Annotated in this window: 56 protein-coding genes; 32 read left to right on the top strand and 24 right to left on the bottom strand. The window is 71.8% G+C overall.

Annotation, left to right across the window (positions count from 1 at the left end; all coding sequences use genetic code 11):
* Positions 1-170: 170 nt before the first annotated feature.
* Positions 171-1,106: a serine hydrolase gene (locus AB0J02_RS14755; RefSeq protein WP_363194020.1), complete on the top strand. Its 936-nt coding sequence runs from the start codon at positions 171-173 to the stop codon at positions 1,104-1,106.
* On the opposite strand, the gene AB0J02_RS14760 is transcribed toward AB0J02_RS14755, so the two are convergent.
* Positions 1,048-1,917 (bottom strand): DUF4184 family protein, encoded by an 870-nt coding sequence (locus AB0J02_RS14760; protein WP_363194021.1) that lies wholly within the window; start codon positions 1,915-1,917, stop codon positions 1,048-1,050. The genes AB0J02_RS14755 and AB0J02_RS14760 overlap by 59 nt on opposite strands.
* 222 nt (positions 1,918-2,139) lie before the next feature.
* On the opposite strand from AB0J02_RS14760, the gene AB0J02_RS14765 reads away from it, so the two are divergent.
* The 3 genes from AB0J02_RS14765 to AB0J02_RS14775 all read left to right on the top strand — a co-directional run bounded on the left by AB0J02_RS14765 (position 2,140) and on the right by AB0J02_RS14775 (position 5,187).
* A complete protein-coding gene (locus tag AB0J02_RS14765) occupies positions 2,140-3,861 on the top strand; it encodes a lytic transglycosylase domain-containing protein (protein ID WP_363194022.1) in 1,722 nt (573 codons plus the stop codon).
* 158 nt (positions 3,862-4,019) lie between these two features.
* Positions 4,020-4,154, top strand: coding sequence for an SPW_0924 family protein (locus tag AB0J02_RS14770; protein WP_363194023.1), 135 nt, complete (start codon positions 4,020-4,022; stop codon positions 4,152-4,154).
* A gap of 40 nt (positions 4,155-4,194) precedes the next feature.
* Positions 4,195-5,187: a DUF3068 domain-containing protein gene (locus AB0J02_RS14775; protein WP_363194024.1), complete on the top strand. Its 993-nt coding sequence runs from the start codon at positions 4,195-4,197 to the stop codon at positions 5,185-5,187.
* Here AB0J02_RS14775 and hrpB read toward each other — a convergent pair.
* Together hrpB and AB0J02_RS14785 are read right to left on the bottom strand one after the other, a co-directional pair.
* Complete coding sequence (hrpB, locus tag AB0J02_RS14780) at positions 5,177-7,702, bottom strand: ATP-dependent helicase HrpB (RefSeq protein WP_363194025.1); 2,526 nt, start codon at positions 7,700-7,702, stop codon at positions 5,177-5,179. The two genes, AB0J02_RS14775 and hrpB, sit on opposite strands and share 11 nt — an antisense overlap.
* Positions 7,703-7,706: 4 nt before the next feature.
* Positions 7,707-8,570, bottom strand: coding sequence for a class I SAM-dependent methyltransferase (locus AB0J02_RS14785; protein ID WP_363194026.1), 864 nt, complete (start codon positions 8,568-8,570; stop codon positions 7,707-7,709).
* A gap of 401 nt (positions 8,571-8,971) precedes the next feature.
* Between AB0J02_RS14785 and rpsA the strand changes: the two genes are divergently transcribed.
* The 4 genes from rpsA (at position 8,972) to AB0J02_RS14805 (ending at position 12,721) form a co-directional block, all read left to right on the top strand.
* Positions 8,972-10,489: a 30S ribosomal protein S1 gene (gene rpsA / locus AB0J02_RS14790; RefSeq protein WP_363194027.1), complete on the top strand. Its 1,518-nt coding sequence runs from the start codon at positions 8,972-8,974 to the stop codon at positions 10,487-10,489.
* 213 nt (positions 10,490-10,702) lie between these two features.
* A complete protein-coding gene (locus tag AB0J02_RS14795; protein ID WP_363194028.1) occupies positions 10,703-11,641 on the top strand; it encodes a PAC2 family protein in 939 nt (312 codons plus the stop codon).
* A 37-nt stretch (positions 11,642-11,678) separates the two neighbouring features.
* Complete coding sequence (gene coaE, locus AB0J02_RS14800) at positions 11,679-12,284, top strand: dephospho-CoA kinase (RefSeq protein WP_363194029.1); 606 nt, start codon at positions 11,679-11,681, stop codon at positions 12,282-12,284.
* A 74-nt stretch (positions 12,285-12,358) separates the two neighbouring features.
* Entirely contained in the window at positions 12,359-12,721 is a 363-nt protein-coding gene (locus tag AB0J02_RS14805; protein ID WP_363194030.1) for a tetratricopeptide repeat protein, read from the top strand.
* Positions 12,722-12,769: 48 nt separating this feature from the next.
* Here AB0J02_RS14805 and AB0J02_RS14810 read toward each other — a convergent pair whose 3' ends face one another.
* Complete coding sequence (locus AB0J02_RS14810; RefSeq protein WP_363194031.1) at positions 12,770-13,042, bottom strand: DUF6343 family protein; 273 nt, start codon at positions 13,040-13,042, stop codon at positions 12,770-12,772.
* A 115-nt stretch (positions 13,043-13,157) separates the two neighbouring features.
* On the opposite strand from AB0J02_RS14810, the gene AB0J02_RS14815 reads away from it, so the two are divergent.
* From AB0J02_RS14815 to AB0J02_RS14825, 3 genes are all read left to right on the top strand, one after another.
* Positions 13,158-14,090 (top strand): acyltransferase domain-containing protein, encoded by a 933-nt coding sequence (locus tag AB0J02_RS14815; protein WP_363194250.1) that lies wholly within the window; start codon positions 13,158-13,160, stop codon positions 14,088-14,090.
* Between the two features lie 61 nt (positions 14,091-14,151).
* Positions 14,152-14,844: a class I SAM-dependent methyltransferase gene (locus AB0J02_RS14820; protein ID WP_363194032.1), complete on the top strand. Its 693-nt coding sequence runs from the start codon at positions 14,152-14,154 to the stop codon at positions 14,842-14,844.
* Between the two features lie 127 nt (positions 14,845-14,971).
* Positions 14,972-15,418, top strand: coding sequence for a DoxX family protein (locus AB0J02_RS14825; protein WP_363194033.1), 447 nt, complete (start codon positions 14,972-14,974; stop codon positions 15,416-15,418).
* A gap of 80 nt (positions 15,419-15,498) precedes the next feature.
* On the opposite strand, the gene AB0J02_RS14830 is transcribed toward AB0J02_RS14825, so the two are convergent.
* Positions 15,499-15,987: an RNA-binding S4 domain-containing protein gene (locus AB0J02_RS14830; RefSeq protein WP_363194034.1), complete on the bottom strand. Its 489-nt coding sequence runs from the start codon at positions 15,985-15,987 to the stop codon at positions 15,499-15,501.
* Positions 15,988-16,112: 125 nt separating this feature from the next.
* Between AB0J02_RS14830 and AB0J02_RS14835 the strand changes: the two genes are divergently transcribed.
* The 4 genes from AB0J02_RS14835 to AB0J02_RS14850 all read left to right on the top strand — a co-directional run bounded on the left by AB0J02_RS14835 (position 16,113) and on the right by AB0J02_RS14850 (position 21,303).
* Positions 16,113-17,567: a M20/M25/M40 family metallo-hydrolase gene (locus AB0J02_RS14835; RefSeq protein ID WP_363194035.1), complete on the top strand. Its 1,455-nt coding sequence runs from the start codon at positions 16,113-16,115 to the stop codon at positions 17,565-17,567.
* A complete protein-coding gene (locus AB0J02_RS14840; RefSeq protein WP_363194036.1) occupies positions 17,564-19,096 on the top strand; it encodes a YfcC family protein in 1,533 nt (510 codons plus the stop codon). Before AB0J02_RS14835 ends, AB0J02_RS14840 begins: the two co-directional genes overlap by 4 nt.
* 191 nt (positions 19,097-19,287) lie before the next feature.
* The gene (locus AB0J02_RS14845; RefSeq protein WP_363194037.1) at positions 19,288-20,061 is read left to right on the top strand and encodes a uracil-DNA glycosylase; all 774 of its coding nucleotides are present in this window, start codon (positions 19,288-19,290) and stop codon (positions 20,059-20,061) included.
* 105 nt (positions 20,062-20,166) lie between these two features.
* Positions 20,167-21,303 (top strand): MFS transporter, encoded by a 1,137-nt coding sequence (locus AB0J02_RS14850; RefSeq protein ID WP_363194251.1) that lies wholly within the window; start codon positions 20,167-20,169, stop codon positions 21,301-21,303.
* Positions 21,304-21,313: 10 nt separating this feature from the next.
* Here the strand turns inward: AB0J02_RS14850 and AB0J02_RS14855 are convergent, their stop codons facing one another.
* Together AB0J02_RS14855 and AB0J02_RS14860 are read right to left on the bottom strand one after the other, a co-directional pair.
* Entirely contained in the window at positions 21,314-21,718 is a 405-nt protein-coding gene (locus AB0J02_RS14855; RefSeq protein WP_363194038.1) for a (2Fe-2S) ferredoxin domain-containing protein, read from the bottom strand.
* 18 nt (positions 21,719-21,736) lie between these two features.
* Positions 21,737-22,405, bottom strand: coding sequence for a GntR family transcriptional regulator (locus tag AB0J02_RS14860; RefSeq protein WP_363194039.1), 669 nt, complete (start codon positions 22,403-22,405; stop codon positions 21,737-21,739).
* A gap of 108 nt (positions 22,406-22,513) precedes the next feature.
* Between AB0J02_RS14860 and AB0J02_RS14865 the strand changes: the two genes are divergently transcribed.
* On the top strand, positions 22,514-23,308 hold the full coding sequence (locus AB0J02_RS14865) for a nucleotidyltransferase domain-containing protein (RefSeq protein ID WP_363194040.1): 795 nt from the start codon (positions 22,514-22,516) through the stop codon (positions 23,306-23,308).
* Here AB0J02_RS14865 and AB0J02_RS14870 read toward each other — a convergent pair.
* Positions 23,284-23,811 carry a 2'-5' RNA ligase family protein gene (locus AB0J02_RS14870; RefSeq protein WP_363194041.1) on the bottom strand — a complete coding sequence of 176 codons (528 nt, stop codon included), beginning with the start codon at positions 23,809-23,811 and terminating at the stop codon, positions 23,284-23,286. The genes AB0J02_RS14865 and AB0J02_RS14870 overlap by 25 nt on opposite strands.
* 201 nt (positions 23,812-24,012) lie before the next feature.
* Between AB0J02_RS14870 and AB0J02_RS14875 the strand changes: the two genes are divergently transcribed.
* Positions 24,013-25,776 carry an FUSC family protein gene (locus AB0J02_RS14875; RefSeq protein WP_363194252.1) on the top strand — a complete coding sequence of 588 codons (1,764 nt, stop codon included), beginning with the start codon at positions 24,013-24,015 and terminating at the stop codon, positions 25,774-25,776.
* 45 nt (positions 25,777-25,821) lie between these two features.
* On the opposite strand, the gene AB0J02_RS14880 is transcribed toward AB0J02_RS14875, so the two are convergent.
* Together AB0J02_RS14880 and AB0J02_RS14885 are read right to left on the bottom strand one after the other, a co-directional pair.
* Complete coding sequence (locus AB0J02_RS14880) at positions 25,822-26,664, bottom strand: serine protease (RefSeq protein WP_363194042.1); 843 nt, start codon at positions 26,662-26,664, stop codon at positions 25,822-25,824.
* A 124-nt stretch (positions 26,665-26,788) separates the two neighbouring features.
* Entirely contained in the window at positions 26,789-27,751 is a 963-nt protein-coding gene (locus AB0J02_RS14885; RefSeq protein WP_363194043.1) for an endonuclease/exonuclease/phosphatase family protein, read from the bottom strand.
* A gap of 176 nt (positions 27,752-27,927) precedes the next feature.
* Between AB0J02_RS14885 and AB0J02_RS14890 the strand changes: the two genes are divergently transcribed.
* Entirely contained in the window at positions 27,928-28,617 is a 690-nt protein-coding gene (locus tag AB0J02_RS14890) for a DUF899 domain-containing protein (RefSeq protein ID WP_363194044.1), read from the top strand.
* A gap of 164 nt (positions 28,618-28,781) precedes the next feature.
* Entirely contained in the window at positions 28,782-28,964 is a 183-nt protein-coding gene (locus AB0J02_RS14895; RefSeq protein ID WP_363194045.1) for a hypothetical protein, read from the top strand.
* Here the strand turns inward: AB0J02_RS14895 and AB0J02_RS14900 are convergent.
* The 3 genes from AB0J02_RS14900 to AB0J02_RS14910 form a co-directional block, all read right to left on the bottom strand.
* Positions 28,897-30,888 (bottom strand): ABC transporter ATP-binding protein, encoded by a 1,992-nt coding sequence (locus tag AB0J02_RS14900; protein WP_363194046.1) that lies wholly within the window; start codon positions 30,886-30,888, stop codon positions 28,897-28,899. The two genes, AB0J02_RS14895 and AB0J02_RS14900, sit on opposite strands and share 68 nt — an antisense overlap.
* Positions 30,889-30,987: 99 nt before the next feature.
* Entirely contained in the window at positions 30,988-31,428 is a 441-nt protein-coding gene (locus tag AB0J02_RS14905) for a hypothetical protein (protein WP_363194047.1), read from the bottom strand.
* Between the two features lie 60 nt (positions 31,429-31,488).
* Positions 31,489-31,962: an ATP-binding protein gene (locus AB0J02_RS14910; RefSeq protein ID WP_363194253.1), complete on the bottom strand. Its 474-nt coding sequence runs from the start codon at positions 31,960-31,962 to the stop codon at positions 31,489-31,491.
* Between the two features lie 300 nt (positions 31,963-32,262).
* Between AB0J02_RS14910 and AB0J02_RS14915 the strand changes: the two genes are divergently transcribed.
* Both AB0J02_RS14915 and AB0J02_RS14920 read left to right on the top strand, forming a co-directional pair.
* The gene (locus AB0J02_RS14915; RefSeq protein WP_363194048.1) at positions 32,263-33,132 is read left to right on the top strand and encodes a helix-turn-helix transcriptional regulator; all 870 of its coding nucleotides are present in this window, start codon (positions 32,263-32,265) and stop codon (positions 33,130-33,132) included.
* Entirely contained in the window at positions 33,133-33,405 is a 273-nt protein-coding gene (locus tag AB0J02_RS14920; protein ID WP_363194049.1) for a DUF397 domain-containing protein, read from the top strand.
* 122 nt (positions 33,406-33,527) lie between these two features.
* Here the strand turns inward: AB0J02_RS14920 and AB0J02_RS14925 are convergent, their stop codons facing one another.
* The 3 genes from AB0J02_RS14925 to AB0J02_RS14935 all read right to left on the bottom strand — a co-directional run bounded on the left by AB0J02_RS14925 (position 33,528) and on the right by AB0J02_RS14935 (position 36,376).
* Positions 33,528-35,018 carry a glutamate synthase subunit beta gene (locus AB0J02_RS14925; RefSeq protein ID WP_363194050.1) on the bottom strand — a complete coding sequence of 497 codons (1,491 nt, stop codon included), beginning with the start codon at positions 35,016-35,018 and terminating at the stop codon, positions 33,528-33,530.
* Between the two features lie 93 nt (positions 35,019-35,111).
* Entirely contained in the window at positions 35,112-35,597 is a 486-nt protein-coding gene (locus tag AB0J02_RS14930; RefSeq protein ID WP_363194051.1) for an anthrone oxygenase family protein, read from the bottom strand.
* 80 nt (positions 35,598-35,677) lie between these two features.
* Positions 35,678-36,376 (bottom strand): DUF2293 domain-containing protein, encoded by a 699-nt coding sequence (locus tag AB0J02_RS14935; RefSeq protein WP_363194052.1) that lies wholly within the window; start codon positions 36,374-36,376, stop codon positions 35,678-35,680.
* Between the two features lie 45 nt (positions 36,377-36,421).
* Here AB0J02_RS14935 and AB0J02_RS14940 point away from each other — a divergent pair, with 45 nt between their 5' ends.
* A complete protein-coding gene (locus tag AB0J02_RS14940) occupies positions 36,422-37,066 on the top strand; it encodes a uridine kinase (protein WP_363194053.1) in 645 nt (214 codons plus the stop codon).
* Positions 37,067-37,082: 16 nt separating this feature from the next.
* Here AB0J02_RS14940 and AB0J02_RS14945 read toward each other — a convergent pair whose 3' ends face one another.
* Positions 37,083-38,210, bottom strand: coding sequence for a magnesium and cobalt transport protein CorA (locus AB0J02_RS14945; RefSeq protein WP_363194054.1), 1,128 nt, complete (start codon positions 38,208-38,210; stop codon positions 37,083-37,085).
* A gap of 173 nt (positions 38,211-38,383) precedes the next feature.
* Here AB0J02_RS14945 and AB0J02_RS14950 point away from each other — a divergent pair, with 173 nt between their 5' ends.
* Positions 38,384-39,184, top strand: coding sequence for a methyltransferase domain-containing protein (locus AB0J02_RS14950; protein WP_363194055.1), 801 nt, complete (start codon positions 38,384-38,386; stop codon positions 39,182-39,184).
* 76 nt (positions 39,185-39,260) lie between these two features.
* Here AB0J02_RS14950 and fdhA read toward each other — a convergent pair whose 3' ends face one another.
* On the bottom strand, positions 39,261-40,487 hold the full coding sequence (fdhA, locus tag AB0J02_RS14955; RefSeq protein WP_363194056.1) for a formaldehyde dehydrogenase, glutathione-independent: 1,227 nt from the start codon (positions 40,485-40,487) through the stop codon (positions 39,261-39,263).
* Between the two features lie 139 nt (positions 40,488-40,626).
* On the bottom strand, positions 40,627-40,890 hold the full coding sequence (locus AB0J02_RS14960; RefSeq protein ID WP_363194057.1) for a GlsB/YeaQ/YmgE family stress response membrane protein: 264 nt from the start codon (positions 40,888-40,890) through the stop codon (positions 40,627-40,629).
* A 145-nt stretch (positions 40,891-41,035) separates the two neighbouring features.
* On the opposite strand from AB0J02_RS14960, the gene AB0J02_RS14965 reads away from it, so the two are divergent.
* Positions 41,036-41,422, top strand: a complete 387-nt coding sequence (locus tag AB0J02_RS14965; protein WP_363194058.1) for a cupin domain-containing protein — start codon at positions 41,036-41,038, stop codon at positions 41,420-41,422.
* Positions 41,423-41,467: 45 nt separating this feature from the next.
* Here the strand turns inward: AB0J02_RS14965 and AB0J02_RS14970 are convergent, their stop codons facing one another.
* Together AB0J02_RS14970 and AB0J02_RS14975 are read right to left on the bottom strand one after the other, a co-directional pair.
* Positions 41,468-42,040, bottom strand: a complete 573-nt coding sequence (locus tag AB0J02_RS14970) for a methylated-DNA--[protein]-cysteine S-methyltransferase (protein WP_363194059.1) — start codon at positions 42,038-42,040, stop codon at positions 41,468-41,470.
* A gap of 44 nt (positions 42,041-42,084) precedes the next feature.
* On the bottom strand, positions 42,085-42,960 hold the full coding sequence (locus AB0J02_RS14975; protein WP_363194060.1) for a glycerophosphodiester phosphodiesterase family protein: 876 nt from the start codon (positions 42,958-42,960) through the stop codon (positions 42,085-42,087).
* Between the two features lie 272 nt (positions 42,961-43,232).
* On the opposite strand from AB0J02_RS14975, the gene AB0J02_RS14980 reads away from it, so the two are divergent.
* From AB0J02_RS14980 to aroQ, 8 genes are all read left to right on the top strand, one after another.
* Positions 43,233-44,084, top strand: a complete 852-nt coding sequence (locus AB0J02_RS14980) for an MHYT domain-containing protein (RefSeq protein WP_363194061.1) — start codon at positions 43,233-43,235, stop codon at positions 44,082-44,084.
* 62 nt (positions 44,085-44,146) lie between these two features.
* Positions 44,147-46,282: an excinuclease ABC subunit UvrB gene (gene uvrB / locus AB0J02_RS14985; RefSeq protein WP_363194062.1), complete on the top strand. Its 2,136-nt coding sequence runs from the start codon at positions 44,147-44,149 to the stop codon at positions 46,280-46,282.
* Between the two features lie 204 nt (positions 46,283-46,486).
* On the top strand, positions 46,487-47,053 hold the full coding sequence (locus AB0J02_RS14990; RefSeq protein WP_363194063.1) for a TerD family protein: 567 nt from the start codon (positions 46,487-46,489) through the stop codon (positions 47,051-47,053).
* A gap of 9 nt (positions 47,054-47,062) precedes the next feature.
* Positions 47,063-48,955, top strand: coding sequence for a TerD family protein (locus AB0J02_RS14995; protein ID WP_363194064.1), 1,893 nt, complete (start codon positions 47,063-47,065; stop codon positions 48,953-48,955).
* 250 nt (positions 48,956-49,205) lie between these two features.
* Positions 49,206-50,195 (top strand): TerC family protein, encoded by a 990-nt coding sequence (locus AB0J02_RS15000; RefSeq protein WP_363194065.1) that lies wholly within the window; start codon positions 49,206-49,208, stop codon positions 50,193-50,195.
* A 130-nt stretch (positions 50,196-50,325) separates the two neighbouring features.
* Positions 50,326-50,634, top strand: coding sequence for a hypothetical protein (locus AB0J02_RS15005; RefSeq protein ID WP_363194066.1), 309 nt, complete (start codon positions 50,326-50,328; stop codon positions 50,632-50,634).
* A gap of 70 nt (positions 50,635-50,704) precedes the next feature.
* Entirely contained in the window at positions 50,705-51,805 is a 1,101-nt protein-coding gene (locus tag AB0J02_RS15010; protein WP_363194067.1) for an ionic transporter y4hA, read from the top strand.
* 118 nt (positions 51,806-51,923) lie between these two features.
* Entirely contained in the window at positions 51,924-52,397 is a 474-nt protein-coding gene (aroQ, locus tag AB0J02_RS15015) for a type II 3-dehydroquinate dehydratase (RefSeq protein WP_363194068.1), read from the top strand.
* 61 nt (positions 52,398-52,458) lie between these two features.
* Here the strand turns inward: aroQ and AB0J02_RS15020 are convergent, their stop codons facing one another.
* The 3 genes from AB0J02_RS15020 to AB0J02_RS15030 are packed head-to-tail and all read right to left on the bottom strand — an operon-like array spanning position 52,459 to position 54,952.
* A complete protein-coding gene (locus tag AB0J02_RS15020) occupies positions 52,459-53,208 on the bottom strand; it encodes an amino acid ABC transporter ATP-binding protein (RefSeq protein ID WP_363194069.1) in 750 nt (249 codons plus the stop codon).
* A complete protein-coding gene (locus AB0J02_RS15025) occupies positions 53,205-54,086 on the bottom strand; it encodes an amino acid ABC transporter permease (protein ID WP_363194070.1) in 882 nt (293 codons plus the stop codon). The genes AB0J02_RS15020 and AB0J02_RS15025 overlap by 4 nt, the downstream gene beginning before the upstream one ends.
* On the bottom strand, positions 54,083-54,952 hold the full coding sequence (locus AB0J02_RS15030; protein WP_363194071.1) for an ABC transporter substrate-binding protein: 870 nt from the start codon (positions 54,950-54,952) through the stop codon (positions 54,083-54,085). The genes AB0J02_RS15025 and AB0J02_RS15030 overlap by 4 nt, the downstream gene beginning before the upstream one ends.
* Positions 54,953-55,023: the final 71 nt, after the last annotated feature.

The following is a 55,023-nucleotide window of genomic DNA, read 5'->3' on the forward strand; positions in this document are numbered from 1 at the left end:
AGCTCCTGGTGAGGAATTCGGTCGGCCCGCGGTGTGGAGTGCTCCTGGTGAGGAATTCGGTCGGCCCGCGGTGTGGAGTGCTCCTGGTGAGGAATCCGGTCAGCCCACGGCGTGAACCCGTTCAGCCGTCACGCCGCGCCCCGCGCAGGCCCCGCACCGACGATGGGCCAATGCCGCACAGACCCCGCCGCATCCGAACCGCCCTCGCCGCACTGCTCGGCGCCGCGCTCCTCGGTGCCGCTCCTCCCGTGCACGGGGCGGCGCGGAATCCTGTCTGCCGGGTTCCCAAGAACCCGGCCCTCGCCAAGCAGCTCACCCGCGACCTGCGCGCCGCGCTCGGCCCGCGCCGCGGCACCGTCTCCCTCGCGCTTTACGACGACCGCACCAGGGCCCGCTGCACCCTCGGCGGAGGCACCCGTTACGACGCGGCCTCCGTCGTCAAGGTCCTGACGATGGAGGCCACCCTGCGCCGCGCCGAGCAGCGCCACCGGCCCCTCACCGGCTGGGAGCGGCGCAACATCCGCCCGATGATCCGCAGTTCGGACAACGCGGCCGCGGGCCGCCTGTGGAACGACCTCGGCCACCCCTACCTGGCCGCCACCCTGCGCCGGGCCGGCACCACCCGCACCGGCCTCGGCCCGTACGGCTACTGGGGCCTGACCCGCACCACGGCCGCCGACCAACTGCGCCTGCTCGGCGTGCTCACGAACCGCCGCTCCTTTCTCAAGGCCCGCTCCCGCTCCTACGGGCTGAAGCTGATGAGCGAGGTCAGGAAGGACCAGCGCTGGGGGGTGAGCGCGGGGGTGCCGCACGGCCTGCGCGTCCACCTCAAGAACGGCTGGCTGCCCCGCGCCGCGCACGGCTGGCGCGTCCACAGCATCGGCGTGTTCACCGGCGGCGGCCGTACCTACCGCATCGCCGTCCTCTCCCACGACAACCCGTCGATGGCGTACGGGGTGCGCACCGTGGAACGTGTCGCCCGGGCCGTCCACCGCGATCTCAACAAGGGGCGCGCCGCCGCCCGCGGCCTCACTCCCGCCGGTGAGATCAGCGAGCGCTCGGACGGCTCGGCTCCGCCGTACGATCCCGAACTTCCGCCTCGATAGGGCCTGTTGGGCGTTCCGGGTGTCGCGGACGTGCCCTGGCCGCGACCGCGTACAGGATCAGACCGAGCGCGAGCCCCGCGCCCGCTCCGAAGCAGAGCGTCGGGACGATCTCCCAGGGCTTCCACGCGAGGCCGGACTCGTCCACGTACGCGAGCCAGCGCGCCACCCGGACCGCGGCGCAGCCGCACGCGCACCCGCCGATCAGGGCGCACGCCGCCCACCGCTGCCCGGCCGACGCGGCGGCGGGTCCGCCCGTCCCGGGGGCGCCCCGCACCGCCCGCCACGCGAACACCCCGATCACGATCAGCGCGATCGCCGAACTCCCGTACTGCACATACCAGTAGAGCGGTGAACCGGCCACTTCCTCGCCGAGGACGGGGAAGACCCGCATGCCCCAGCGGTCGGGATGCGTGAACGCGTCCCACACCACGTGCGTCGTCGCCCCGAGCGCCGCGGACACGTACCACCACCACGGCCGCCACCGGTCGCCGCCGCCGTCCTGCCCCCGGGCCACCGTCCACACGCGGCCGCGTACCCGGCGCGGCAGCAGGGCGAGGACCGGCTCCCGGATCAGCCGCCACAACGCGACCAGCGCGAGCGCGATCAGGATGTCGACGGTGAAGACTCCCGTGAAGGAGTGCGTGAAGTCGCCGAACTCCATCGCTCCGGGCACCGCGCTCGCCAGGAAGTACGTGACGTCCGGCGCGAATGACCCGGCGACGAGCAGCGACGGCACGAGCCGGCCGCGCCCGGCGCCGTCGCGCCGCAGGAACGGAAGCACCGCCGCGGCATGGCTGATGGTGAACGGCACGGGGGCTCCTTCGTGACGAGAACGTGCAAGCGTGGAAGCCTACGACGACGCGTACATGAGCAATCGGTTAATAACGGACGCGAACAGGTGTCTACGCGGCGGAAGTTGTCGTAGTGTCGGCTGGGTCCGTGCGATGGGGAGTGCGGGGATCCGGAAAGCCTCGTGATCCGAGGCGGGCCGGGCAGAGCGGCTTTGACGGGCTATATGGGAGGGGTTCGCGGCATGGCGGCGGTATTCGGCAGGAGGCTGCGCAGGGGCGCGATGACGGCAGCGGTCGCCGCCGCGGCGGTGGCCGCTCTCTCGGCGTCACAGGCACCGGGCGTGACCGCCCCGCAGACGGGTGGCGGCCAGTCCGCCGCGGACCTCTCCGACGACGACCCGACGCCCGACGTGGCGACCGGCCCCGACTACTACACGGATCTGCCGCCGCTCGACAGCCCCACCGACGGTCCCACCGCCTCGCCGGGTTCCGCCGTGGGCACCGGCGGCACCGAGTCGGGCATCCCCGCCACCGTCCTGGACGCGTACAAGAAGGCCGAGGCCGAGCTCGCGGTCAGCAAGCCCGGCTGCAATCTGCCGTGGCAGCTGCTCGCCGCGATCGGCAAGGTCGAGTCGGGCCAGGCCCGCGGCGGCAACGTGGACGCGAACGGCACGACGATCAAGCCGATCCTCGGCCCGGCGCTGAACGGCCAGGGCTTCGCGCTGATCAAGGACACCGACGGCGGCTCGTACGACGGCGACACGGAGCACGACCGGGCCGTCGGCCCCATGCAGTTCATTCCCTCCACGTGGGAGTGGGCGGGCCGCGACGGGAACGGTGACGGCAAGAAGGACCCGAACAACATCTACGACGCCGCCCTCGGCGCCGGTCACTACCTGTGCCGCAACGGCTGGGACCTGTCCAACGCCACGGACCTGAACAAGGCGATCCTCAGCTACAACAACTCCTCGGACTACCTCGCCACCGTCCTGTCCTGGCTGGAGTTCTACCGCAAGGGCACGCACGAGGTTCCCAACGGCACCGGGGCGCTGCCCACGAACCCCAGCGGCGGCGGGTCGACCCCGTCGACGAGCCCGTCCCCGACGACCCCCGGTACGTCGAGCCCGTCGCCGACGAACCCCGGCACCGGCGGCTCCCACACCCCGGGTACCGGCGGCGGTTCCGAGAGCCCGGACCCGTCGGACCCGCCCACCACGCCGGCCCCCGCCGAGTCCGTCACCAAGCTGACGAACGCGGGCATCGGCAAGCTGAGCGCCATGGCCGGCGACGCCTTCGGCGAGCAGGTCGCGGTGCGCTCGCAGAACGCCAAGGGCAAGGGCGTCGCCAAGGTCCGGGTGCGGTTCGCGATCGTCGGCGACACGGACACGAGGTTCGCCGGCGGCGCCACCAGCGCCGTCGTCACCACGAACAGCTCGGGTGTGGCCACCGCGCCCAAGCTCACCGCGGGCGAGGAGACCGGCGAGTTCACGGTCCGCGCCACCGTCGTCGGCCGCTCCCTGCCCGGACTCGACTACAAGGCGACCGTCACCGCGCGGTCGGCCGACGCGCTGATCCGCACCGGCGACAAGGCGCTCACCTGCGTCGCGGGAGAGGAGTTCGCGGACGCCGTCGAGGTGAAGGCGACGTACCGGGGCGCCGCCGCCGACGGTGTCGCCGGGACCGCCACCCTCATCACGTCGTTCCTCGACCCGTCCGAAGCGGACAAGGGCCCTTACTTCAAGGACGAGGACGGCAAGGCGGTCCGCACCCTCAAGGACCTGAAGACGGGCGCCGACGGCCTGCTCGAGCTCCCGAAGCTGTACGCGGACGACACGGCCGGCACGTTCCTGCTGCGGATCAACCTGACCGGCGGCGCGACGCTCACCGTCGAGCTGAAGGTGACCGCCGCCCCGGCCGACGGAGCCTCCGGGACGCCGTCGGCGTCCGCGAGCCCCTCCGCGTAACGTCCGGCGCTGCAAGCCCTCCGGCCCCACGGGGCCGGGGGGATTCGTCGTGTGCGCAACGTGTTCTCATCTCGGCCCCGCGTTGCTACGGTGCACCGACTCGGAGGCCTGACGCCTCATCAGATCCCGTGTGCCGCACGGCTGCAGGGAGGTCGGACATGCGCGCCCTCATCGCCGCGGCGATCGGACTCGGCTTCGCCTTCGCCCTCGTACTCGCCATCACGGCGATCGGCGCCCCACCGGGCGAGACCTCGCCGAAACCGCTCCTGACCACCGTCCCCGCACACCCGTAGCGCGACCGCGATCCGACCGTCGCCGAGGAGGGCCGCCGAGATGCGCCGCAAGGTCAGCCTGATCCTGCTCGCCTTCGCCGTGTTCTTCACGGCACTGTCCCCGCTGATGCGCTGGTACGCGTTCCCGCGCCTGGCGAAGATCCCGCCGAGCCAGTACCAGACGATGGTCCTGGAGGCGAAGAACGCGACCCTCATCGACTACGGCACCATGCAGGCGAAGACGGTCCCGAAACTGACCGTCGTACAGACCCTCAAGGGCGACGTCGAGGAGTCGGAGAAGATCGAGAAGAGCGCCGGGCGCGATGTCGTCGTCTGGGACGGCCTCAGCTACATCGTGGGCCCCGACGGCAAGTTCGTCTCCCAGATCCCCGAGCGCTACATCTTCGACGCGCACAGCCAGGAACCCGTGCACGCCACCGGCGAATCCGTCGACGGCGACCCGGTCACCCGGCAGGGCATCGAGTTCAAGTGGCCGTTCCTGACGGAGAAGCGGGACTACGAGTACTTCGACGCGCGCGCCCGCATCACCCGCCCCATCCACTACAAGGGCACCGAGACGTTCCGCGGCGTCAAGATCTACCGCTTCGAGCAGACCATTCCCTGGACGAAGGTCCCCTTCCCCAAGAAGCTCCCCGTGCAGGGCATCACCGCCGAATCCATCGCCAGGACCGGCACCCAGATGTGGTACACCACGGTCCGCACGTTCCTGGTCGACCCGACGACCGGCGCCCCCGTATACGGCGAGGAGCGGCACAAGGAGGAGATGCGCGGCGGCACCCTGCTCGGCGGCAAGGACAGGGTCACCGCGTTCGCCGGCGACGTGAGGATGCGCGAGGACTACATCAGGTCGACCGTCGACCTGGTCAACTCCCAGCGCACCCTGGTCCTGCTGCTCACCGCGTACCTGCCGTGGGGCTTCCTGATCCTCGGACTGCTGCTGCTCGCCCTTTCCCTGTGGCTGGAGGCCCGCGGCCGGCGGCCCGGGGAGCCGAAGGACGCGGCGGCGCGGGAGCCGCGGCCGGTCAGCGCCTGAGCCGCGCGTTCGTGTACCGCGTCGGCTCCGCCGCGGCCGGGTCCTCGGGCCACGGATGCTTCGGGTAGCGCCCGCGCAGATCGGCCCGCACGGCCAGGTACCCGTCCCGCCAGAAGGACGCCAGGTCCGCGGTGACGGCGGCGGGCCGCCCCGCGGGAGAGAGGAGATGCACGAGCACCGGCACACCGGCCACCCGCGGCGTCTCCTCCAGCCCGAACATCTCCTGCAACTTCACCGCGAGCACCGGCTGTTGCACGTCGGAGTAGTCCACGCGGATCCGTGAACCGCTGGGCACCTCGATCCGCTCCGGCGCCAGTTCGTCGAAGCGTGCCGCGACGCCGCCCGCCCACGGCAGCAGCCGCTTCAGGGCCTGCCCGGCGTCGATCCGCCCCAGATCCGCCCGGCGCCGCGCCGCGCTCAACTCGGGCTCCAGCCAGCCGTCCACGCGCGCGTACAGCCCCTCGTCGCTCACGTCGGGCCACGGCTCCCCGACCTGGCGCCGCACGAAAGCAAGCCGCTGCCGAAGCGCCTCGGCATCCCGGTTCCACCGCAACAGCCCGAGCCCCTCCCGCCGCAGCCCCTCCAGCAGAGCGTCGCGTACGAGACCGGGCGCGGCCTTCTTCAGGGGACGCACGGCCAGCTCGACAGCGCCGAGCCGCGTCACGTGCCGTGCCACCAACTCGCCACCGGCCCACGCCACTTCATCGCCCTCGGCGTACAGCGAGGCGGCCGCCCGGCGCGCGACCTCCTCGTCCACGACCGCCCCGAGCCGCACCCGCGCGTGCCCGGCCCCCACCGGCCGGTCGGCCACAGCGACAGCCACCCACTCGGCATGCCGCAGCGCGGACCCGTCCCCGATCTCCGCCCGCGTCCCGGACACCATCAGATACGAGCCGCCGGCCTTACGGGCGACGCGCTCGGGGAACGCGAGAGCGGCGACGAGCCCGGCGACGTGATCGTCGGAACCGCCGTCCCGCCCGGCATCCGGTGGTGCGGACCGCTCCACGAGCCCGGACAGGCGCCGTACCTCCTGACGCCACCGGGCGCCGTAGCTGTCGCCCCCGCGCCGAGCCGACCGCAGGGCACCGCCCAGATCGTCCCCGTACTCCCGCGGCGGCTCCTCGCTCAGCAGGGCCACCACTTCCGCCGCCCGGCGCGCGCCCACCACCGGCACCGCGTCGACCAGCGCCCGGCCCAGCCGTGGATGCAGTCCGAGCCGGGCCAGCCGGGCGCCCCGCTCCGTGGCCCGCCCCGAGACGGGGTCCACCGCGCCGACCGCCGCCAGCACGGTCCGCGCCGCCGCCATCGCCCCGCCCGGCGGCGCGTCGAGCAGCGCCAGCCCCGAAGCCTGCGGATCGCCCCAGCAGGCGACCTGCAGCGCGAACGCCGTCAGGTCCGCCACCTTGATCTCCGGCGCGGGGAACCGTGCGAGCCGCCCGTCCTCCGCCTCTTCCCAGCACCGGTACACCGCACCCGGCGCCTCCCGCCCGGCCCGGCCCGCGCGCTGCGTCCCGGCCGCACGCGAAGCCCGTACGGTCGTCAGGGCGCTGAGCCCGCGCGCATGATCCACCCGCGGCTCCCGGGCAAGCCCCGAGTCCACCACGACCCGCACCCCGGGCACCGTCAACGACGACTCCGCGACGGCCGTGGCCAGCACCACCCGGCGCCGGGCCCCCGCCGAGAGCACGGCGTCCTGCACGGCGGCCGGCGCCCGCCCGTGGACCTGGAGCACCTCGACGTCGCCGATCGCGCCCAACTGCCCCGCGACCCGGGCGATTTCCCCCACGCCCGGCAGAAAACACAGCACGTCCCCGGCGCGCTCCGCGAGCGCGCGCCGCACTGTTGCCGCCACATGCGACAGCAACGCCGGGTCCACCCGCATCCCGTGCGGCGGCCGCACCGGACGCGCGGGCGGCGCCCAGACCACGTCCACGGGGTGGGAGACGCCCGCCGCCTCGACGACCGGCGCGCCCCCGAGCAGCTCCGCCCACCCCTGGGCGTCCGTCGTCGCCGACGCCGCGACCAGCTTCAACTCCGGCCGCAGCGTTTCCCGTACGTCGCACAGGAACGCCGCGACGGTGTCCGCGTCCAGGTGCCGCTCGTGCACCTCGTCGAGCATGACGGCATCGACTCGGCCACCGCCGGCCAGTTCCTGGTCGCGCTGCAACCGTTGCAGCAGCACACCCGTCGTGACGACCTCCACGCAGGTGCGCGGCCCGACCACGCGCTCGCCGCGCACCGTGTAGCCGACCCGCTCCCCGGCCCGCTCGCCGAGCATCCACGCCATCCGCCGCGCGGCCGCCCGTGCCGCGATCCGCCGCGGCTCGGCGACGACGACCCGGCGCACGGGCGCGTCCGCGTCGAGGAGCCCGGCGAGCACCAGCGGGACGAGCGTCGTCTTGCCGGTGCCCGGCGGGGCGACGAGCACCGCCGTCCCGTCCGCGTCGAGCGCGGTGCGCAGCGCGGGCAGCGCGGACCGTACGGGCAGCTGATCGAGGAGGTCGGCACGGATCACCCCCTCAGTCTCCAGTACCCCCGGCGGGGTGGGCGTCCCGCTCGCACACGAAGATCGCGGTCCCGGGGATCAGGTTCCCGCGCAGCGGGGACCAGCCGCCCCACTCCTGTGTGTTCCACGCCGGCCACTGGGGCTCCACGAGGTCCACGAGGCGGAAGCCGGCCGCCACGATGTCCCGCACCCGGTCCCCGACCGTCCGGTGGTGCTCGACGTACACGGCACGCCCCTCCTCGTCCTGCTCCACATAGGGGGTGCGGTCGAAGTAGGAGGCGGAGACGCTCAGCCCTTCCGGACCGGGCTCGTCGGGGAACGCCCAGCGGATCGGGTGCGTTACGGAGAAGACGAAGCGGCCCCCGGGCCGCAGCACGCGGCGCACCTCGCGCAGCACACCTACGGAGTCGGCGATGAAGGGGAGTGCCCCATAGGCGGAGCAGGCCAGGTCGAACGAGGCGTCCTTGAAGGGGAGTACCCCCGCGTCCGCCTCGACCAGGGGCACCTTCCCGCCGTCGATCCGCATCGCGTGCTGCAGCTGGCGGTGCGAGAGGTCGAGGGCGACGGGCCGCGCGCCCTGGGCTGCCAGCCAGCGCGAGCACTGCGCGGCGCCCGCGCCGATCTCCAGGACGGCCTTGCCGGCCAGTTCCTCGGCCGGGCCGAGCAGTTCGGCCTCCACCTCGTCGAGGCCCTCGGGGCCCCAGACGAAACGGTCGTCCCCGAGGAACGTGCCGTGCTCGACCTGGTAGTCGTCCGCGTTCCGGTCCCACCAGCCGCGGTTGGCCCGCGAACTCTCCGTGGTCCCCGCGTCGCGCCGGGTCGCCGTCGACTCGTCGTCCACCGACGAGCCTCCTTGATGCGCCTCGCGCGCTTCCATTGGTCCGGACTCTTGGATGATCGGCTCCCTCGTCGTACTCTTCCGTCCAACCCCACGCCGGGAGGGCATCTACAGCGGGCTCTGCGCCCCTCGTAGCCTCGTGCGACAGGTTTTGTGCCGGGTATGCGGCGTTCGCCCCGGGTGTGCGCCTTCGCGACATTGACCCTGCCCGGCAGCCCCCGTATGCTACAAGTTGCGCTGCGGGCCTGCGCACCTCAGACATAGCAGGCTGTGCTCGCATCTGTTGCATGTCCCCTCGGTTGTCGAGGCGCCACCAGGATCGTGGAAATCACGATCATGGATTCGGCGCTTCCTAGGCTGTCCGGCTTCTTCGGTGCGAAACAGGCTCCCGGCGTAGCAGTACCCCCCGACTTTCAATGTCCGCCGGAGCCCTTTCCCACATGACGAGCAGCACCGAGACCACCGCCACCACCCCGCAGGTTGCGGTCAACGACATCGGTAACGAGGAAGCATTCCTCGCCGCCATCGACGAGACGATCAAGTACTTCAACGATGGCGACATCGTCGACGGCGTCATCGTCAAGGTTGACCGGGACGAGGTTCTCCTCGACATCGGTTACAAGACCGAAGGTGTCATCCCGAGCCGCGAGCTCTCGATCAAGCACGACGTCGACCCCAACGAGGTTGTCGCGGTCGGCGACGAGATCGAGGCCCTGGTTCTCCAGAAGGAGGACAAGGAAGGCCGCCTGATCCTCTCGAAGAAGCGCGCGCAGTACGAGCGTGCTTGGGGCACCATCGAGAAGATCAAGGAAGAGGACGGCATCGTCACCGGTACCGTCATCGAGGTCGTCAAGGGTGGTCTCATCCTCGACATCGGCCTCCGTGGCTTCCTGCCGGCTTCCCTTGTCGAGATGCGCCGCGTCCGCGACCTCCAGCCCTACGTGGGCAAGGAGCTCGAGGCGAAGATCATCGAGCTGGACAAGAACCGCAACAACGTGGTCCTGTCCCGCCGTGCCTGGCTCGAGCAGACCCAGTCCGAGGTCCGCCAGACGTTCCTCACGACCCTCCAGAAGGGTCAGGTCCGCTCCGGCGTCGTGTCCTCCATCGTCAACTTCGGTGCCTTCGTGGACCTGGGTGGCGTGGATGGTCTGGTGCACGTCTCCGAGCTGTCCTGGAAGCACATCGACCACCCGTCCGAGGTTGTCGAGGTCGGCCAGGAAGTCACCGTCGAGGTTCTCGACGTGGACATGGACCGCGAGCGTGTCTCCCTGTCGCTGAAGGCGACGCAGGAAGACCCGTGGCAGCAGTTCGCCCGGACCCACCAGATCGGCCAGGTCGTGCCCGGCAAGGTCACGAAGCTGGTTCCGTTCGGTGCGTTCGTCCGCGTGGACGAGGGCATCGAGGGTCTGGTCCACATCTCCGAGCTGGCCGAGCGCCACGTGGAGATCCCGGAGCAGGTCGTCCAGGTCAACGACGAGATCTTCGTCAAGGTCATCGACATCGACCTCGAGCGCCGTCGCATCAGCCTCTCGCTGAAGCAGGCCAACGAGGCCTTCGGCGCCGACCCGTCGGCCGTCGAGTTCGACCCGACCCTGTACGGCATGGCCGCGTCCTACGACGACCAGGGCAACTACATCTACCCCGAGGGCTTCGACCCCGAGACGAACGACTGGCTCGAGGGCTTCGAGACCCAGCGCGAGGCTTGGGAGGGTCAGTACGCCGAGGCGCAGCAGCGCTTCGAGCAGCACCAGGCCCAGGTCATCAAGAGCCGCGAGGCGGACGCTCAGGCCGAGGCCGAGGGCGCTTCCACCACGGGTGCGGCTCCGGCCGCCTCCGGTGGCAGCGGCGGCGGTGGCGGCGGTTCGTACTCCTCGGAGTCGGACGACAACTCCGGCGCGCTCGCCTCGGACGAGGCGCTTGCCGCGCTTCGCGAGAAGCTGGCCGGCGGCCAGAGCTGAATCGCTCTGCGCTAGCAGGTAGTTGAACAGTGGGCCCGCACCTTTCGGTGCGGGCCCACTGTGTTTTCGCCTGCGCGCCGTAGGAGTTCGGCTCCGTGTGCGCGTGCCGGTCGTGTGTGGTTGCTCGCGCCGTTCCTCGCGCCCCTGGCGGGACGGGAATGTTCGCCGCCTTTCCGGACGTTCCCCGTATGAACACGAGGAGGAGCGGTCACAGTGCTTGATGCGCAGGATCTGTACACATGGGAGCCGAAGGGCCTCGCCGTGGTGGACATGGCGCTCGCCCAGGAGTCCGCCGGCCTTGTCATGCTCTACCACTTCGACGGATACATCGACGCGGGCGAGACCGGCGACCAGATCGTCGACCGGCTCCTCGACTCGCTGCCCCACCAGGTCGTGGCGCGTTTCGACCACGACCGGCTGGTGGACTACCGGGCACGCCGCCCGCTGCTCACCTTCAAGCGCGACCGCTGGACCGAGTACGAGGTGCCCTCGCTCGAGGTGCGGCTCGTCCAGGACGCCACCGGCGCGCCGTTCCTGCTCCTCGCGGGGCCGGAGCCGGACGTCGAGTGGGAGCGGTTCGCGGCGGCCGTGCTGCAGATCGTGGAGCGCCTCGGAGTGCGGCTCGCGGTGAACTTCCACGGGATCCCGATGGGCGTTCCGCACACCCGTCCCGTAGGCCTCACCCCGCACGGCAACCGCACGGATCTGGTCCCCGGCCATCGCAGCCCCTTCGAGGAGGCGCAGGTGCCGGGCAGCGCGGAGGCGCTGGTCGAGTACCGGCTGATGGAGGCCGGTTTCGACGTTCTCGGGGTCGCCGCGCACGTCCCCCACTACATCGCGCGCTCCGCGTACCCGGACGCCGCGCTCACCGTGCTGGAGGCGATCACCGGCGCGACCGGGCTCGTGCTGCCCGGTGTCGCGCACGGCCTGCGCACCGAGGCGCACCGTACGCAGACGGAGATCGACCGGCAGATCCAGGAGGGCGACGAGGAACTGGTCTCGCTCGTACAGGGCCTTGAGCACCAGTACGACGCGGCCGCCGGAGCCGAGGTCCGGGGGAACATGCTGGCCGAGCCGGTGGAGATTCCGTCGGCGGACGAGATCGGCCAGGAATTCGAGAAGTTCCTGGCCGAACGGGAAGGCGACTCCTGATCGCCGGACCCGCTGGGCAGGCCCTAAGCTTCCGCTTATGTTGAAGGTGGGGTTGACCGGCGGCATCGGCGCCGGAAAGAGCGAGGTGTCCCGGCTGCTCGTGGAGCGCGGGGCGGTCCTGATCGACGCCGACCGGATCGCGCGCGAGGTGGTCGAGCCCGGTACACCGGGACTCGCGGCCGTCGTCGAGGCGTTCGGCGACGAGGTGCTCGCCCCGGACGGCACGCTCGACCGGCCGAGGCTCGGCTCGATCGTCTTCGCCGATCCCGACAGGCTCGCGGTCCTCAACAAGATCGTGCACCCGCTGGTCGGCACCCGGTCCGCCGAGCTGGAGGCCGCCGCGGGCCCCGACTCCGTCGTCGTCCACGACGTCCCGCTGCTCGCGGAGAACGGTCTCGCGCCGCTCTACGACCTGGTGATCGTCGTCGACGCGAGTGCCGGGACCCAGCTCGACCGGCTGACCCGGCTGCGCGGCATGACCGAGGAGGACGCGCGGGCCCGGATGGCCGCGCAGGCCACCCGCGAGAAGCGCCGCGAGATCGCCGACGTGGTGATCGACAACGACGTACCGCGGGAGCGGCTGACGGAGCGGGTCGAGGCGGTCTGGGCCGATCTCGTACGCCGGGCCGCGGGGCAGGAATAGCCCTTGCGGTTTCGGGTGTTGACCGGATCGGGTGTCGACGTGATCGACAGGTCGACGCCGGAAGGGAGTTGACCGTGTCCGACGCCACCCCGGAGACGCACGTCATCGACTACCGCGCGGCCGAGCAGCTGCTGGCCGCGCGAGATCCGCGCGGCGCGGTGAAGCTCCTCGACGACGTGATCGCGGCCCACCCGGAGAACACGGCGGCCCGGCTGCTCAGAGCCCGCGCGTTCTTCGCCGCCGCCCAACTGCGCGCCGCAGAGCTGGAGTTCTCGATCGTCCTCGAGCGCGAACCGGACAACGCGTTCGCGCACTTCGCTCTGGCCCGGACGTACGAACGCTGGTCGCGGCCGCAGCAGGCCCGGCGGCACTTCCGTCTCGCGGCGGCGCTCGATCCGCAGCCCGAGTACCTGGCCGCCGCGCGCTTCGACGAGTGACCCCGGCGGCCGGCCGGACGCACACCTTTCGATCAAGGCGCCCTGGTGTCAGGGCGCCTTTCGGTACGGTGGGACGTCGCGGCCGGGCTGGTAGTGCGGTCCCTGGTGGATGTGGCGGAGGATCATGAAGACGTCGACCGTCGTGACGAGCCACAGCACTCCACAGGCCAGCGCCCACCACGGGCGGTGCGCCAGCAGGAAGGCGACGGTGCCGAAGACCGTCCAGACGAGGCCGAACAGGGCCAGGCCGAGCCGCAGCCGCAGGGGACTGCGTGCGGTGACCGGCTCGTCACCCGTACGCACCGGATGCACCGGATTCATGGGCACCATCCCCTCATGACGAAGAGGCCCCCTTCCAGGGTGCCACGATCGAAGGAGCGGGCGTGTGCTGGACGTACTGAAGGGTGACGAGGCGTGCGCCGCGTGGCTGGCGGCGCTGGACGACGCGGCGATACCCGCGCTCCCGGCCGAACTGCCCGGCGCGCTCGACCTGCCCGACGTGCTGCTCGACCTGGCCGTCCCCCACGAGGACATCAACGAACTGCTGCGGCTGCGCGCCGAGTTGCTGGCGTCCCCGGAGCTGCGGACGTTGCTGGCGCGGGCGGTCAGCGGACTGCTGTGGCGGTCGGGGGAGCCGGGGCAGGGCGTCGGACTGCCGGTGTTCCCCGCGGCGGCAGGGGCGCTCGGACGCTGCTTCGCCGTGTTCGTGTTCGTCGCCGCGCTGCCGTACACGCGGGCCCACCACCGCGAGCGTGGCATCCCCGACGACGTGTCCCGGCGCACCCTCGCCGACCTCGGCCGCAATCTCGCCGTGCACCGCAGGCGGTTCGGCACGACGGGGCTGCTCGTACCGTGGTGGCCGACCCGGCACTTCCGGGGCGAGCTCTACCAGTTGGGACGGCTGCAGTTCGAGCGGGTGCGCCTGGGGCGGCGTACGGGGGAGGGGCTCGCGGCGACGGGAGCGCCGGTCGGACCCGGGGACCCGGCGCTGAGCGTGCACATCCCGGACTTCCGCGGGCCGATGTCGCCCGAGGCGTGCGACGACTCGTTCGCACGGGCCGGGGAGTTCTTCGCGCGGCACTTCCCCGACGAGCCGGCCGGGCTCGCGGTGTGCCATTCCTGGCTCCTGGACCGGCAGTTGCGGCAGTACCTGTCGGCGGACTCCAACATCATCCGCTTCCAGGACCGGTTCGACGTCGCGCGTCTGTCCGATGAACCGGATGACGACGCCCCGGTCGCCTTCGTCTTCGGCGGCACCGAGACGCCGCGCGAACTCCTGCCGCGCCGCACGAGCGTGCAGCGCGCCGTCCTCGGTCACCTCGACGCGGGCGGGCACTGGTACGCGGGACACGGCTGGTTCCGGATGTAGGAGTCCGGCTGCCGCGGCCGTGTGGAGGGAACCGGGCTGGACGGGTGTTCGTTCCCTGTGCATGAGCCTTGAGATGCGTACGGGGTACGAGGGGACGGGGCCGGGCGCGATCACGCCCGACGGCTGCGCCGTGGAGCTGTACTCGAGACTGCCTGTCGAGGGCGAGCCGGAGATCGTCGCGGGCGCCGTGCCCGCGGGCGCGACCCTGCTCGAACTCGGCAGCGGGGTGGGCCGGGTGACGCATCCGCTGGTGGAGCGCGGCTTCACGGTGACGGCGGTGGACGAGTCGCCGGAGATGCTGGAGCGGGTGCGGGGCGCGCGCACCGTGCGCTCCACCATCGAGGGCCTCGACCTCGGGGAGCGGTTCGACGTGGTGATGCTCGGCTCGATCCTGGTCAACACCGGGGACGCGGCGGTGCGGCGCGGCATGCTCGACACGTGCCGGCGCCATGTCGCCGACGACGGCTGCGTGGTGATCCAGCGCGAGGGTGACGGCGTGCACGAGAACCTGCCGCGGGAGCACGTCCTCCCGGGCGGGGCCGTCATCCGCAAGCTGTCCTCGGTGCCGGTCGGCGACGACGGGGTGCGCTCGGTGACGGTGGAGTACGTGTTCCCGGACGCCGTGTGGACCCAGACGTACCGGATCCGTCCGATGGGGATCCCGGAGTTCGAACAGGCGCTTGTGGAGGCCGGTTTGAAGGTCGACCGGTATCTGACGGAGAACCGCGGCTGGGTGCGGGCCGTACCGGCGTGAGCGCCGGCTGACGGGCTTCGGCGGGGTGCGATGAGTTCGGGCGGCGGCGCCGGTCCTAGTGGGTGACAGCGACCGACCGCCCGCCTCCGGGCCGGTACAGGCTCTCACCACCGCACAGGAGACCGTCATGACGAACCTCGCCGCCGCCTCCACTCCCGCCGCTTCCCGCGCCGCCGCCCCCGCCCGCTCCCGGCGTGCCCGGATCGCACTGCGCACGACCGCGATCGTGCTCGCCGCGTTCTTCGGGATCGCGAGCGGTCTGCCCAAGCTCTTCGCCGCCCCCGCCGCGGTCGAGGCGTTCGACTCGCTCGGGTGGGGCGCTGTGGGCATGTACGCGATCGGAGCGCTCGAACTCGCGGGAGCCATCGGCCTGTTGGTGCCGGTGCTCTCCGGGCCGGCGCCGATCGGGCTCGGTGCGCTCATGGTCGGCGCCTGCGTCACGCAGATCGTCGCCTTCGACGGGGAGAACGCGGCGACGCCGCTGATCCTGATCGTCCCGCTCGCCGCCCTGGCGTGGGCGCACCGGGGACGCAACCGGGAGCTGGCGGCCCTGCTGCTGCGGCGCGGCGCCTGACCGTGCGGGGTTCCTGAGCCCGGGGCCCGGCCGACCGAGAGCCCCTCGCCGACCGAGGTCCACGTGGAGCGGACCTCGGTTCAGTGCTGCCCGGATTCCGCTTCGGGGTCCTGCCCCGGGCCCTGGCCGAACACGCCGCGCAGCCGCTCCAGTTCCCGGCGGTCGCGCTTGGTCGGGCGGCCCGTGCCGCGGTCGCGGACGCCGACCGGGGCGATCACCTCGCGCGGCGGGGGCGGCGGGGAGTTGTCGATGTACGTCTCGGCCGCGACCGGCGCCCCGACCCGCTTGCGGATCAGGCGCTTCACCACGACCAGGCGCTCGCGCACGCCGGGCTGGCGCAGCCGCACCTCGTCGCCGACGCGCAGCGCGTGCGCGGGCTTCGCGCTCGTCCCGTTGACCTTGACGTGGCCGCCCTTGCAGGCCGCCGCGCCCGCCGAGCGCGTCTTGACCAGGCGTACGGCCCAGATCCAGCTGTCGACCCGCACGCTCTCGCCGCCGCCCGGAGCCGCCGCCCGCGCGGCGTCCACCGGGTCCGGGGTGCTCGACGTCCCTGATGTCTCCGATGCCATGCTCCGACTTTAGTGCCCGCCTGATGCCGTCACCGGCTCCGTCGGCGAGCCCTGGGCGGGACGCCTCCACCCAGCCCGGATAATCCGGGCAAACCGCATGTAGTCGACAGTGAGGCGCCCCCGTCATGGCCGCGATGGACCCGGACAACGCCCGGCAGGAACAGGAACGGCAGGGCCGGCGGAACCGGCACGACCGTAACGATCTCCAGGGCGAGGTCGACCTCCAGGCCGAGGTCGACCGGCTGATGGACGGACTGCGGTCCGATCTGGTGCGGCTCGCCGCGATCCCGTCGGTCGCCTTTCCCGGATTCCCGGACGAGCCGGTGCGCCAGGCCCACGACCTGCTCGTAGAGCTGCTGCACGAGGCGGGCGTGGAGCGCGTCGAGCGCATCGACCTGCCCGACACGGCGCCCGTGATCTTCGCCGAGATCCCGCCGCCGGCCCCGGACGCCCCGACCGTCCTGCTCTACTCCCACTACGACGTGCAGCCCGCGGGCGACGAGAGCCTGTGGCGGTCGCCGCCGTTCGAGCCGACGCCCGTGGAAGAGGGCGGCGAGAGCGGGCTGCGGGCCCGCGGGGTCGCCGACGACAAGTCGAACGTCATCGCGCACCTGGGCATGCTCCGCGTCTTCGGAGGCCGTCCGCCCGTCGGCGTCAAGATCGTCTTCGAGGGGCAGGAGGAGTACGGCAGCCCCTTCGACGACTATCCGCCCAGCGACCCCGGGCGGTTCGCCTGCGATGCCATGGTCATCGCCGATCTGGGGAATCTGCGGCCCGGCACCCCGACCCTCACCACCGGTCTGCGCGGTGCGGCCGAGGTCGTCGTCGAGGTCCGTACGCTGCGGGAGCCGCGCCACAGCGGCGAGTTCGGCGGCGCCGCCCCGGACGCGCTGCTCGTCCTCCTCAAGGCCCTGTCCACCCTGCACGACGTGCACGGCGACGTCGCCGTGGAGGGACTGCGCCGCGACGAGTGGACCGGCACGAGCTACACCGAGGACGAGTTCCGTGACCTCGCCGGAGTCGAGGACGGCCGCCCGCTGATGGGCAGCGGCACCCTCGGCGAGCGCCTGTGGAGCGGCCCCGCCATCACCGTCGTCGGACTCGACGCCCCGAGCGTCGAGCACGCCGCGGCGGCCGTCGTCCCCTACGCCCGCGCCAAACTCAACCTGCGCTTCCACCCGCTCCAGGACCCCCGCGAGGCCCGGACCCTGCTCGTCGACCACCTCGCCGCCCTCAAGCCGTTCGGCATCCCGCTGACCGTCACGCCCGGCGACACAGGACCCGGCTACGAAGCGGCGACCGACGGCCCCGCCTACCGCGCCGCCCGCACCGCGCTCAAGGAAGCCTGGGGCACCGAGGCCTCGTACGTCGCGACCGGCGGCTCCATCCCCCTGGTCAACGGCCTCGCCCAGGCCGCGCCGGACGCCGAGGTCCTCCTCTTCGGCGCCCAGGACAGCATGTGCAACCTGCACGCCCCGAACGAACGCGTCCTCTTCTCCGAACTGCGGGCCACCGTCGTCGCCATGTGCGCGTTCGTCCGCGAGTACGCCGCCGACTTCGAGGGCGGGGCCACGTCATGAGTACGCAGACGCGGGTTCCGGAGCGGGAACAGCCCCCGGCGAAGAAGAAGTTCACCTTCCCCAGCGCCCTGACCGTCCTCGCCGTCGTCACCGTCGCGGTCTGGCTGCTGGCCTTCCTCATCCCCTCGGGACAGTACGACCGCAACGGCGACGGCGCCCCGCTCGAAGGCACGTACCACCGCGTCGACTCCGGCCAGTCGTTCCTGGACCGGCTCAACGACCTGTTCCTGGCACCGGTCAACGGCCTCTACGGCATCCAGGACCTCAAGACGTCCCTGGTCGGGCCGGACAACTCCGGTGATCTGTACGGCAGCGCGGGTGTCTTCCTCTTCGTGCTCGCCATCGGCGCCTTCATCACCGTCGTCTTCGCGACCGGCGCCCTAGACCGCGGCATCGGCCGCCTCGCCCACCGGCTGCGCGACCGCGGGGCCCTGCTCATCGCGGGCGTCATGGTCGTCTTCTCGGTGCTCGGCACGGTCGAGGGCTTCGCCGAGGAGACCCTCGGGTTCTACGGGCTGATCGTGCCGCTCATGCTCGCGCTCGGCTACGACCGGATGACGGCCGTCGGCGCGATCATCCTGGGCGCGGGTGTCGGCGTGCTGTGCTCGACGGTCAACCCGTTCGCCACCGGCGTCGCCTCGTCCGCCGCGGACATCTCCCTCGGCGACGGCATCGCCCTGCGGTTCGTGATGTGGATCGTGCTGACCGCGGTCACGGTCGCGTACGTCGTCCGCTACGCCCAGCGCGTGCGGAAGAACCCGGACCGCTCGCTCTCCGGGTTCCTGCCGGGTGACAAGGACCGGGACAAGGCGGCGTCGGACGCTGCCGAGGTCCCCGAACTGACCACGCTCCACAAGGCCGTCCTCGTCGTCACGGCGCTCGTCTTCGCCTTCATGATCTTCTCGGTGGTGCCGTGGGCGAGCGCGCTGACGGGCAAGGCCGACGCGAAGCCGTACGGCTTCGAACTCGGCTGGTCCTTCCCGCAGTTGGCGGCGCTGTTCCTGTGCGCCGCCGTACTGGTCGGGCTCGTCGGGCGGATGGGTGAGCAGAAGCTCAGCTCGACGATCATCCAGGGCGCCGCCGACTTCGTCTCCCCGGCGCTCGTCATCCTGCTGGCCCGCGGCGTCACCGTGATCATGAACAACTCGAAGATCACGGACACGGTGCTGCACGCCATCGAGGGGGTCGTGAAGGGCACCTCCTCCGGGATCTTCGCGATCATCGTCTTCGTCGTGAACCTGCCGCTGGCCTTCCTCATCCCGTCCACGTCCGGGCACGCCACCCTCGCCATGCCGATCCTCGCGCCGCTCGCCGACTTCGCGGGCGTCTCACGGGCCGTCGTCGTCACCGCGTGGCAGGCGGCGAGCGGCTGGATGAACCTGTGGGTGCCGACGACCGCCGTCACCATCGGCGGCGTGGCCCTCGCCAAGGTCGGCTACGACAAATACCTGCGGTTCGTGTGGCCGCTGCTCGCCCTGCTGTTCCTCCTCATCTGCGCGTTCGTCGCGCTGGGCGCCGCGTTCACGTAGCCGTAGGGTCTGTCTTCAAACTCCCCGCTGCCCGGCGACGCCCGGCACGCGCTCCCGCCGCACCGGGCGCAACGCCGAGTACGCCCCGTACGAGGCCCCGCACCCGGCCCGCCGAGAGCACCCACCGAACGCCGCCGGGCCGCCCTCCGGGCGACGAGAGGAGTTTGAAGCCAGGCTCTAGGGTCGGGGGAATGGACGACGGCGGCGGACTCGGCGGACTCGACGAGCGGATCACGCGGTGCCGGGCCTGTCCCCGGCTCGTCGACTGGCGTGAGGAGGTCGCGCGCACCAAGCGCGCGGCCTTCGCCGACGAGACGTACTGGGGCAGGCCCGTGCCCGGCTTCGGCCCGCCCGACGCGTCCCTGCTGATCGTCGGGCTCGCGCCCGCCGCGCACGGCGGCAACCGCACCGGCCGGATGTTCACCGGCGACCGCTCGGGCGACGTCCTGTACCGGGCCTTGTACGACGTCGGGCTCGCGTCCCGCCCGGACGCGGTCTCCGTCGACGACGGTCTGACCCTGCACGGCGTGCGCATCACGTCGCCGGTGCACTGCGCGCCGCCCGCCAACAAGCCGACCCCGGGCGAGCGCGACACCTGCCGCCCCTGGCTGGTGAGCGAGCTGGAACTGCTGCGGCCCACCCTGCGCGCGGTCGTCGTGCTCGGCGGTTTCGGCTGGCAGGCGGCGCTGCCCGCGTTCGCCGCGGCCGGCCGGCCGGTGCCGCGTCCGCGCCCGCGTTTCGGCCACGGCACCCGCGTCGACCTCGACGGTCTCGCGCTGTTCGGCTGCTTCCACGTCAGCCAGCGCAACACCTTCACCGGCCGGCTCACCCCCGAGATGCTGCGCGACGTGCTGCGCACCGCCGCCACGGAGGCCGGCCTGGCGGTGACTCCGCCCGGCGCCCCACCGACCGGAGCGACACCGAACGGAGCAACAGATCAGGAACCGCCGCCCCCGGCTTCCTAGCGTGAAAGGGTGACGACACCCTCCTCGCCGACGACACCGTCCACGCCGGTCCCGGCCCCGCAGACGAGCGGCCACCCTCCGGCCGCGGCCTACCGCAACCTCGTCGTGGCCACGATCGGTTTCGCGCTCACGTTCTGGGCCTGGAACCTGATCGCGCCGCTGGCCGGCGTCTTCGGCTCGGACCTGAAGCTCAGCTCGTTCGCCCAGTCGTTCCTCGTGGCGGTGCCCGTGCTCGTGGGGTCGCTCGGCCGCATCCCGGTCGGCGCGCTCACCGACCGCTACGGAGCCCGGCTGCTGTTCCCGCTGATCTCGGCGCTCACCATCATCCCCGTGCTCCTGGTGATCCCGGCCCGGCACAACTTCGGCGCGATGCTCGCCGTGGGCTTCCTGCTCGGCCTCGGCGGCACCACGTTCGCCATCGGCATCCCGCTGGTGAACTCCTGGTTCCCGCCCGCGCACCGGGGCCTCGCGCTCGGCATCTTCGGCATGGGCATGGGCGGCGTCGCCCTGTCCGGCTACCTGACACCGCGGATGGCCAAGCACGGCGAGAACCTGCCGTTCCTCGTCGTCGCCATCGCGCTCGCCGTGTACGCGGTCCTCGCGGCCGTACTGATCACCGATCACCCGGACCGCAAGATCCCCACGACGTCCCTGGGCAAGCGGCTCGGCGCGGCCGGCAAGCTGCGTGTCACCTGGGAACTGTCGGCGCTGTACGCGATCGGCTTCGGCGGCATCGTCGCCTTCGGCGTCTACCTGCCCACCTACCTGAAGACCTGGTACGAACTGAGCCCCACGGAAGCGGGCACCAAGGCGGCCGGCTTCGCGCTCGTCACCGTCATCTTCCGGCCGATCGGGGGCTGGCTCTCCGACCGGATCCACCCGGCGACCGTCACCGCCTGCGCGCTCGCCGTCGTCGCCCTCTTCGCGATCCTGCAGGCCTTCGACCCGGCCCTGAACCCGATGGGCACGATCTGCTTCCTGGTCATGGCGGCCGGTCTCGGCACCGCGAGCGGCAGCGTCTTCGCCCTCGTCTCGCAGGTCACCCCGCAGCCCCAGGTCGGCTCGGTGACCGGCATCGTCGGCGCGATGGGCGGCCTCGGCGGCTTCGTCCCGCCGCTGGTCATGGGCGCGATCTACAGCGCCAAGGACTCGTACTCCATCGGCTTCATGCTCCTGTCCGACCTGGCCCTCGCCGGCTGCGTGTACGCGTACGGCCGGATGCGCAACGCCAAGGCGGAGTGAGCCGGCCGGTTCAGCGCCCCCGGCGCCGCACGCGCTCGCCCTGCGCCTCGATGAACTGCAGTTCCAGGGAGACCGGGGCGGGCGCCAGCCCCGGGCCGCCCGCCCGCGCCCACGCCAGGATCTCGTCGGTCGCGTCGTCGCCCATCGACCAGCCGATCCAGGCCGCACGGCCGCCCCGGGCCCGCCCCGGCCCCGACGGCTGCACCACGACCACGTTCGCCTGGTCGCAGGGGCCGAGACAGTCGCTGACCCGCACCGCGAACCGGCCGCCGGACGCGGCCGCCGCGGAACGCAGCCGCTCCAGCTGCCAGTCGTGGTCGTATCCGGGGTACTTGCGGGCGTCACCGCAGCAGCAGCCCCGGCACACGACGAGCGTGCAGGGGCGGGTGCGGGCGGCGCCTATCAGGGTGGGCACGGTGCTCCTGGGTCTTTCCTACGTGGACGAGTGCTCGGTGTCGTCGTCGCCGAAGAGGTGACGCACGGTGGAACGGTAGTTGGTGCGTACGTGCCCCAGCGCCACGGCCCGCGCCCGCTCCGGATCGCCGGCGGCCACGGCGTCGTACAACCGCCGGTGCTCGTCGAGCTGTTGGGACCACGCCTCGTTGCGCCGGGTCAGCCAGCGGAGGCGGCCGTCGACCGGCTGCATCACGCCGATCAGCAGCCCGTTGCCCGCCATGGCCAGGAGCCGGTCGTGGAAGCGGCTGTTGATGTCGGCGATCGTCTCGTCGTCGCCCTCACCGGTGGCCAGCGCGGCGCGGTCGAGCAGCTCCGCCAGCTCCGCCAGGCCGCCCGGTTCCGCGCGCTCGGCGGCGAGGCCGGCCGCGTAGACCTCCAACGCCTCGCGCAGTTCGTAGAGTTCGGTGACATCGGTACGGGTGAGGGTGCGCACCACGGCCCGGCGCGGGGTCTCGAACGTCACGAAACCCTCGGAGAGCAGCGCCCGGATCGCCTCGCGCACCGGAACCCGAGAGACCCCGAAGCGCTCGGCGAGCTCCCGCTCGACCAGGCGGTCGCCCGGGCGCAGGCGACCGCCGATGATCTCCTGCCGCAGCGTGGCGAGCACACGTTCGCGCACCGCGCCCAGGGGTTCCACCGTCGTCATGTGCCCATCTTCGCCGATGTGGGAGGCCGCCACGGGCCTGGGTCCCGCACCGGACCGCTGCCGGGAAAACGAGGAGAACGCCGGGCGGCGTGTCGGTAGCGTGGCGGGATGCCCGAGTTCACGGACGACGCCTTCCTCGACCATCTCGCCGACCGTCTCGCCGAACTGCCCGGCGCCCGTGCCGTCACCCTCGGCGGCTCGCGGGCTCAGGGGACGCACACCGAGGCGAGCGACTGGGACACCGCCGTCTATTACCGGGGGAGTGAGGGTGTCTTCGCGCCTCGGCAGCTGCGCGCCGTCGGGTGGGAGGGCGAGGTCTCCGAGATCGGGGGGTGGGGCGGCGGCGTTTTCAACGGCGGGGCCTGGCTGAGCGTCGACGGGCGGCGGGTCGACGTGCACTACCGGGATCTCGACGTCGTGGAGCACGAGGTGGCGGAGGCCGGGGCCGGCCGGTTCCGGTGGGAACCCCTGATGTTCCATCTCGCCGGGATTCCGTCGTACCTCGTCGTCGCCGAGCTCGCCGTCAATCGCGTGCTGCGTGGAAAGACCCCGCAGGTGGACGCGTATCCCGCCGCCCTGCGCGAGGCCGCGCCGCAGGCGTGGTGGGGGCGCGCCGACCTCGCCCTGCACTACGCCCGCGCGGGGAACGTGCCGCTCGGCGGGCGTACCGAGGTCGTGGGCGCCGTGGCCGTCGCCGCGATGCAGACGGGGCACGCCGTGCTCGCCGCCCGCGGGGAGTGGGTGACCAACGAGAAGAGGCTGCTGGCTCGGGCCGGGTTGCGGGCGGTCGACGAGCTGCTCGCCGACCCGTCGCTCGGGCTCGGTGAACTCGTCGACAGGGCGCGGGAGTTGATGGAGCGGGCCGTGCGAGCCGCCCGTCAGGAGGGTCCCAGCAGCGGGTAGTCCGCGGCGTCGCGCCAGCCGGTGCCGGGGCCGTCCGTGACGATCAGGCGGACCGAGCGGATCTCCGAACGGAGCGGGAGGCGGCGTTCGAACGCGCTCGACGGGAGGTCGTCCGTGCCGGCACCGCTCGCCAGCGTCAGGTGCGGGTCCAGGCCCTCGTCACCGAAGATGCCCCGGTACGGGACCGCCTCCGGCCAGCGTTCCCGCAGCGCCTTCGTCAGGGCGCGGAACGGGTCCGCCGGCGACGGACGCAGGTAGAGGACCCCCGGCCAGCGGCGGAGCTCGGAGAAGACGCAGGTGAAGGGCGGCGTCGCCGAGAAGAGCGCCCGCAGGTCCGCCTCCGTCGCCGGGTCCACGCGGGACAGCGGCAGGAAGGGATAGACCACCGTGACGTGGGCACGCGAACCGGTGCGGACCCATGCGTCCGCCTCAGGAACGTGGATCGTCAGGGCAGTGTCGCCCGGCACGTCCGGCCAACCGTCCGTCGTCTCTTCGGCAGGCATCGCAGGCGTTGCAGGCGTCGTAGTGGCCGTAGGAGTCGCAGGCGGCGCAGGCGTCTTGTGCACGGCCAAGTGTCACATCGCGGAAACGCGCCCGTTCTCTCCCCTCCAGAAACCTCCCTTACGCTGGAGGCACCAGTCACCAGCTGGCCGATGTCGTCCGGCGCCACCGCGTCCTCGTACGACAGGAGCCTGCGCATCCTCATGATCCGCCCGCACTCCCTTCCGCCCTGGCTCGCCCACGCCCTGCGCGCCCAGCGCGCCCCCGTGCCGTGGCCGGCCGTCGTGCGCGGGGCGCTCGCCGGCGGGCCGCTGCTCCTGCTCGCCGTCCTCGCCGGGCGGCCGTCCAGCGGAGTGCTGCTCGCCCTCGGCGCCATGCTCGCCGGGGTCAACGACCGGCCCGGCACTCGGCGGGCCGCCGTGACCCGGCTCGGCGGGCCCGCTCTCGCGGGGGCCCTCGGAATGTTCCTCGGCAGCGCGCTCGCCGGGACCGGGTACGTGATCGTCGGGGCCTTCGCCGCCCTCGGGCTGATGGGCGGCGCGCTGAGCGCCGTCGGGCCCGTCGCGTCCGCCGCCGGAACCCAGCTGCTCGTGACGGTCGCCGTGGGAGCCGGCATGCCGTTGCCAGAGGGCGGGGGAGCGCGGGCCCTGCTGTTCGCCGCAGGGGCCGTGTGGCTGATCGTGCTGCGCGTCGCCCTGCCCTCACCGGGGCTCGGCTATCTCTACGACGGGGAGCGCGCTGCCGTCGCCGGGGTGTACGACGCGGTCGCCGCGCTGCTCGACGCCGTCGGCGGACCCGACGCCCGGGCGCGCCGCGTCACCCTCACCGCCGCTCTCGACCACGCGCAGGACGCTCTGCGCGGCCGTCCGTCGGGCATGCGGCGGCTGCGGGCGCAGTACGGTGCCGCGCTGCCGCTCGCCGAGGCCGCCACCGCGCTGGCCTGGGCCGGGGAGCCCGTGCCGGGACGGGCCGCCGAGGGGCCGCTGCGGCTCGCCGCCGCCGTGCGGTCCGGGGCACCGGTCGGGGTGCTGCCCGCGCCGGCCCGTTCCGACGCGGGGCTGCGGGCGCTGGACGAGGCGCTGCTGCGGGCCGCCGAGGTGTTCGACCGGGGGAGCGGAGGGGCCGGGGCGGCCCGTCGCCGCGGCTCCCCGTCCGCCGTCGTACGCGCCGTCGTACGCAGGATGGCCGGGCCCGCGGGGCGTGAGTACGGGGTCCGGGTCGGCCTCTCCTTCGGGGCCGGCGCCGCCGTCGCCCAGGCACTGCAGCCCGTGCACTGGTACTGGCTGCCCGCCACCGCCGTCTTCCTCGTCAAGCCCGATCTCGGACCGCTGGCCTCGCGCGTGCTGTGCCGTGCCGCCGGGACGGTCGCCGGGGCGCTGCTGTTCGCCGGGCTCGCCGCCGCCCTGCCGCGCCCCCTCGGGCTGATCGCCCTGGTGGCCGTGTGCGGGGCGCTGATACCCGTCGCCACGCGCCACTTCGCCGCGCAGACCGCCGTCATCACCGTGCTCGTACTGTCCCTGGTCATGGTCGGCGGGGAACCGGGCGCCTCCTTGAGCCGGATCACCGAGACACTGCTCGCCTGCGCCATCGTGCTCATCGCCGGGCATCTGCCGTGGCCCGGCGCGCACCGGGGGAGCGGGGTGCGGGTGCGGCTCACCGTCGCGCGCGAGGCCGCCCACCTGTACGTACGGCATGTGCTGAGCGAGGACACGGACCGGGCCGGCCGGTGGGCGCTGCGGCGGGAGGCGTACCGGACGCTGGCGGAGGCGCGGGCCGCCGTGGAGCTCGCCGCCGCCGAACTGCCCGTCCTGGCACGCCATTCGGACGGCTCGCGGCAGGTCACGGTCGTCCTGGAGAGCCTGGTCGACGCGACCACCGCGTGCGCGGTGCAGGTCGACGACACCGGGCGGGTGCCCGCGCGGCATGCCGAGCGGATCGAAGTGCTGCTCGCGGAACTCGCGGCGTGACACCCCTGGCGGGGCGCAGGTCACCCTGCGCCCCGCCAGGGACGGCTACGGCTTGGGCAGGGTGCAGCCCGCGGCCGACAGGTCGATCTTGTTGCCGGTCCCGACGCACGGCACGATCCCGTACGTCTCCTGCGCGTAGTTGATGCCCTTGCGCACCGTCACCGTGCCGTTCTCGTCCACCTCGCACGGATTGTTGTCCGTGCACCGGGCCCCGTCCTCGTTACCGGTGTTGTTGACCGCGACGACCTTGCCGGTCGCCCGGTCGAGCACCGGGGAGCCCGAGGTGCCGCCGATGGTCTGGCAGGCGGAGGTGTAGCGGACCGAGTCCTTCCAGGTCCACTCGCCCTCCTTCAGGCGGTACGCGAATCCGTCGACCGCGCAGGTGTAGGTCCTCTTCCAGTAGCCGGAGACCACGCTGATCGCCGTGCCCTTGACCGGGTGGGCCGCCGACAGTTCCAGGGCCTTGATGCCGTACGAGCTCTCGATCTTCTGGTAGGTGCTGGTGAGTTCGTAGAGGGAGACGTCCGTGTCGGTCATCGTTCCGTACGCGATCTTGCTCGCGCGCAGTGTCGCGACCTTGGTGCCGGCGCCGTTGAGCAGGCTGAAGGTGCGGGTGGAGGGCTGGTCGACGACGACCTCGCCCGGGCCGGGGAAGCCGGACTCCAGGCAGTGGCCGTTGGACATGACCAGGGCCGGGTCGGTGGGCTGGGAGTTCGGTACGCGGACGACGGAGCCGGAACAGTTGCTGAGCGCGACCGTGCCGGCGAAGTCCACGGCCTGGGCTCTCGGCGCCGCCGTCGGCTCCGCGCCGTCGAGTGCCGCCGCGGGAACGGCTGTCGCGCCGAAGAGCAGGACGCCGAAGAGCGCGCCGACGAGAGACTTCTTCATGTGGGGGGTTCCTCTCCCGTGCTGAGAGTGGTGCACCGGGTGGGGCGTTCGCCATGTTTGGCATGAGCATTGTGATGGCGTACGGCTCAGCGGACAACAGTGCCTTCTCAGCGAACGGGCTTGTTCACCGCCCCAGTTCGATCCACATGGGCGCGTGATCGGACCCCGGCGCGTCCCGCCGCGTCCCCGGATCCTCCCCGACCGACGGCAGCGGCCGCGGCTCTGTCACCGTCTCGTGCGGTACGCCCGTGCCCGCCCGCGTGATGCGGCCGACCAGCTCGTGCGTGACGAAGACGTGGTCGATCAGCTCGCGGCGGCCCGCGTACACGCGCGAGAAGCGCTGCTCCTCGGGGATGAGCGGGGCGACGTTCCACAGGCGTTTCGCGTCGCCCCTGTCCGGGTGGCCGAAGCCCGGGGTGCCGATCTCGGAGCCGGGCGGGCCCTGCGTGATCTGGGTGGTGGCGGCGCCCGGCTCGTCGTTGAAGTCGCCCAGGACGGCGACGCGTCGACGCCGGCCGTCCTCGCCGATGAGGGTGTCGGCGAGGGCGCGTACGGTGGCGGCCTCCGCTGCCCGGCGCTGCAGCGCGTACGTCGCGCAGCGCGCCCGCTCGCCCTCGTCGCGCGGCACGAACCGGCCGCCGGGGTAGCTCAGCAGCTTCGACTTGAGGTGGCACACGGCGGCCGTCAGCCACGTCACCGGCGTCGGGAACTCCACGGCCAGCACACCCCGCCCCGCCCGGTCCGTCGTACGGCCGCTGTCGTCGACCTGCACCGGACGCAGGGCGCCGGGGAACGCGGGCGTGTCCGCGACGACGCGCACGGGGCTGTCGCTGAGGAAGCCGACCCGGATGCCCCGCTCGTCGGGAAAGTCGGACAGCGTCGCGAAGTACCGCCCGTCGAGCAGCTCCAGCAGGTCGTCGAGCGCCGCCGGATCGCCGGCCTCCTGGATGCCGAGCAGGGCCGGCCGCAGTCGGTTCACCGTGTCGGCGAGCGAAGCCAGCTTCGCTTCGTACGCGGCCATGTCGCGGGGCCCGGACGGCCCTCCGGGACGGTAGAGGTTCTCCAGGTTCCAGGTGCCGACGAGCATGACGGGCTCCGTCCTCGGGCCGGCCCGGACGGGGCCGGGGGCGCCAGAGTGCCAGCGGCTCCGCCGTGGGGACAGGGGGCCGTCCGGAAAAGCGCCGCGAAAAACTTCGCGGGAAGCGATGAGTTCCGCGGCTGCCCCCGGTCACCCCTCCGAGAGACCCGACCCGAGGAGGAACCATGGGGCTGCCGAAGGCGGTCACGCGCGCGGAGTGGCGCGCCGCCCGCGAGGAACTGCTCGCCCTGGAGAAGGAGGCGACCCGGGCGCGGGACGCGCTGAACACCCGGCGCCGCGAGCTGCCCATGGTGGAGATCGACAAGTCGTACGTCTTCGAGGGCGCCGACGGGAAGGCCGAGCTGCTCGACCTTTTCGAGGGGCGGCCCCAACTCGTCGTCTACCACTTCATGTTCGCGCCCGACTGGGACGCGGGCTGTACCAGCTGCTCCGGGTTCCTCGACCAGATCGGGCACCTGGCACACCTGCGGGCCCGGGGCACGGCGTTCGCGGCGGTCTCCCGCGCACCCTTCACCAAGATCCTGCCGTTCAAGGCCAGGATGGGATGGACGGTGCCCTGGTACTCCTCGAACCTCAGCGATTTCAACCAGGACTTCGGCGCCACCGTCGAGACCGGCGACGGCCGCCAGGAACGCCCCGCGCTCAGCTGCTTCGTACGGGAGGGGGAGCGGCTCTTCCACACGTACTCGGCGTTCGACCGCGGCCTCGACAACATCGGGTTCACCTCCAACCTCCTCGACCTCACCGCCCTCGGCCGGCAGGAGGAGTGGGAGAAGCCGGAGGGCCGCGCCTCGGCCCTCGGCGCGCCCGCGGGCAGCGCGCGGGTCCGCTACCACGACGAATACACCGACTGAGGCCGGCCGGACGCACCTCCCGCCCGCCCCGGGCCCGTCTCAACTCGGTGTCATTCTCGTCACGTTGCGAGTCCGAACGCACCCTGTCAGCGTTCTCCCTCAATAAGACGTCGGAACATACCGGCGTCAGCACACCGGCACGATCACGGGGGCAGGGACGAGAGATGGTCAACGGACGAGTGGTGCTGCAACGATTCCCCGCGGGCGGGCCCCGCGGCTCCTGGCCCGCCGAGGAGTTCGCGCGGTTGCGCCGACTGGAGGGACAGCGGGCCGAGGTGGTCATGGACCTGGCGACCGACGCGTTCCTGGTGATCGTTCGGGAGGCGGCCCCGGAGCCCGTCGCGTGAACTGGTCCGCCTGGAGCCCGTACAGCTCGGCGTAGACCCCGCCGGCGGCCAGCAGATCGTCGGGCGAGCCCGATTCGACCAGGCGGCCCTGCTCCAGGACGTGCACGAGATCGGCGTGCCGCACCGACGCGAGCCGGTGCGTGATCAGGATGACCGTCTGGCCGGTGCCCGCCAGCGCCCGGATCTTCTCGAAGACCTCCAGCTCGGCCCGCGCGTCCAGGGCCGCCGTCGGCTCGTCGACGATCAGGATGCTGCCCCTGCGGTACGCGGCCCGCGCGATGCCGAGCCGCTGCCACTGGCCGCCCGACAGTTCGTGCCCGCCGCTGAACGCGCGCGCGAGCAGCGTGTCGATGCCGCGCGGCAGGTCCCGTACGACATCACCCGCGCCCGCCTGCGACACGGCCTCGCCGATCCGCTCCTCGGTCGGGTCGAACGTGGCACGGCCGATGCCGACGTTGACGCGCGCCGTGAACGGCCAGCGCTTGAAGTCCTGCGCCACCATCGCGACCCGCTCGGCGAGTTGCGCCCGGTCGGCGCCCGCCGCGTCGACCCCGTCCCACAGGATGCGGCCGCTCTGCGGGGCGTAGAGCCCGGCGAGCAGCTTCACCAGAGTCGTCTTGCCGGAGCCGTTCTCGCCGACGAGGGCGACGATGCGGCCCATCGGCACGGAGAGCGTCACGTCGTCGAGAGCGGGGCGGGACGCGCTGCCCGGATAGGTGAAGGTGACGTTCTCGAACCTGATCTCGTCCGGCTCCCAGGGGAGTTGCGTGCCGCCCGTCGGGATCGCGCGCCGCGCCGCCTCCACGTACAGCCGCTCCAGGTCACCGACGAACAGGGCGTCCTCGTGCAGGGAGTTGACCTCCAGGACGAGGGTGTCCAGGCTCTGCGAACCCGTGCGGATCGCGATCACCGCCGTGCCCGCCACCGACAGCGCCATCGCACCGGTCAGCAGGAGCAGACCCAGCGTCGCGTACGTCGCCGTCGTCGCGAGCCCCGTCCAGGCCGCCGCGACCAGACCGGTCCGCGCCGCGAGCTTGGCGAGCCGCTCCTGTTCCGCCTCCTGCGTCTCCGCCATCGAGCGGAAGTGGCGCAGCAGGAACGGGCCCACGCCGTGCACCCGGATCTCCGGGGCCGCCGCCGCGTCGATGAACAGGCTGCTGATCAGCCGGCCCGCCCGCGCGTGCTGCACCCACACGTGGAACGAGCGGTAGCGGCGCCGCGCGATCGTCAGGGCGCTCCACGCGCTCGGCAGCGTCATCGTCACCAGGAGCGGCAGCAGTACCGGATGCAGCACCGTCAGTACGCTCGCCGCCGCGATCAGCGAGATCATCGCGTTCACCACACGGGTCGCGAGGGTGATCATCCGGCGCGCCGACTGCGCCCCGTACTGCGCGGTGTCGAGCAGCTTGTGGAACGCCTCGTCCTCGATCGCCGCCAGTTCCACGGTCGCCGCGCGCTCCAAGTACCGCTCCGTGGCGAGGCGTTCGACCTTCGGCTCCAGGCGCCCGGTCGCGTACGTCGAGGCCGCGCGCAGCAGCGCCGCCACCAGGAGCACGGTCGCCATGGCGATCAGCGCGGGCGCGGCGCCGCGCAGCCGGTCCGCCATCGAGCCGCCCGCGATGAGCCGGGCCAGCACGCTGTTGACGGCGAGCAGGCTCACCGCCTGGGCGACACCCCGGCCCGACTCGGCGGCCAGCACGATGCGGGCGGCGCGCCCGTCCGCGTCCCGCGCGAGCCGGAAACTGGACGCGAGCAGCGCGGGAAGCCGCGTCAGCATCGCCCGGAAACTCAGCTGGAGGAAGGCGTTCTCATGCGCCGACCAGCCGATGTCGTAGCGCAACGGCCCGCCGAACAGCAGGCTCTCCGACTCCGACGTCACCGGTTCGTCCGGCTCCGCCCCGGCGTCCGGCTTGTTCCTGGCCATCGGACCACCCCGTCCCCGTCGCCGCGCCGGCGACCGTCGCCGGGTGCCTGCCCGCGCGGGGCGGACTCGACGCCTGGCGTCGGAGGGGGGTGGGAGGGTTCAGGAAGCGCCGATGGACCGGGACCAGACCGGCGTCGTCCCCGTCACCCGGCACAGCGCCAGGTACAGGGGGATCGGCGGGGTGTACGGCACCGAGCTGTCGGGGCAGTGGATCAGATCGGGGGCGCGTCCGGCGTCCGGCACCAAAGCCCCCGCCGTGTAGCGCGCGGGCGCCGGCCACTCAAGGGCCACATCGGAGTCCGACGGTACGAGCCACCACCAGTGCGCCCCGTCCGCGTACACGCACCCCATCCGCGGCAGCCGCCGCGTCATCGCGCGGGCGAACGCCTCGGGGACCGCCACCGCGTCGCAGCCCAGCGGAACGGTCATGCCGTCCGGCACGCTCAGGCGCACGGGTGCGGGCGGGCGAGGCGTACGTCGTCGCCGGGCGAGCCCGACCAGCGAGTCCAGCTGCATCGTCCGCGTCGTCACCACGCCCATCCGTTCCCGCTCAGCACGCTCGTCGTCGTTCCGTGCCCGCCCGGCCGGGGCGGGCTTCGCTCACCAGGCCCAGCCGGTCCCGTGGGAGGCGTCCGGCACGGGTCCGGGGCCCGTCACCGCCTGGGCGTCCCGGGGCAGCTCCGCCCAGACGAGCAGTCCGGGACCGGTCTCCTGGGCGCCCCACGCCGTGGAGACGGCCGCCACGAGGAGGAGCCCCCTGCCGTGCTCCTCCTCGGGCGCGATCCGGCCCGCGGCCCGGGTGTCACCGGGCAGGGATCCTTCGTCGCGCACCGCTATCCGCACCCGTTCACCGGCGTCGTCGCACAGCTCGTGCAGTTCGCAGTGGATGCGTCTGCTGGCGGTGTGCACGATCGCGTTCGTGACCAGCTCGGAGACGACGAGGGCCGCCGCGTCACAGGTGTCGTCGCACGCTCCCCATCCACTGAGATGGTCGCGCGTCATGCGCCGGGCCTGTGCGGCGGAGCCCGGGTGGGGAGCCAGCTCGAAGCTGCTGCGCCGTGCCGCGGTCCCCAGTGGGGTTCCCGAACGGTCACTGAGCGTAGCTTCGCCTGCTTCTGTTCCTAAGGGCGCGGACGGAGTCACGTTTGCCACTATCTCCCCGTCGTGAACACTTGGCAAGAGCCACTCTGAAAAGTACAGAGTGCAGTGTGCCCCATGGAGCAGACGTGGCACACTGCTCGCAACAGCTCGTCGCGCGGCGCCCCTTGGGGGCTAACCGCGGGGAAATGGCCGGTGAACGACCTCGCCGGACCTTTTTCCGCGGCTGAGTTCCGAACACAGGACCACTGGATTGACTACTGGGAGGTAAGGGGCGTGAGCGAACCGCGGTCCGCGCCGACGGTCGGCCAGGTCGTGCTCGGCCGGCGTCTCCAGGACTTGCGAGAGGGCGCCGGCCTCAAGCGCGAGGACGCCGCGAAAGTACTCCGCGTAACCGCCGCGACCGTGCGCCGCATGGAGACGGCGGAGGTCTCGCTCAAGATCCCCTACCTCCAGCTCCTCCTGAAGTCCTACGGCGTCTCCGAGGAAGAGGCCGCCGCCTTCGTGCAGCTCGCGGAGGACGCGAACAAGCCGGGCTGGTGGCAGCGGTTCCACGACATCCTGCCCGGCTGGTTCTCGATGTACGTGAGCCTGGAGGGCGCCGCGGCCCTCATCCGGTCCTACGAGCCGCACTTCGTGCCGGGCCTGATGCAGACCGAGGAGTACGCGCGCGGCGTGCTCAGATCCGGCGCCATAGGGCGCGCGCTCGTCGAGGACCCCGAGGTCGTCGACCGGCACGTCGCGCTGCGCATGCAGCGCCAGGCCCTGCTCACCCGCGAGGACGCGCCCCGGCTGTGGGTCGTCATGGACGAGACCGCGCTGCGCCGTCCCGTCGGCGACGCGGGCGTGATGCGCGGCCAGGTCGACCGGCTGCTCGAAATGATGGAGCGGCCGAACGTGACGCTCCAGGTCGCGGAGTTCGCGACGGGCCCGCACCCGGGCACGTACGGACCCTTCGTCCTGTTCCGGTTTGCCATGTCAGAACTGCCGGACATGGTCTACAGCGAGTACCTGACCGGCGCCGTCTATCTGGACGCGCGACCCGAGGTGGCCACTCACCTGGAGGTCATGGACCGCATGGCGGCGCACGCCGCGACGGCACAACGCACAAAGGAGATCCTCCGGGATCTCCGCAAGGAGCTGTGAATGGACCGGATCAAGGACCGGATACGAGGAGTCGACGGGGAGCCGATCTACAACGGCATGCCCGCGCGCGACCTCGGCACCGACGGCTGGCACAAGCCATGGAGCGGCGGCAACGGGGGCAACTGCCTCGAAGCCATGAAGCTGGCCGACGGCCGGGTCGCGGTGCGCCAGTCATCCGACCCGGACGGCCCCGCCCTGATCTACACCCCGGGCGAGATCAACGCGTTCATCGAGGGAGCGAAGTCGGGGGCGGCGGACTTCCTCCTCTCATGACGCTCCTCTCGTGAGGTCCGGGGGCCGACCGGGCACTGACCGGCGGGGGTTCTGCGGACGGGTCGCGGGCCGGACGGGGTGCGGGAGCGCCCCCGTCCACCGCACCCGTACGGCTCAGGGGCTCACGCCGTCATGGGCCGGTCGTGTGCCCCGATCGGCGCCGGAAGCTGCGTGGTGCCGGTCAGCCAGCGGTCCACGGCCGCGGCGGCGGCCCGCCCCTCCGCGATCGCCCAGACCACGAGCGACTGCCCCCGTCCGGCATCCCCGGCGACGAACACCCCCGGCACCTCCGTGCCGAAAGCGGCGGTGCGCGCGAGCCCGCCGCGCGGGGTGACGTCGAGCCCCAACTGCTCGACGAGCCCGCCGGCTTGACGCTCGGGGCCGGTGAAGCCGAGTGCCAGCAGCACCAGATCGGCGGGCAGTTCCCGGTCCGTGCCCGCGCGTGGCTGCCGCGCCGCGTCCACGCCGACCAGGTGCAGCGCCCGTACGTGCCCGTACGCGTCGCCGGTGAACCGCAGGGTCGACGCCGCGAAGAGCCGCGCGTCCGCGTCCGCGGAAGGTGCCGTCCTCAGCTCGCCCGCCTCCTCGTGCGCGGCGGAGAGCCGGTACAGCTTCGGGTACGTGGGCCACGGCTCGGCCTCTTCGTCGCGCACGTCGCCGGGCCTGCCGTAGATGTCCAACTGCGTGACGGACAGCGCCCCTTCACGCACCGCCGTGCCCAGACAGTCGGCGCCGGTGTCGCCGCCGCCGACGACGATGACGTGCCGGCCCGCGGCGCTCATCGGTGACGTGCCGAGGTCGCCCTCGCTCACCCGGCCGGCCAGCGGCAGATACTCCATCGCCTGATGGACGCCGGCCAACCCCCGCCCGGGCACCTCCAGTTCGCGCCAGGCTGTCGCCCCCGTGGCGAGCACCACGGCGTCGTACCGTGCCCGCAGCTCCGCGGCGCTGATGTCCCGGCCGATCTCCACCGACGTACGAAAACGCACGCCTTCTTCCCTCAACTGGCCGAGCCTGCGATCGAGTTGCCGCTTCTCCATCTTGAAGGAGGGGATTCCGTACCGCAGCAGTCCGCCGGGCCGCTCGTCCCGCTCGTACACGGCCACGGTGTGACCGGCCCGGGCCAGCTGCTGCGCCGCGGCGAGTCCGGCGGGACCCGAACCGACGACGGTGACCGTCCGGCCGCTCAGCCGGTCGGGCGGCCGGGCGGCCATGAGCCCGTCCTGCCAGGCCCGGTCGGCGATGGCCACCTCGACGTTCTTGATCGTCACCGCGGGCTGGTTGATCGCGAGGACGCAGCCCGCCTCGCAGGGGGCGGGGCACAGCCGGCCGGTGAACTCCGGGAAGTTGTTCGTGGCGTGCAGCCGCTCGCTCGCGGCCCGCCAGTCGTCCCGCGCCACCAGCTCGTTCCACTCGGGGATCAGGTTCCCCAGCGGACACGCCTCGTGGCAGAACGGGACCCCGCAGTCCATGCACCGGTCGGCCTGGGCGCCGACGATCGGCAGCAGTCCGCCGGGGACGTACACCTCGTCCCAGTCGCGGACCCGCTCCTCGACGGGCCGGCGCGGCGCCTCCTGCCGAGGCGTGGTGAGGAAGCCCTTGGGGTCGGCCATGGCCGTCTCCCTACGCAGTGGCCCTTTTCGCCACGATACGTCGGGATTGCACCAGGATGCGCGCCCAGTCGGCGCCGCCGCCCGGGCGGCGCCTCAGGTCAGGGCCAGTACGAACGACGCCGCCGCGGCGAGCGAGGCACCGCCCCGGACGTGGTTCCACAGCACCCACTCGCGCAGGTACGTGCGCCAGTACGCGGCGCTGCTCCCGGACTCCTCGTCACCGGCCAGCCCGGCGAGAGCCTCGTTGCGCGGGATGTTCGCCACGATCGTCACGCCGAACGAACCCGCGAGATACAGGGCGCAGCCCACCAGCAGCTCCACGGTGCCCTCGTCGGGCCACAACACGAACGTGACGACGGCGATCACCGCGCACAGCACGGCCGCGCCGAGAAAGACGACCATGAAAGCCGGGCTCACCGCGGCGACGTTGATGGCGTTCATCGCCGTGATGCCGCGCGCGGCGGGCAGCGCCCCGAGCCCGCGCATCACGAACGTGGAGAACGCGACGAACACCCCCGCGGTGACCCCGCACCACAGCGTCCCGAGCACGACGAGCACGAAATACGGTCCCTCGATCATCCCGATCCCCCCAGGGCCTGTCCGGTCCGTACGGGGATCATGCCGCAGAAACCCGGCCATGGGCAGCGCTTTCCCCGCGCTCAGGACGCGCCCGCCCGCCAGGCGTCCAGTACGGCCGCGACCGTTCCCGCCACCCGCAGCCGTGCCTCCTTCCAGGCCACCCCCTCCATCAGCAACCGGTCGTACGGAGTGTCCACGTGCCGTACCGCGGCCCGGACCGCCGCGGTCACCGCGCCCTCCGACAGCGCGCGCCCCGCGGCACTGCGCCCCACCCGGCCGCTGCCCCGCAGCCCGGCGTGCCCGGCGACGGCCGCCGCCCGGTGCGTCGGGCACCCCGGGAACAACCGCAGGATCTCCGCCGCGAACGCCGCTTGGAATCGCACGTCCTGCGCCGCCCGCCGCGCCGCGTCCCGCTCCCGCCGCCTGGCCCGCGCCTCGGCGTCCGCCAGGCAGCGCGCCTCGGCCCGCGCGAGCGCCGCCTCCTCGACGAGGACGCCCTGCCGCTCGTACCGCCCGCGGCGCCGGTGGAACCGCACCACGACCGCCGACAGCGCGCTCTCCTCCCGGGACCGCCGGGTCAACGCCGTGTCGCCGCGCGGCAGATACACCAGATGCGCCAGGTCGACGCAGTCCAGGCAGCGCGGCTGCCCGTCCGACAGCACCAGCAGGCCGAGCGGCCCCGTGCGACAGGCGCCGCACCGCCTGCGCCGCACCGGCTGGAAGACGAGCGGACCACGCACCGCGAGGGGCGAAGGGGACGGGGGCACCGCGCTGCTCATACGAACGTCATGCCCGCCGGGGCGCCCGCGCCACCGCCCGGCATCATGGATCGTGTGCGACTCGAAGCGATCACCTGGGAACGGCTCGGCGACGCCCTCGCCGAGCGCCTGCTCGACCTGGAACCGGCCGACGGCGGCGCCTGGCCGAAGGTCGCCTTCGACGGCGCCCCGGCCGCCCGCCCCGGCGACCTCGCGGCCCGCGTCGCCGAGGCCCTGCGCGTGCGCGGCCGCACGTCCGCGGTGATCGGCACGGAGGGTTTCCTGCGCCCGGCCTCCCTGCGCTACGAGTTCGGGCACCAGGACGAGGAGTCGTACTACAGCGGCTGGCTCGACACGGGAGCGCTCTGGCGTGAGGTGTTCGGCCCCCTCGAACCGGACGGGACCGGCCGTGTCCTGCCCGACCTGTGGGACCCCGCGACCGACCGGGCCACCCGCACTCCGTACGTCCGGCTGCCGCCCGGCGGAGCCTTGTTGCTGCACGGCCCCTTTCTGCTGAACCACTGGTTCCCGTTCGACCTGACGGTCCACGTGGGCCTGACCCCGGGCGCGCTGCGGCGCCGTACGCCCGAAACCGACCGGTGGACACTGCCGGCCTTCGCGCGCTACGACACCGAGACGGACCCCGGGGCCCGGGCCGACGTGCTGATCCGAGCGGACGACCCGCGGCATCCGGCCTGGTCACGGCGGTGACGTGGCGGCGGCCCGGTCAGAGCCAGCCGTTCCGCTTGAACCCCCGGTAGACGCCGACACAGATCGCGGCGATGACGGACAGCATGAGCGGATAGCCGAAGCGCCAGTGCAGCTCCGGCATGTGGTCGAAGTTCATGCCATAGATCCCGCAGCCCATCGTCGGCACGGCGACGATCGCGGCCCACGCCGTGATCTTGCGCATGTCCTCGTTCTGGGCGACCGTCACCTGCGCGAGATGGGCCTGCAGAATCGAGTTCAGCAGTTCGTCGAAGGCCGCTATCTGCTCGACCGCCCGCAACAAGTGGTCCGACACGTCACGGAAGTACGCCTGTATCTCGGGCGGTACGGCGGGGAACGGCCGCCCGGACAGTTCGAGGACCGGGCGGGACAGCGGCGCCACCGCCCGCTTCAGCTCGAGCAGTTCGCGCTTGAGCTGGTAGATGCGGCCCGGGTCGGTCCGCGCCCCGTTCTGCGCGAACACCTCCGCCTCGACCGCGTCGATGTCCGACTGGACCTCGTCGATCACCGTCAGATAGTCGTCGACCACACCGTCCGCGATCGCGTGCAGCACCGCGGCAGGTCCTTTGGCGAGCTGTTCCGGATCGGCCTCCAGGGCTTCCCGCACGAGTCCGAGCGAACCGTGCCGGCCGTGCCGCACCGTGATCACGAAGTCCCGTCCGACGAACACCATGATCTCGCCGGTGTCGACGACCTCGCTGGTCGCGGTGAGCTCCGCGTGCTCGACGTAACAGACCGTCTTCAGGACCGCGAACAGCGTCTGCCCGTACCGCTCGACCTTCGGCCGCTGATGCGCGTGGACCGCGTCCTCCACCGCCAGCGGGTGCAGGTCGAACAACTCGGCGATGTCCGCGATCTCCAGCTCGGACGGCTCGTGCAGCCCGAGCCAGACGAACCCCTCGTCCGACTTGCGCACCGCGCGCACCGCCTCGACGAGATCGCGGCCGCCCGTCTCGCGCACGCCCTCGCGGTACGTCACGCAGTTCACCACCGCGGAGCCGAGCGGGGAGCGCGCCGGGTGACTCAGATCCACCCGGGGCCGCCGTCGCGCCAGCCGCGCCACCTTCCGCAGCCCGCCCACCCCGCGCAGGCCACCGACCTTCCGCAGGTTGCCCGCCATCGACATGCTCGGCTCCTAGCGCCCGTTCCCGTACGTGCTCGTACCTGGTCGCCGCTCTGCCGTGAGGGCGACCCGGCCAGCCAGTCTGCCAGCGATCGCCGACAGCGCGGCAGGCCGTGCGCGGGCGTCAAACAGGGCAAATGAGCGGTATCGGGCAAGGAGGCTGGAATGATCGGCCCATGATGCGATCCGGCGGCCATGCCTATCTTCTCGACAATCAGCAGCCCGAGGCGGGGCGGCGCTTCGACGCCTTCTCGACTCTTTTCGACCCCACGACGTTCCGGCACATCGAGCGGTTCGGCATCGGCCCCGGCTGGCGCTGCTGGGAAGTCGGCGCCGGTGGCACCTCCGTGGTGTCGTGGCTGGCGCGGAAGGTCGGCCCGACCGGCCGGGTCCTCGCCACCGACATCGACACGTCCTGGCAGACCACCGCGCCGCGCACCCCCGTCGAGGTACGCCGGCACGACGTCGGCGCCGACGAGCCGCCCGCCGGCGGCTTCGACCTGGTGCACGCCCGGCTCGTCCTGGTCCATGTCCCGGACCGGGACAAGGCGTTGCAGTCCATGATCCGTGCCCTGCGCCCCGGCGGCCGCCTCCTCCTGGAGGACGCCGATCCCGCCCTCCAGCCGCTGCTCTGCCCCGACGAGGCAGGCCCCGAGCAGCAGTTGGCCAACCGGCTGCGCCACGGCTTCCGCGCCCTGCTCGCGGAGCGCGGCGCCGACCTGTCGTACGGCCGCAAACTCCCGCGCCTGCTCCGCGAGGCGGGCCTGCGCCAGGTCGAGGCGGACGCGTACTTCCCCCTGACGTCCCCCGCCTGCACGGCCCTGGAGACCGCGACGGTCGACCAGATCCGCACCTCCCTGACCGAGGCGGGCCTGGCCACGGACGACGAGATCGACCAGCACCTGGCCAACGTGGCCGGCGGCACGATGGACTTGGCGACGGCTCCGCTGATCTCGGCGTGGGGGAGGAAGGGGTAGGCGTGCTGACCCGCAAGTCGCCTACGGCGTACGGAAAGTGGGCTCCACGCGCGCGTGGAGCCCACTTTCCCCGGCCTCACACGGGTCGCAGCCCGCTGAGGGCCCCGTGCGGATCGAGGACGTACTTCCTGCTCGCACCCTGGTCGAACTCGGCGTAGCCGCGCGGCGCGTCGGCAAGGCCGATCACCGTCGCGTTGACGGCCTTGGCGATGTGCACGCGCTCGTGCAGGATCGCCATCATCAGGCCCCGGTGGTACTTCATGACGGGGCACTGCCCGGTCGTGAGCCGGTGACTCTTCGCCCAGCCGAGCCCGAGCCGCACCTTCAGCGTTCCGGTCCGCGCGTCCTGGTCGACGCCGCGCGGGTCGTCGGTGACGTACAGGCCGGGAATGCCGAGCGCGCCACCGGCCGTCGTGAGACCCATCAGCGAGTTGAGGACGGTCGCGGGCGCCTCGGGGGAGTCCGGGCCGTGCGCCCGCGCCTCGAAGCCGACCGCGTCGACCGCCGCGTCCACCTCGGGCACGCCGAGGATCTCGGCGACCTGGTCCTCGACGGTGCCCCGCGTCAGATCGACCGTCTCGCAGCCGAAACTCCGTGCCTGCGCGAGCCGTGCGGGGTTCAGGTCACCGACGATCACCACGGCCGCGCCGAGGAGTTGCGCGGAGGCGGCCGCCGCGAGCCCGACGGGCCCGGCCCCGGCGACGTACACCGTGGAACCGACCTCGGTGCCCGCGGTCACCGCGCCGTGGAAACCGGTCGGGAAGATGTCCGACAGCATCGTCAGGTCGAGCAGCTTCTCGCGCGCCTGCTCCGGGTCGGGGAAGCGCAGCGCGTTGAAGTCCGCGTACGGGACCATGACGAACTCGGCCTGCCCGCCGATCCAGCCGCCCATGTCGACATAGCCGTACGCCGCCCCGGGGCGTGCGGGGTTGACGTTCAGACAGATGCCGGTCTTGCGTTCCTTGCAGTTGCGGCACCGTCCGCAGGCGATGTTGAACGGCACCGAGACGATGTCCCCGACGTCCAGGAACTCGACGTCGGGGCCCTTCTCGACGATCTCGCCGGTGATCTCGTGGCCGAGGACCAGGCCCTCGGGCGCGGTGGTGCGGCCACGCACCATGTGCTGGTCCGAGCCGCAGATGTTGGTGGCCAGCACCTTGAGGACGACGCCGTGCCGGCACGTCCGGCCGACATTCGCGGACGCCACCCCCGGGCCGTCCTTCAGTTCGAGCGTCGGGTGGTCGATGGTCCTGACCTCCACCGCACCCGGCTTGAGATACGCGACTGCCCTGTTCCCGCTCATGCCCTGATCGCCGTCCCTTCGGCTCCGTGACTCGTCGTACGGCGGATGTTCCGGCTGTGCGCACGGCGGAGTCTGCTACCGAAACGGCGCTCTGAGGAGCCCTGGCGGACACGTTGCCCGAGGAGGCGCGGCGCGAGGCTCAGCGGCGGAGGCGGCCGCGGTCGAGCAGGGCGACACCGAGCGCCGCCAGGCCGATCTGGATCAGCCACTCGACCCAGTCCACGCCCTTGGTGTCGGCGACGCCGAAGCCCGCGGCCATCGCCGAGCCGAGCAGGGCCGCCACGATGCCGACGGCGACCGTCGCCAGGATGCCGATGCGCTGCCGGCCGGGCAGCGCCAGCCGGCCGAGCACACCGATGACGATGCCGATCACGATGGCGCTGAGTATGCCGGAGATCTCCATGCCGTCCTCCCGGAGAAATGTCGCCAAGTCGCTTTACACATCCACTCGGACGTCTGCCCCCCGACGGCCCGTCCAGTCGCGGCCGCGCACACGCTACGAGCCGTCCAGTGAGAGGAGAGGCGCAGGTCAACTACCGTGACCGCCCATGACCACGAACGACCGGCCAGCCGCCCCGCCCGCCCCGTCCACCGCTTCCTTCGCCGTCCGCGTCGCCGACGTCGAGCTGGAACCGGAGCCGCTCGACCCGGCCCGGATCGTCTCCGGCGACCCGGTCGTCAGCGGCGCGGTGCTGTGGGAGTCGGCCGACGGCAAGCAACTGCGCGGCATCTGGCAGATCACGCCCGGCGTCGTCACCGACACCGAGGCGAACGAGCTGTTCGTGGTCGTCAGCGGCCGCGCCACCGTCGAGGTCGAGGGCGGCGCCGTCCTCGACCTCGGCCCCGGCACGGCCGCAGTGCTCCGCGAGGGCGACCGCACGACGTGGACCATCCAGGAGACGCTGCGCAAGGCGTACTACATCACGCTGCCCTGAACTCCCGGGCAGACTCCGCCGGTCCGGCGATCGCGGACGAGCCCCTCAGAACAGCGGCTCGGGCAGCACCCCCTCCAACGCCAGCAACCTCCGCTTCGTCTCCAGCCCGCCCCCGAACCCGCCGATCCCCCCGTCACGCTCCACCACCCGATGGCACGGCACCACGACCGGCAGCGGATTGGCCCCCATCGCCGCGCCCACGGCCTGCGCGGCCCCGGGCTGTCCGACGCGTCCGGCCAGCTCCCCGTACCCCACGACCGCCCCGTACGGCACCCCGGACGCGAGCTCGCGCAGCACCTCCCGGTTGAACCCCGCGCTCAGCGACCAGTCGAGCGGCAGCGCGAAGTCGCGCCGCCGCCCGGCGAAGTACTCCGCCAGCTGACGCCCCGCCTCGACGAGCAGCGGCGCGTCCGGCGCCTCGGCCGGCTCGGCCCCGAACCGGGAGCCGAGCCGGCCGAGCACGTCGTCCCGCACCGCGTCGGTGGCGTGGAAGGCCACCTGCACCAGACCCTCGTCCGTCGCGGCGAGCAGCAGCGGTCCGATGTCGCTCGCCACGACGTCCCACACGACCCGCCGCGACGCGTCGGGTGCGCTCTCCTTCTGCCCAGTGGCGTTCATGCCGACCACGGTACGGCCGGGCACTGACAACGCCCCGGCGACGGTCAGTCGTCGAGGGCCTCGCGCACCACGTCCGGGTTGTTGGTGATGATCCCGTCGACGCCCTGTCCGGCCACCCGCTGCGTGGTCGCCGCGTCGTTGACCGTCCAGGTGTAGACCTCCAGGCGCTTGTGATGCGGCCCCTTGAGCGCGTGGACCGCGTTCACGTAGTCCGCGGAGATCGTCGAGTTGCTCGGGTTGATCTGGTCGGTGAACTTCGCGTACGCGGGCAGGTCGGCGACGGCCGGGGTGCCCAGGAACCCGGTCTTGATGTCCGGGCGCCGCTCGTGCACGGTCCGCACGCTGTCCGCGCTGAAGCTCTGGATGACCAGCCGGCGCTGGATGTGCGCCTTCCCCAGCCAGCCGTCCTTGCGGAGCTGCCGCAGGATCTGGTCCTCGATGCCCGGGTACAACTCGGGCGACTTGATCTCCATGAGCAGGTTCTGATGGTTGTGCGCCACCTGTAGCAGGTACCGGTGCAGTGTCGGGATCCGCGCGCCCGTGAACTCGGCGCCCTTCCAGCTGCCGGCGTCCAGCCTGGCGATCTCCGCGGCGGTGAAGTCCCCCACGTTCCACGGGGCGCGGCCGGGGAAGACCTCCTCGACGTTCGTGGTGCGCGCCAGAGTCGTGTCGTGGATGACGACGAGCGCGCCGTCCTTGGTGCGCTGCACGTCGTTCTCGACCCAGGTGAAGCCCAGGTCGTCCGCCTCGTCGACGGCTTCCAGGGTGTTCTCGGGGGCGTAGGCGGACGCGCCGCGGTGAGCGACGACCACCGGTCTGTGGTGCCCGGTGACGGCTTGCGCGGCGGTGGGCAGGACCAGGACACCGATGATGGCGGAGCCGGTCACGGAGGCCAGTGCGACTGCGGTGCGTGCGTACACGTCTGCTCCTCGTGCGTCGTGAGATCACGTACAAGCACGAGACTGACAGTCGGGAGTCAACGGAACACAGGCGAAGGATGGTCAGAGGTTGAACGGAGTTGTCCAACCGCGACCGACCCCGCGTCCGGCGCCGGAGTTCTTTGCCGGAAAATCGTTCGGACGTTCCTGTGTGCGCTTTAATCTCAGCCTCAACCGCGGCCACCCCCGTGGCCGTTGACAGGGGAACGAGCAGGACATCTCGGGCAACAAGTCAGGCGGAAGGGCTGCGGCGCATGCAGGGGACGGTCGACGGCTTCAGTTACGGACTGGTTACGCCAGTGGTGGCGTACTTCATGGCCTGCCTCGGAGGAGCTCTCGGCCTCCGGTGCACCACCAGGTCGCTGCTCGTGGCCAGCACATGGCGGGCCGGCTGGCTCGCGCTCGGCTCCGCCGCGATCGGCTCGGGCATCTGGACGATGCACTTCATCGCCATGATGGGCTTCAGCGTCGAGGGCATGCCGATCCACTACGACAAGGCGCTGACCTTCGCGAGCCTCGGCATCGCCATCGTGATGGTCGGCGTAGGTGTCTTCATCGTCGGCTACAAGGGCGCGACCGGCCCCGCGCTGTTCACAGGGGGCACGATCACCGGCCTGGGGGTCGCGTCGATGCACTACCTGGGAATGGCCGGAATGCGGCTTCACGGGACGATCGAGTACAACACCTTCCTTGTGGGCGCCTCTGTGGTGGTCGCCATGGTGGCCGCCACCGCCGCACTGTGGGCGGCCGTCCAGGTCCGCGGCATCCTGTGGAGCATCGGCGCGAGTCTGATCATGGGGCTCGCCGTCTCCGGTATGCACTACATGGGGATGGCGGCCGTCAGTGTCCAGACCCACGGCTCCGCCACCGGCTCGCCGGGAGGGGAATCGGCCGCCGGAATCCTCGCCCCGATGATGATCGGCCCCCTGTGCTTCCTGCTCCTGGCCGGCGTGGTCGTCATGTTCGACCCGCTGATGGTCATGGGCCGCCCCGACTGGCGTGACGCCCAGGAGGCCGCGGAGCTGGACGGCCGCTCACGCGCCGGAGTCCCGCGGCCCCGCCGCGCCCCCGACAGACAGTCGCCGCGCACCCCGCAGGGCTGGTGACGCGGCGGCCCCGGGAGGCCGATCGCGCCCCGTTGTCAGTGGTGGGTCGTACGGTTGATTCCATGCGGCCCGTATCCAAGATCGAACGCACGGTGGCACCCTTCGAGGTCGTCAGTCCGTACCAGCCCAGCGGTGACCAGCCCGCGGCCATCGCCGAGCTGGAAAAGCGCGTGCGCGCAGGCGAGAAGGACGTCGTCCTGCTCGGCGCGACCGGCACCGGCAAGTCCGCCACCACGGCGTGGATGATCGAGAAGCTCCAGCGCCCCACGCTGGTGATGGCACCGAACAAGACGTTGGCCGCCCAGCTGGCCAATGAGTTCCGCGAGCTGCTGCCGAACAACGCGGTCGAGTACTTCGTCTCGTACTACGACTACTACCAGCCCGAGGCGTACGTCCCGCAGTCGGACACCTACATCGAGAAGGACTCCTCGGTCAACGAGGAGGTGGAGCGCCTGCGCCACTCCGCGACGAACTCGCTGCTGACGCGGCGCGACGTCGTCGTGGTCGCCTCCGTCTCCTGCATCTACGGCCTCGGCACGCCGCAGGAGTACGTCGACCGCATGGTCCCCCTCAAGGTCGGCGCCGAGTTCGACCGGGACGAGCTCCTGCGCCGTTTCGTCGACATCCAGTACACGCGCAACGACCTGGCGTTCCAGCGCGGCACCTTCCGGGTGCGCGGCGACACCATCGAGATCTTCCCCGTCTACGAGGAGCTCGCGGTCCGCATCGAGATGTTCGGCGACGAGATCGAGCGGCTGTCCACGCTGCACCCGCTCACCGGCGAGGTCATCAGCGACGACGACTCGCTGTACGTCTTCCCCGCCTCGCACTACGTGGCGGGCCCCGAGCGCCTGGAGCGCGCGGTGAACGACATCGAGAAGGAGCTGGTCGAGCGGCTGACCACCCTGGAGAAGCAGGGCAAGATGCTGGAGGCCCAGCGGCTGCGCATGCGCACCACGTACGACATCGAGATGCTCCGCCAGATCGGCTCCTGCTCCGGCGTGGAGAACTACTCGATGCACTTCGACGGGCGCGAGCCCGGCTCCCCGCCGAACACGCTGCTCGACTACTTCCCGGACGACTTCCTCCTGGTCATCGACGAGTCGCACGTCACCGTGCCGCAGATCGGCGCCATGTACGAGGGCGACGCCTCCCGCAAGCGCACGCTCGTCGACCACGGCTTCCGGCTGCCGTCCGCCCTCGACAACCGCCCCCTGAAGTGGGAAGAGTTCCAGGAGCGCATCGGCCAGACCGTCTACCTGTCGGCGACGCCCGGGAACTACGAGCTCGCGCGCGGGGACGGCTTCGTCGAGCAGATCATCCGCCCCACCGGCCTCATCGACCCGGAGGTCGTCGTCAAGCCCACCGAGGGGCAGATCGACGACCTGGTGCACGAGATCCGTACGCGCACCGAGAAGGACGAGCGTGTCCTGGTCACCACACTCACCAAGAAGATGGCCGAGGACCTCACGGACTACTTCCTGGAACTCGGCATCCAGGTGCGGTACCTGCACAGCGACGTCGACACCCTGCGCCGCGTCGAGCTGCTGCGCGAACTGCGCGCGGGGGAGTACGACGTCCTGGTCGGCATCAACCTGCTGCGCGAGGGACTCGACCTGCCCGAGGTCTCCCTGGTGGCGATCCTCGACGCCGACAAGGAGGGCTTCCTGCGCTCCGGCACCTCGCTGATCCAGACCATCGGCCGTGCGGCTCGTAACGTGTCGGGGCAGGTCCACATGTACGCCGACAAGATCACGCCGGCGATGGAGAAGGCCATCGACGAGACCAATCGCCGCCGCGAGAAGCAGGTCGCGTACAACGAGGCGAACGGCATCGACCCGCAGCCGCTGCGCAAGAAGATCAACGACATCGTGGCGTCCATCGCGCGCGAGGACGTCGACACGGAGGAGCTGCTCGGCAGCGGCTACCGCAAGGGCGGCAAGGACGGAAAGGGCGCCAAGGCCCCCGTCCCCTCGCTCGGCAAGGCGGACACCGGCACGAAGAAGCGCGGCAAGGCCGAGCGGACCACGCCCACCGACCGTCCCGCGGCCGAACTCTCCGAGCAGATCGAGGAGCTGACCGAGCGGATGCGGACCGCGGCGGCGGGCCTGCAGTTCGAGATCGCGGCGCGGCTGCGCGACGAGGTGTCCGAAATGAAGAAGGAGCTGCGCCAGATGAAGGAAGCGGGCATCGCCTGACCGGGAGCGACGGGCGGGGCTGCGCGGCGTGTTGCAGGACCGCCACAAAATCCCGCCCGCGGTGGCGGCGTTGTCGGTGCCGCCCTCTAGGGTTTGGACCAGCCGCGCGCAAGCCGCGGTAACAGGGGACGGTTCGAGAGGGGACAGCACGTGACGGCCGATTCTGGCGGTTCCGCCGGTTTTTCCAAGGGGCCCGGCATCAGCTTGACCAAGGGTCAGGCCATCAGTCTGGAGAAGCAGGGCGGAGGCACCCTCACCGCCGTGCGCATGGGCCTCGGCTGGCAGGCCGCCCCACGGCGCGGCCTGTTCGGTACCCGTACGCGCGAGATCGACCTCGACGCGTCCGCGGTCCTCTTCGCCGACAAGCAGCCTGTGGACGTGGTCTTCTTCCGCCACCTCGTCAGCGACGACGGCTCGGTGCGGCACACCGGTGACAACCTGGTCGGCGGCGTCGGCCAGGGCGGCGACGACGAGGCGATCCTCGTCGACCTCGCGCGCGTCCCGGTCCACATCGACCAGATCGTCTTCACGGTCAACTCCTTCACGGGACAGACCTTCCAGGAAGTGCAGAATGCTTTCTGTCGCCTGGTCGACGAGACCACCGGCCAGGAGCTCGCCCGCTACACGCTCGACGGCGGCGGCCAGTACACGGCGCAGATCATGGCGAAGGTGCACCGGGACGGCGCCGGCTGGAAGATGACGGCCCTCGGCGCGGCGGCCAACGGCCGGACGTTCCAGGACCTGATGCCCGCGATCCTGCCCGGCCTGTAGCGGTCCACGATGGCGGCCGAACTGGTGAGGGGGCAGAACCACCCCCTCACCCAGACCCGTCTGGAAATCCGGGTGTCGGCCGGCCGGCCGGTCGTCGCGGGCGCCACGCTCGCCGACGACCGGGGCGCCGTCCGCGGTTCCGAGTACGTCGCCCACCCGGGCGCGCCCGCGCTGCCCGGCCTCGAAGTGCCGCGCCAGGCCGCGGCCGACCACCGCCTCGCCGTCGACCTGGACGCGATGCCGCAGGACGTGCACCGCGTCACCGTGCTGCTCGCCCTGCCGGTCGGTACCGGCGGGCCCACCCGGTTCGGCGCGGTGGCGGCCCCGTTCATCGCGGTCACCGGACTCGACGGCACCGAAGAGGCCAGCTACACGATCACCGACCTCGACACGGAATCGGCCGTCACCGCCCTCGAGCTGTACCGCAGAGGGGGCGCCTGGAAGGTCCGCGCCATAGGCCAGGGCTACGCCGACGGGCTCGCCGCCCTCTTCGCCGACCAGGGCGTGCCCGACGCCCGCGCGCTGGCCGGTGCCATCCATGACGCCGTCGCCCAGGGTCTGGCCCGCACGGTGGCGCCCCCGCCGCGACCGGCGGACGAGGCCCAGGTCCGCGCGGCGGCCACGGCGGGGCACGCCTCGGGCGCCCGGCCACCCGCCGCCGCCCCCGCCTCCGGCAGCGGCTCCGACAGCTCCATCGACTACACGCACCCGGGCCGCCAGGCGCCCCCGCCTCCCGTCACGGCACAACCCGCCGAGCCGGGCCGGCCCGCCGCGCCCGTCGCGGGCGACGCGACCGGCTGGAGCATGGAGGAGCGGCTCTACAACCAGGTGTGGGGCATGTTCGAGGATCTCGCCCGCACGACGGCCGCCTACCGCAGCGCCGTCGACTTCGCCGACTCCCGCATGGAGCGGGAGCTCGATCAGGTGCTCTCCGACCCGCGCAGCCGCGTCGGCGGCCGGGCGGACGCCGCTCGGGAGGCCGCCGGAGCCAAGCACAGCGCCCTCGTCGACCGGGCGCGGGAAGCCCTCGACCGGGACCTGGCGCAGCTCGTCGCCGAGTCCGAGGTCGTCGAACCGGCGCTCCCCGCGCCCTACGCGGGCTGGGACAACCCGTGCTGGCACGCCTACCGCAGCCCCATGGAGCTCCCCATGGCCGTCCGCCTGGGCGACCTGCGGCTGCCCGAGAGCGAGAGCGCCGGCCTGCGCATCCCGATGCTCGTGCGGCTGCCGCTGGAGCGCGGCCTGTGGATCGACGCGGGCACCTCCGACGCGGAGGCCCTCGTGGACGCCGAAGAACTGCGGGCCCGGGCCGCCCGCACCGCGGTCGAGCTCGCGGCGCGGCTGCTGGCGGCCTATCCGGCGGGCGAGTTCAGCGTGCATGTCGTCGACCCCGGGGGCACGGCGGCGGGCGCGCTCGCCCCGCTCGTCGACGCCGGGGTGCTCGCCGGTCCCGTGGCGGTGGGAGCGGCGGGCGTCGCCGAGACGCTGACCCGGCTGACCGAGCGGGTCGACCTCGTCCAGATGGCGGTCAGGAACGGCATGGCCGACGCCCTGCCGGACGACCTGGACGTCGCCGAGCAGCTGCTGATCGTGCACGACTTCCCGCACGGCTTCGACGACCGCGCCGTGACCCGGCTGCGCTACCTCGCGGACGAGGGCCCGCAGGTCGGAGTGCACCTGATGCTGGTGGCCGACCGGGAGGACGCCGCCGAGTACGGGCCGCTCCTTGATCCCCTGTGGCGTGCGCTGCTGCGCCTGACGCCGGTGCCCGACGATCACCTGGCCGACCCCTGGGTGGGACATGCGTGGACCTACGAACCGCCGCCGGTCCCGTACGGCAGCGCGGTCCTGAGCCAGGTTCTCGCGGAGGTGTCCAGAGCCCGCAGGGAGAGAGGCCTTTGACTTACACACGCCCCTGAACTGCACACTTGAGATGTTCTTTACCTAACCCTTTACCTTTCATGGGTCTTTCCAGTACTCTTCTTGACGCGGAGGGGAGTACTCCCATACGCGGTGTTCCCGTCAATACGGACGACCCGGCCCGATGGCCGTCGATCCCGGGGCACCGGCCCGAGGCGCGTCAGGCGCCCGGGTGGAGGAGACCTCCGGCAGCGACGACGCTGATCAGTAGCCGTACGACGCCGGAGGCGCAGTGGACGTATCGATGACCCTTTGGGTACTCACCATTCTTGGTCTGGGTGCCCTGATCGCGGTCGACTTCTTCATCGGGCGCAAGCCCCACGACGTATCCATCAAGGAAGCCGGAATCTGGACCGTCGTCTGGATCGCGCTCGCCGCGCTCTTCGGAATCGGCGTGACCATCTGGGGCAGCAGCCAGGCCGGCGGCGAGTTCTTCGCGGGCTTCATCACCGAGAAGTCGCTCAGTGTCGACAACCTCTTCGTCTTCATCCTGATCATGGCGAAGTTCTCGGTGCCGACCCACCTCCAGCAGCGCGTGCTGCTGTTCGGCGTACTCATCGCCCTCGTACTGCGGGCGATCTTCATCGCGGCGGGCGCCGCGGTCATCGCCAACTTCTCGTGGGTCTTCTACATCTTCGGCGCGTTCCTCATCTACACCGCCTGGAAGCTCGTCCAGGAAGCGATGTCGGACGACGAGGAGGAGGAGTTCGAGGAGAACCGCCTCCTGAAGTCCATCGAGAAGAAGTTCGGCGTCGCCGACCGGTACCACGGCACGAAGCTCTTCATCCGGGAGCACGGCAAGAAGATCATGACGCCGCTCCTGGTCGTCATGCTCGCCATCGGCATGACCGACGTGCTGTTCGCGATGGACTCGATCCCCGCGATCTTCGGCCTGACCCAGGACCCGTACATCGTCTTCACGGCCAACGCGTTCGCCCTGATGGGCCTGCGCCAGCTGTACTTCCTCATCGGTGGCCTGCTCAAGAAGCTGGTCCACCTCAGCTACGGCCTGTCGGTGATCCTCGGATTCATCGGCGTGAAGCTGGTCCTGCACGCCCTGCACGAGAACGGTGTGCACGTGCCGGAGATCTCCATCCCGGTCTCGCTCGCCGTGATCTGCGGCGTCCTGATCGTCACCACGATCACCAGCCTCATCGCCTCCAAGAAGCAGGCCGAGCGGGAAGCGGCCGAAGCGGCTCAGAAGGACAGCATCGGGGCCTGACGGCATCGGGCGTAGGAACAATCAGCACCGGGGGCGCCCGCGGCTCATTGCCGCGGGCGCCTTCCGGTGCTTGCTTGTGCCCTGAGCGCGCCCCGGCCCCGGGCGCGCCGGCCCGGCGCGGGAGGACCCCATGAGCCAGAAGTTCGCCCAGATCGTCGACTTCGAGACCCGGCGCTTCGACGAGCTGAAGAGCCTGCTCGGCCGGTTCGAGCAGGAGATGGCCGGAGAGTCCGGCGGCCCCACCCACCGCATCCTGCTCCAGGACCGTGAGCAGCCCGGACGCTATCTCGCGATCATCGAGTTCGCGTCGTACGACGACGCGACGCGCAGCAACGAACGCCCCGAGGTAGCCCGGCTGAACGAACAGCTGACAGCGCTGTGCACCAAGCCACCGGCCTTCATCAACTGCGACGTCAAGGACGTGCGCGAGCTGAAGTGAGGCGCTGCGCACGGGCCCTGACACGGCGCCGAAGTCGCGCCCCCGCCCCGCCGCGGGCACCATCGAAGGCATGATCACCAGACTCCGGGCTCTGGCCACGCGCTGGACCGTCGCCGTCCCGGTGCTGGCGGTCGTCCTGCTCGCGTGCACGTGGGGGCGCGACCTGCCGGGCGTCCTGGTCGCCGTCGTGTCCGTCGTCCTCGCCGGCTCCGTCCTCGCGGCCGTGCACCACGCGGAGGTCATCGCCCACCGCGTCGGCGAACCGTTCGGCTCGCTGGTACTGGCCGTCGCCGTCACGATCATCGAGGTCGCGCTCATCGTCACCCTGATGGCCGACGGCGGCGACAAGAGTTCCACCCTCGCCCGGGACACGGTGTTCGCCGCCGTGATGATCACCTGCAACGGCATCGTCGGCATCAGCCTGCTCTCGGCCGCACTCCGCCACCGCGTGGCGGTCTTCCAGTCCGAGGGCACGGGCGGCGCCCTCGCCACCGTCGCCACGCTCGCCACCCTCTGTCTGGTCCTGCCGACCTTCACGACCAGCAAGTCCGGCCCGGAGTTCTCCACCTCCCAGCTGGTCTTCTCGGCCGTCGCCGCGGTCGTCCTGTACGGGCTCTTCGTCGCCACCCAGACCGTGCGCCACCGCGACTACTTCCTGCCGATCACCAAGCACGGCGAGGTCATTGACGCCGACGACCACGCCGGTGCGCCGACCAACCGCACCGCCCTGACCAGCCTCGGACTGCTCGCCCTCGCCCTCATCGCGGTCGTCGGCCTCGCCAAAGGCGTCTCGAAGACGATCGAGCACGGTGTGGAGGCCGCGGGCATGCCGCAGGCCGTCGTCGGCGTGATCATCGCGCTGCTCGTGCTGCTCCCGGAGACCATCGCGGCGCTGCGCGCGGCCCGCCGCGACCGCGTGCAGACCAGCCTCAACCTCGCGCTCGGCTCCGCGATGGCCAGCATCGGACTGACGGTGCCGGCGGTCGCCATCGCCTCGTTCTGGCTGTCCGGACCGCTCGTCCTCGGGCTCGGCGCCAATCACATGGTGCTGCTCGCGCTGACCCTGATCGTCAGCACCCTTACGGTCGTCCCCGGGCGGGCCACCCCTCTACAGGGCGGCGTGCACTTGGTGATTCTCGCCGCATACGTAGAGCTCGCCGTCACGCCCTGACAGGGAGGGAACGGTCGGTGCGTACGAGGCCGCCTCCAGTGGTCGAGACAGGTCCCGGCCGCCCGCGGCGCCCGTGATAGACCCTCAAGGAGCATCCGCCCGACGTACGGAGGTCCTTGTGCCGCACACCCTCGCCACCGCGCCGATCCTGGTCCTGAACGGCCCGAATCTGAATCTCCTCGGCAAGCGGCAGCCGGAGATCTACGGTCGCGACACCCTCGCCGACGTCGAGACGCTGTGCGTCAAGGCGGCCGCCGCCCACGGCGCCACGGTGGACTTCCGGCAGTCCAACCACGAGGGCGAGCTGGTCGACTGGATCCACGAGGCGCGCGAGCACCACGTCGGCATCGTGATCAACCCGGCCGCCTACTCGCACACGTCCGTGGCGATCCTGGACGCCCTCAACACCTGCGACGGGCTGCCCGTGGTGGAGGTCCACATCTCCAACATTCACCAGCGCGAGGAGTTCCGGCACCACTCCTACGTGTCGCTGCGCGCCGACGGCGTGATCGCCGGATGCGGCGTGCAGGGCTACGCGTTCGGGGTGGAGCGGGTGGCGGCCCTGGCCGCGCCGGGCGCCGCGGAAGCGTGAAGCACTGCGGAAACGCACGGCAGCGCGGAAGCGCAAGGCACCGCGGAAGCGAAAAGCGCGCCTACAGGCGTCCCGCGTCCACGATCCGTCGCAGGAACTGTCGCGTACGTTCCTGCCGCGGGTCCCCGAACACCGCTTCCGGGGCGCCGCGTTCGAGAACCACCCCGCCCTCCAGGAAGCACACCTGGTCGGCGACCTCACGGGCGAAGCTCATCTCGTGGGTGGCCAGCACCATGGTCATGCCCTCGTCCTTCACGTCGCGTACGACATCGAGGACCTCGCCCACCAGCTCCGGGTCCAGGGCCGCGGTGATCTCGTCGAGGAGCAGCAGCCGGGGCCGGACGGCAAGAGCCCGCACGATCGCCGCACGCTGCTGCTGGCCGCCGCTGAGCCGGTCCGGGTACTCCAGGGCCTTCTCGTGGAGCCCGAGGCGCTTCAGCAGCCCCCTGGCCCGCTCCTCGGCCTCCTCCCGCGCGACGCCGTGCACCCGGCGCGGCGCGAGCGTGACGTTCTCCAGGACCGTCATGTGCGGGAACAGGTTGTACGCCTGGAAGACCACGCCGATCCGTCGCCGCACGGCGTCCGCGTCCGTACGCGGGTCGGTGATCTCCTCGCCGTCCAGCCAGATCGCCCCGTCGTCGATCTCCTCCAGCAGGTTGGCGCAGCGCAGCAGCGTCGACTTGCCCGAACCGGACGCGCCGATCAGCGCGGTCACGGTGTGCGGGGCCACCTCCAGATCGACATCGCGCAACACCACCGCGTCGCCGAACGTCTTGCGCACGGACTCCATCCGCAGCACGGGCCCGGTCATACGAGACCTCCTTGTGCCCGGCGCCGGTCCATCCGGGCCGTCACCCAGTCGGTGAAGCGGGTCATGGGGATGGTCAGAGCCACGAAGACCAGACCCGCGACCACATAAGGCGTGTAGTTGAAGTCCTTGCCGGCGATGATCTGCGCCGCGTACACGGCGTCCACCGCACCGCCGATCGACACGAGACCGGTGTCCTTCTGGAGCGACACCATGTCGTTCAACAGAGGCGGCACCACGCGGCGTACCGCCTGCGGCAGCACTACGTAGCGCAGCGTCTGCCGGTTGTTGAGCCCCAGGGAGCGCGCGGCGGCCCGTTGCGAAGGGTGGACCGACTCGATTCCCGCGCGGAACACCTCGGCCACGTAGGCCGCGTACGTGAGGACCAGGGCGACGCCGCCCAGGACGACCGGGTCGGTGGTCACCCCTTGGAGGCGCAGAGCCGGCACTCCGAAGATGACCATCAACAGGCAGATGATGAGCGGCAGTCCACGGAAGAAGTCCGTGTAGGCCGTGGCCAGGGCGCGCAGCGGGAAGAACACGGGGCCGCGCAGGGTCCGTGCGAGAGCGAGCAGCATCCCGAGGACGAGCACGCACGCCCCGCACACGAACAGGAGCCGCACGTTGAGCCAGAGCCCCTCCAGGACCTGCGGCAGCGCCACGCGCGCATAGTGCGCACTGAAGAAGGTCTCCTTCGTGCGCTCCCAGCCGGGGGAGTTGACGATGACGACGAACAGGACCGCGCCGGTCACCAGAGTGCTGAGTGCGGCAAGACCGGTCGCCCTCCGTGCGCGCGTGCGCTTGTAGCGCTCGCGCGCCGTGCGCCGCTCGGAGGGGACGTACGTGCCTTCGGCGGCGGACGTCTTCTTCAGGACGGTCACTTGAGCACCGGGGCATCGACGGCGTCCGACAGCCACTTCTTCTCCAAGGAGGCGAGTGTGCCGTCCTTACGGAGGGCATCCACGGCGCCCGTCACGCACGACGTCAGCTCGCTCTCCTTGTCGAGGACGAGACCGAACTGCTCCGGAGACCCGGCCGTGTTCTCGAACTGCCCCACGACCTCGGCGTCGCTGACCTCGGCGCCGGTGATGTAGAACGCGGTCGGCAGGTCGACCACGATGGCGTCCACCTGGCCGTTCTTCAGAGCGGACTTGGCGAAGTCGTTCTTCTGGTAGACGGCCGGCTTCTGGGCCGGCTTCACGAGGTCGTCGATGAAGTCCAGGCTGGTGGTGCCCACTTGGGCGCCCAGCTTCACGTCCTTCAGGTCGGCGACGGACTTCGCCTTCGCGGCCTTGGACGACTTCAGGGCGACGACGGCCTGCCGCACGTCGTAGTAGCCGGACGAGAACGCCACGGCCTTCTTGCGGGCGTCACTGATCGACACCTGGTTGATGTCGAAGTCGAACTTCTTCGCTCCCGGGGCGAAGGAACTGTTGAACGGCACGGTCTGCCACGTCACGTGGTCCGTGCCGTAACCGAGCCGCTTCGCCACGGCGTACGCGACCGCCGACTCGAAGCCCTTGCCGCTGGACGGGTCGTCGTCCTCGAACCAGGGCGCGTAGGCGGGCTTGTCGGTGCCCACGGTGAGCTTCCCGGAGGTCACCGTGGACAGCTTGCCGGGAGCGCAGGAGGCGGCCGTGGCGGGCTTGTCCGCGGCCTCCTTCTCGGGCTCGGGGGCGCAGGCCGCGGCGGCGAGGACGACGGCGGAGCAGACGGCGAGAAGCGCGGCGCGGTGGGCGAGAGGCATGGCGGGAGACTGACAGCGCACAGGCCGGTCTGTCGAGGTCAGACCGGCAACTGTCCGCATCCTGGGAACGT

This window comes from Streptomyces sp. NPDC050264, assembly GCF_040655895.1.
In the GTDB taxonomy this organism is placed as follows: Bacteria; Actinomycetota; Actinomycetes; order Streptomycetales; family Streptomycetaceae; genus Streptomyces.

What these genes read in the sequence shown, in the direction of transcription:
- AB0J02_RS14755 (WP_363194020.1), top strand. Translation starts at nt 171, where the DNA reads ATGCCGCACAGACCCCGCCGCATCCGAACCGCCCTCGCCGCACTGCTC.
- AB0J02_RS14765 (WP_363194022.1), top strand. Translation starts at nt 2,140, where the DNA reads ATGGCGGCGGTATTCGGCAGGAGGCTGCGCAGGGGCGCGATGACGGCA.
- AB0J02_RS14770 (WP_363194023.1), top strand. Translation starts at nt 4,020, where the DNA reads ATGCGCGCCCTCATCGCCGCGGCGATCGGACTCGGCTTCGCCTTCGCC.
- AB0J02_RS14775 (WP_363194024.1), top strand. Translation starts at nt 4,195, where the DNA reads ATGCGCCGCAAGGTCAGCCTGATCCTGCTCGCCTTCGCCGTGTTCTTC.
- AB0J02_RS14785 (WP_363194026.1), bottom strand. Translation starts at nt 8,570, where the DNA reads ATGGAAGCGCGCGAGGCGCATCAAGGAGGCTCGTCGGTGGACGACGAG.
- rpsA (WP_363194027.1), top strand. Translation starts at nt 8,972, where the DNA reads ATGACGAGCAGCACCGAGACCACCGCCACCACCCCGCAGGTTGCGGTC.
- coaE (WP_363194029.1), top strand. Translation starts at nt 11,679, where the DNA reads ATGTTGAAGGTGGGGTTGACCGGCGGCATCGGCGCCGGAAAGAGCGAG.
- AB0J02_RS14810 (WP_363194031.1), bottom strand. Translation starts at nt 13,042, where the DNA reads ATGAATCCGGTGCATCCGGTGCGTACGGGTGACGAGCCGGTCACCGCA.
- AB0J02_RS14820 (WP_363194032.1), top strand. Translation starts at nt 14,152, where the DNA reads ATGAGCCTTGAGATGCGTACGGGGTACGAGGGGACGGGGCCGGGCGCG.
- AB0J02_RS14825 (WP_363194033.1), top strand. Translation starts at nt 14,972, where the DNA reads ATGACGAACCTCGCCGCCGCCTCCACTCCCGCCGCTTCCCGCGCCGCC.
- AB0J02_RS14830 (WP_363194034.1), bottom strand. Translation starts at nt 15,987, where the DNA reads ATGGCATCGGAGACATCAGGGACGTCGAGCACCCCGGACCCGGTGGAC.
- AB0J02_RS14835 (WP_363194035.1), top strand. Translation starts at nt 16,113, where the DNA reads ATGGCCGCGATGGACCCGGACAACGCCCGGCAGGAACAGGAACGGCAG.
- AB0J02_RS14840 (WP_363194036.1), top strand. Translation starts at nt 17,564, where the DNA reads ATGAGTACGCAGACGCGGGTTCCGGAGCGGGAACAGCCCCCGGCGAAG.
- AB0J02_RS14845 (WP_363194037.1), top strand. Translation starts at nt 19,288, where the DNA reads ATGGACGACGGCGGCGGACTCGGCGGACTCGACGAGCGGATCACGCGG.
- AB0J02_RS14860 (WP_363194039.1), bottom strand. Translation starts at nt 22,405, where the DNA reads ATGACGACGGTGGAACCCCTGGGCGCGGTGCGCGAACGTGTGCTCGCC.
- AB0J02_RS14865 (WP_363194040.1), top strand. Translation starts at nt 22,514, where the DNA reads ATGCCCGAGTTCACGGACGACGCCTTCCTCGACCATCTCGCCGACCGT.
- AB0J02_RS14870 (WP_363194041.1), bottom strand. Translation starts at nt 23,811, where the DNA reads ATGCCTGCCGAAGAGACGACGGACGGTTGGCCGGACGTGCCGGGCGAC.
- AB0J02_RS14875 (WP_363194252.1), top strand. Translation starts at nt 24,013, where the DNA reads ATGATCCGCCCGCACTCCCTTCCGCCCTGGCTCGCCCACGCCCTGCGC.
- AB0J02_RS14880 (WP_363194042.1), bottom strand. Translation starts at nt 26,664, where the DNA reads ATGAAGAAGTCTCTCGTCGGCGCGCTCTTCGGCGTCCTGCTCTTCGGC.
- AB0J02_RS14885 (WP_363194043.1), bottom strand. Translation starts at nt 27,751, where the DNA reads ATGCTCGTCGGCACCTGGAACCTGGAGAACCTCTACCGTCCCGGAGGG.
- AB0J02_RS14890 (WP_363194044.1), top strand. Translation starts at nt 27,928, where the DNA reads ATGGGGCTGCCGAAGGCGGTCACGCGCGCGGAGTGGCGCGCCGCCCGC.
- AB0J02_RS14895 (WP_363194045.1), top strand. Translation starts at nt 28,782, where the DNA reads ATGGTCAACGGACGAGTGGTGCTGCAACGATTCCCCGCGGGCGGGCCC.
- AB0J02_RS14900 (WP_363194046.1), bottom strand. Translation starts at nt 30,888, where the DNA reads ATGGCCAGGAACAAGCCGGACGCCGGGGCGGAGCCGGACGAACCGGTG.
- AB0J02_RS14905 (WP_363194047.1), bottom strand. Translation starts at nt 31,428, where the DNA reads ATGGGCGTGGTGACGACGCGGACGATGCAGCTGGACTCGCTGGTCGGG.
- AB0J02_RS14920 (WP_363194049.1), top strand. Translation starts at nt 33,133, where the DNA reads ATGGACCGGATCAAGGACCGGATACGAGGAGTCGACGGGGAGCCGATC.
- AB0J02_RS14925 (WP_363194050.1), bottom strand. Translation starts at nt 35,018, where the DNA reads ATGGCCGACCCCAAGGGCTTCCTCACCACGCCTCGGCAGGAGGCGCCG.
- AB0J02_RS14930 (WP_363194051.1), bottom strand. Translation starts at nt 35,597, where the DNA reads ATGATCGAGGGACCGTATTTCGTGCTCGTCGTGCTCGGGACGCTGTGG.
- AB0J02_RS14935 (WP_363194052.1), bottom strand. Translation starts at nt 36,376, where the DNA reads ATGAGCAGCGCGGTGCCCCCGTCCCCTTCGCCCCTCGCGGTGCGTGGT.
- AB0J02_RS14940 (WP_363194053.1), top strand. Translation starts at nt 36,422, where the DNA reads ATGGATCGTGTGCGACTCGAAGCGATCACCTGGGAACGGCTCGGCGAC.
- AB0J02_RS14945 (WP_363194054.1), bottom strand. Translation starts at nt 38,210, where the DNA reads ATGTCGATGGCGGGCAACCTGCGGAAGGTCGGTGGCCTGCGCGGGGTG.
- AB0J02_RS14950 (WP_363194055.1), top strand. Translation starts at nt 38,384, where the DNA reads ATGATGCGATCCGGCGGCCATGCCTATCTTCTCGACAATCAGCAGCCC.
- fdhA (WP_363194056.1), bottom strand. Translation starts at nt 40,487, where the DNA reads ATGAGCGGGAACAGGGCAGTCGCGTATCTCAAGCCGGGTGCGGTGGAG.
- AB0J02_RS14960 (WP_363194057.1), bottom strand. Translation starts at nt 40,890, where the DNA reads ATGGAGATCTCCGGCATACTCAGCGCCATCGTGATCGGCATCGTCATC.
- AB0J02_RS14965 (WP_363194058.1), top strand. Translation starts at nt 41,036, where the DNA reads ATGACCACGAACGACCGGCCAGCCGCCCCGCCCGCCCCGTCCACCGCT.
- AB0J02_RS14970 (WP_363194059.1), bottom strand. Translation starts at nt 42,040, where the DNA reads ATGAACGCCACTGGGCAGAAGGAGAGCGCACCCGACGCGTCGCGGCGG.
- AB0J02_RS14980 (WP_363194061.1), top strand. Translation starts at nt 43,233, where the DNA reads ATGCAGGGGACGGTCGACGGCTTCAGTTACGGACTGGTTACGCCAGTG.
- uvrB (WP_363194062.1), top strand. Translation starts at nt 44,147, where the DNA reads ATGCGGCCCGTATCCAAGATCGAACGCACGGTGGCACCCTTCGAGGTC.
- AB0J02_RS14995 (WP_363194064.1), top strand. Translation starts at nt 47,063, where the DNA reads ATGGCGGCCGAACTGGTGAGGGGGCAGAACCACCCCCTCACCCAGACC.
- AB0J02_RS15005 (WP_363194066.1), top strand. Translation starts at nt 50,326, where the DNA reads ATGAGCCAGAAGTTCGCCCAGATCGTCGACTTCGAGACCCGGCGCTTC.
- AB0J02_RS15010 (WP_363194067.1), top strand. Translation starts at nt 50,705, where the DNA reads ATGATCACCAGACTCCGGGCTCTGGCCACGCGCTGGACCGTCGCCGTC.
- AB0J02_RS15020 (WP_363194069.1), bottom strand. Translation starts at nt 53,208, where the DNA reads ATGACCGGGCCCGTGCTGCGGATGGAGTCCGTGCGCAAGACGTTCGGC.
- AB0J02_RS15030 (WP_363194071.1), bottom strand. Translation starts at nt 54,952, where the DNA reads ATGCCTCTCGCCCACCGCGCCGCGCTTCTCGCCGTCTGCTCCGCCGTC.